The organism is Enterobacter cloacae complex sp. ECL411, from assembly GCF_021869665.1.
Classification (GTDB): domain Bacteria; phylum Pseudomonadota; class Gammaproteobacteria; order Enterobacterales; family Enterobacteriaceae; genus Enterobacter; species Enterobacter intestinihominis.
Genome location: NZ_CP091486.1, coordinates 3,955,110 through 4,012,780, shown reverse-complemented (window position 1 = coordinate 4,012,780; position 57,671 = coordinate 3,955,110). Strand labels below are relative to the sequence as shown.

The 57,671-nt window shown below is 53.0% G+C and carries 46 protein-coding genes and 6 pseudogenes (2 of these 52 cut by a window edge); 31 read left to right on the top strand and 21 right to left on the bottom strand.

Features of this window, described 5'->3' with window-relative positions:
- The 4 genes in view from L3069_RS19230 to L3069_RS19215 are tightly spaced (at most 9 nt apart) and all read left to right on the top strand, a layout consistent with a single transcriptional unit that may run on beyond the window.
- On the top strand, positions 1-770 hold the 3' portion of the coding sequence (locus tag L3069_RS19230) for an iron ABC transporter permease (RefSeq protein WP_038416738.1). It extends 214 nt beyond the left edge of the window; the window shows 770 of its 984 coding nt (coding positions 215-984); its start codon lies off the left edge, out of view; its stop codon occupies positions 768-770.
- Positions 767-1,807: an iron ABC transporter permease gene (locus L3069_RS19225; protein WP_038416737.1), complete on the top strand. Its 1,041-nt coding sequence runs from the start codon at positions 767-769 to the stop codon at positions 1,805-1,807. The genes L3069_RS19230 and L3069_RS19225 overlap by 4 nt, the downstream gene beginning before the upstream one ends.
- A gap of 9 nt (positions 1,808-1,816) precedes the next feature.
- A complete protein-coding gene (locus L3069_RS19220; protein WP_038416736.1) occupies positions 1,817-2,767 on the top strand; it encodes an iron-siderophore ABC transporter substrate-binding protein in 951 nt (316 codons plus the stop codon).
- On the top strand, positions 2,764-3,639 hold the full coding sequence (locus L3069_RS19215; RefSeq protein WP_015571883.1) for a MurR/RpiR family transcriptional regulator: 876 nt from the start codon (positions 2,764-2,766) through the stop codon (positions 3,637-3,639). Before L3069_RS19220 ends, L3069_RS19215 begins: the two co-directional genes overlap by 4 nt.
- Positions 3,640-4,105: 466 nt before the next feature.
- On the opposite strand, the gene L3069_RS19210 is transcribed toward L3069_RS19215, so the two are convergent.
- Positions 4,106-4,945: an AraC family transcriptional regulator gene (locus L3069_RS19210; RefSeq protein ID WP_022649417.1), complete on the bottom strand. Its 840-nt coding sequence runs from the start codon at positions 4,943-4,945 to the stop codon at positions 4,106-4,108.
- 166 nt (positions 4,946-5,111) lie between these two features.
- On the opposite strand from L3069_RS19210, the gene L3069_RS19205 reads away from it, so the two are divergent.
- Genes L3069_RS19205 through L3069_RS19195 form a run of 3 tightly spaced genes read left to right on the top strand, consistent with a single transcriptional unit; the run spans position 5,112 to position 9,439 of the window.
- Positions 5,112-6,926 (top strand): DUF2264 domain-containing protein, encoded by a 1,815-nt coding sequence (locus tag L3069_RS19205; RefSeq protein WP_038416735.1) that lies wholly within the window; start codon positions 5,112-5,114, stop codon positions 6,924-6,926.
- Positions 6,927-6,957: 31 nt separating this feature from the next.
- A complete protein-coding gene (locus L3069_RS19200) occupies positions 6,958-8,223 on the top strand; it encodes an oligosaccharide MFS transporter (RefSeq protein WP_022649415.1) in 1,266 nt (421 codons plus the stop codon).
- A 28-nt stretch (positions 8,224-8,251) separates the two neighbouring features.
- The gene (locus tag L3069_RS19195) at positions 8,252-9,439 is read left to right on the top strand and encodes a glycoside hydrolase family 88 protein (RefSeq protein ID WP_023298612.1); all 1,188 of its coding nucleotides are present in this window, start codon (positions 8,252-8,254) and stop codon (positions 9,437-9,439) included.
- A 12-nt stretch (positions 9,440-9,451) separates the two neighbouring features.
- Here the strand turns inward: L3069_RS19195 and L3069_RS19190 are convergent, their stop codons facing one another.
- The 6 genes from L3069_RS19190 to qseB all read right to left on the bottom strand — a co-directional run bounded on the left by L3069_RS19190 (position 9,452) and on the right by qseB (position 13,647).
- Complete coding sequence (locus L3069_RS19190) at positions 9,452-9,979, bottom strand: hypothetical protein (protein WP_022649413.1); 528 nt, start codon at positions 9,977-9,979, stop codon at positions 9,452-9,454.
- A gap of 39 nt (positions 9,980-10,018) precedes the next feature.
- Positions 10,019-10,459: a peptidoglycan-binding protein LysM gene (lysM, locus tag L3069_RS19185; RefSeq protein ID WP_022649412.1), complete on the bottom strand. Its 441-nt coding sequence runs from the start codon at positions 10,457-10,459 to the stop codon at positions 10,019-10,021.
- Positions 10,460-10,610: 151 nt separating this feature from the next.
- Positions 10,611-10,925, bottom strand: a complete 315-nt coding sequence (locus tag L3069_RS19180; RefSeq protein ID WP_038416734.1) for a putative quinol monooxygenase — start codon at positions 10,923-10,925, stop codon at positions 10,611-10,613.
- A gap of 30 nt (positions 10,926-10,955) precedes the next feature.
- Complete coding sequence (locus L3069_RS19175; protein ID WP_038416733.1) at positions 10,956-11,537, bottom strand: NAD(P)H-dependent oxidoreductase; 582 nt, start codon at positions 11,535-11,537, stop codon at positions 10,956-10,958.
- Between the two features lie 104 nt (positions 11,538-11,641).
- Positions 11,642-12,991 (bottom strand): quorum sensing histidine kinase QseC, encoded by a 1,350-nt coding sequence (gene qseC, locus L3069_RS19170; RefSeq protein WP_038416732.1) that lies wholly within the window; start codon positions 12,989-12,991, stop codon positions 11,642-11,644.
- A complete protein-coding gene (gene qseB / locus L3069_RS19165; RefSeq protein WP_038416731.1) occupies positions 12,988-13,647 on the bottom strand; it encodes a quorum sensing response regulator transcription factor QseB in 660 nt (219 codons plus the stop codon). Before qseB ends, qseC begins: the two co-directional genes overlap by 4 nt.
- Before the next feature lie 139 nt (positions 13,648-13,786).
- Here qseB and L3069_RS19160 point away from each other — a divergent pair, with 139 nt between their 5' ends.
- From L3069_RS19160 to L3069_RS19140, 5 genes and pseudogenes are all read left to right on the top strand, one after another.
- Complete coding sequence (locus L3069_RS19160; protein ID WP_022649408.1) at positions 13,787-14,188, top strand: YgiW/YdeI family stress tolerance OB fold protein; 402 nt, start codon at positions 13,787-13,789, stop codon at positions 14,186-14,188.
- Positions 14,189-14,306: 118 nt separating this feature from the next.
- On the top strand, positions 14,307-16,565 hold the full coding sequence (parC, locus tag L3069_RS19155) for a DNA topoisomerase IV subunit A (protein WP_100167793.1): 2,259 nt from the start codon (positions 14,307-14,309) through the stop codon (positions 16,563-16,565).
- Between the two features lie 163 nt (positions 16,566-16,728).
- Positions 16,729-17,466, top strand: a complete 738-nt coding sequence (gene plsC / locus L3069_RS19150; RefSeq protein ID WP_022649406.1) for a 1-acylglycerol-3-phosphate O-acyltransferase — start codon at positions 16,729-16,731, stop codon at positions 17,464-17,466.
- A 61-nt stretch (positions 17,467-17,527) separates the two neighbouring features.
- On the top strand, positions 17,528-18,940 hold the full coding sequence (gene ftsP / locus L3069_RS19145) for a cell division protein FtsP (protein ID WP_023298607.1): 1,413 nt from the start codon (positions 17,528-17,530) through the stop codon (positions 18,938-18,940).
- A gap of 151 nt (positions 18,941-19,091) precedes the next feature.
- A pseudogene (locus tag L3069_RS19140) lies at positions 19,092-20,267 on the top strand (YgiQ family radical SAM protein); the annotation flags it as partial.
- A 135-nt stretch (positions 20,268-20,402) separates the two neighbouring features.
- On the opposite strand, the gene L3069_RS19135 reads toward L3069_RS19140, so the two are convergent.
- The gene (locus L3069_RS19135) at positions 20,403-21,038 is read right to left on the bottom strand and encodes a hypothetical protein (RefSeq protein ID WP_023279901.1); all 636 of its coding nucleotides are present in this window, start codon (positions 21,036-21,038) and stop codon (positions 20,403-20,405) included.
- A gap of 613 nt (positions 21,039-21,651) precedes the next feature.
- On the opposite strand from L3069_RS19135, the gene L3069_RS19130 reads away from it, so the two are divergent.
- The 5 genes and pseudogenes from L3069_RS19130 to L3069_RS19110 form a co-directional block, all read left to right on the top strand.
- A complete protein-coding gene (locus tag L3069_RS19130; RefSeq protein WP_007897923.1) occupies positions 21,652-22,899 on the top strand; it encodes a site-specific integrase in 1,248 nt (415 codons plus the stop codon).
- The gene (locus tag L3069_RS19125; protein WP_007897920.1) at positions 22,886-24,652 is read left to right on the top strand and encodes a hypothetical protein; all 1,767 of its coding nucleotides are present in this window, start codon (positions 22,886-22,888) and stop codon (positions 24,650-24,652) included. Before L3069_RS19130 ends, L3069_RS19125 begins: the two co-directional genes overlap by 14 nt.
- Complete coding sequence (locus L3069_RS19120; protein WP_017384059.1) at positions 24,640-26,757, top strand: hypothetical protein; 2,118 nt, start codon at positions 24,640-24,642, stop codon at positions 26,755-26,757. The genes L3069_RS19125 and L3069_RS19120 overlap by 13 nt, the downstream gene beginning before the upstream one ends.
- 3 nt (positions 26,758-26,760) lie before the next feature.
- Positions 26,761-27,189, top strand: a complete 429-nt coding sequence (locus L3069_RS19115; RefSeq protein WP_017384060.1) for a hypothetical protein — start codon at positions 26,761-26,763, stop codon at positions 27,187-27,189.
- Positions 27,190-27,279: 90 nt separating this feature from the next.
- Positions 27,280-27,968 (top strand): annotated as a pseudogene (locus L3069_RS19110) (IS3 family transposase); the annotation flags it as partial.
- 546 nt (positions 27,969-28,514) lie between these two features.
- Here the strand turns inward: L3069_RS19110 and L3069_RS19105 are convergent.
- Positions 28,515-28,823 (bottom strand): helix-turn-helix transcriptional regulator, encoded by a 309-nt coding sequence (locus L3069_RS19105; protein ID WP_032415288.1) that lies wholly within the window; start codon positions 28,821-28,823, stop codon positions 28,515-28,517.
- Positions 28,824-28,918: 95 nt separating this feature from the next.
- Complete coding sequence (locus L3069_RS19100; protein WP_023279877.1) at positions 28,919-30,043, bottom strand: alkene reductase; 1,125 nt, start codon at positions 30,041-30,043, stop codon at positions 28,919-28,921.
- A gap of 260 nt (positions 30,044-30,303) precedes the next feature.
- Here L3069_RS19100 and L3069_RS19095 point away from each other — a divergent pair, with 260 nt between their 5' ends.
- The 5 genes from L3069_RS19095 (at position 30,304) to L3069_RS19075 (ending at position 35,018) form a co-directional block, all read left to right on the top strand.
- Positions 30,304-31,236 (top strand): LysR family transcriptional regulator, encoded by a 933-nt coding sequence (locus tag L3069_RS19095; protein WP_158002126.1) that lies wholly within the window; start codon positions 30,304-30,306, stop codon positions 31,234-31,236.
- A gap of 82 nt (positions 31,237-31,318) precedes the next feature.
- Positions 31,319-32,194: an MBL fold metallo-hydrolase gene (locus L3069_RS19090; protein ID WP_017384065.1), complete on the top strand. Its 876-nt coding sequence runs from the start codon at positions 31,319-31,321 to the stop codon at positions 32,192-32,194.
- A 106-nt stretch (positions 32,195-32,300) separates the two neighbouring features.
- Complete coding sequence (locus tag L3069_RS19085) at positions 32,301-33,152, top strand: DMT family transporter (protein ID WP_023279882.1); 852 nt, start codon at positions 32,301-32,303, stop codon at positions 33,150-33,152.
- A 75-nt stretch (positions 33,153-33,227) separates the two neighbouring features.
- Entirely contained in the window at positions 33,228-34,064 is an 837-nt protein-coding gene (locus L3069_RS19080; protein ID WP_023279881.1) for a helix-turn-helix transcriptional regulator, read from the top strand.
- A gap of 294 nt (positions 34,065-34,358) precedes the next feature.
- On the top strand, positions 34,359-35,018 hold the full coding sequence (locus L3069_RS19075) for an SDR family oxidoreductase (protein WP_007897903.1): 660 nt from the start codon (positions 34,359-34,361) through the stop codon (positions 35,016-35,018).
- Positions 35,019-35,059: 41 nt separating this feature from the next.
- Here L3069_RS19075 and L3069_RS19070 read toward each other — a convergent pair.
- Positions 35,060-35,656, bottom strand: a pseudogene (locus L3069_RS19070) (LysR substrate-binding domain-containing protein); the annotation flags it as partial.
- A 447-nt stretch (positions 35,657-36,103) separates the two neighbouring features.
- Positions 36,104-36,430 (bottom strand): four-helix bundle copper-binding protein, encoded by a 327-nt coding sequence (locus L3069_RS19065; RefSeq protein ID WP_022649401.1) that lies wholly within the window; start codon positions 36,428-36,430, stop codon positions 36,104-36,106.
- Positions 36,431-36,861: 431 nt separating this feature from the next.
- On the opposite strand from L3069_RS19065, the gene L3069_RS19060 reads away from it, so the two are divergent.
- A complete protein-coding gene (locus tag L3069_RS19060; protein WP_022651297.1) occupies positions 36,862-37,995 on the top strand; it encodes a glutathione-independent formaldehyde dehydrogenase in 1,134 nt (377 codons plus the stop codon).
- Between the two features lie 569 nt (positions 37,996-38,564).
- A pseudogene (locus L3069_RS19055) lies at positions 38,565-38,864 on the top strand (transposase); the annotation flags it as partial.
- A gap of 71 nt (positions 38,865-38,935) precedes the next feature.
- On the opposite strand, the gene L3069_RS19050 reads toward L3069_RS19055, so the two are convergent.
- On the bottom strand, positions 38,936-41,587 hold the full coding sequence (locus L3069_RS19050) for an excinuclease ABC subunit UvrA (RefSeq protein WP_012561117.1): 2,652 nt from the start codon (positions 41,585-41,587) through the stop codon (positions 38,936-38,938).
- A gap of 616 nt (positions 41,588-42,203) precedes the next feature.
- Here L3069_RS19050 and L3069_RS19045 point away from each other — a divergent pair.
- Positions 42,204-43,337: pseudogene (locus L3069_RS19045) on the top strand (IS3 family transposase).
- Positions 43,338-43,536: 199 nt separating this feature from the next.
- Here L3069_RS19045 and fghA read toward each other — a convergent pair.
- The 5 genes from fghA to L3069_RS19020 all read right to left on the bottom strand — a co-directional run bounded on the left by fghA (position 43,537) and on the right by L3069_RS19020 (position 47,110).
- Positions 43,537-44,373: an S-formylglutathione hydrolase gene (fghA, locus tag L3069_RS19040; protein WP_012561110.1), complete on the bottom strand. Its 837-nt coding sequence runs from the start codon at positions 44,371-44,373 to the stop codon at positions 43,537-43,539.
- Between the two features lie 64 nt (positions 44,374-44,437).
- Entirely contained in the window at positions 44,438-44,836 is a 399-nt protein-coding gene (locus tag L3069_RS19035) for a VOC family protein (RefSeq protein WP_012561111.1), read from the bottom strand.
- 43 nt (positions 44,837-44,879) lie between these two features.
- Entirely contained in the window at positions 44,880-45,989 is a 1,110-nt protein-coding gene (gene frmA / locus L3069_RS19030; RefSeq protein WP_017384070.1) for an S-(hydroxymethyl)glutathione dehydrogenase, read from the bottom strand.
- 34 nt (positions 45,990-46,023) lie between these two features.
- Positions 46,024-46,299 carry a formaldehyde-responsive transcriptional repressor FrmR gene (frmR, locus tag L3069_RS19025; protein WP_017384071.1) on the bottom strand — a complete coding sequence of 92 codons (276 nt, stop codon included), beginning with the start codon at positions 46,297-46,299 and terminating at the stop codon, positions 46,024-46,026.
- A 113-nt stretch (positions 46,300-46,412) separates the two neighbouring features.
- Positions 46,413-47,110, bottom strand: a protein-coding gene (locus tag L3069_RS19020) for an IS1 family transposase (protein ID WP_223195083.1) whose coding sequence is annotated in 2 segments (ribosomal slippage) — positions 46,413-46,861 and positions 46,861-47,110 — 699 coding nt in all. Because the reading frame shifts where the segments join, the coding sequence is not laid out codon by codon here.
- A 400-nt stretch (positions 47,111-47,510) separates the two neighbouring features.
- On the opposite strand from L3069_RS19020, the gene L3069_RS19015 reads away from it, so the two are divergent.
- Positions 47,511-48,494, top strand: a complete 984-nt coding sequence (locus L3069_RS19015; protein WP_023280857.1) for an MDR family oxidoreductase — start codon at positions 47,511-47,513, stop codon at positions 48,492-48,494.
- A 62-nt stretch (positions 48,495-48,556) separates the two neighbouring features.
- Here L3069_RS19015 and L3069_RS19010 read toward each other — a convergent pair whose 3' ends face one another.
- Together L3069_RS19010 and L3069_RS19005 are read right to left on the bottom strand one after the other, a co-directional pair.
- A complete protein-coding gene (locus L3069_RS19010) occupies positions 48,557-49,213 on the bottom strand; it encodes a TetR/AcrR family transcriptional regulator (RefSeq protein ID WP_023280966.1) in 657 nt (218 codons plus the stop codon).
- A gap of 423 nt (positions 49,214-49,636) precedes the next feature.
- Positions 49,637-49,933: a helix-turn-helix transcriptional regulator gene (locus tag L3069_RS19005; RefSeq protein ID WP_017384073.1), complete on the bottom strand. Its 297-nt coding sequence runs from the start codon at positions 49,931-49,933 to the stop codon at positions 49,637-49,639.
- An 858-nt stretch (positions 49,934-50,791) separates the two neighbouring features.
- On the opposite strand from L3069_RS19005, the gene L3069_RS19000 reads away from it, so the two are divergent.
- The 5 genes and pseudogenes from L3069_RS19000 to L3069_RS18980 form a co-directional block, all read left to right on the top strand.
- Positions 50,792-51,280 (top strand): P-loop NTPase fold protein, encoded by a 489-nt coding sequence (locus tag L3069_RS19000; RefSeq protein WP_023280967.1) that lies wholly within the window; start codon positions 50,792-50,794, stop codon positions 51,278-51,280.
- Between the two features lie 44 nt (positions 51,281-51,324).
- Positions 51,325-52,475, top strand: a protein-coding gene (locus L3069_RS18995) for an IS3 family transposase (RefSeq protein ID WP_087855188.1) whose coding sequence is annotated in 2 segments (ribosomal slippage) — positions 51,325-51,583 and positions 51,583-52,475 — 1,152 coding nt in all. Because the reading frame shifts where the segments join, the coding sequence is not laid out codon by codon here.
- A gap of 67 nt (positions 52,476-52,542) precedes the next feature.
- Complete coding sequence (locus L3069_RS18990) at positions 52,543-55,314, top strand: P-loop NTPase fold protein (protein WP_032415320.1); 2,772 nt, start codon at positions 52,543-52,545, stop codon at positions 55,312-55,314.
- A gap of 204 nt (positions 55,315-55,518) precedes the next feature.
- A complete protein-coding gene (locus tag L3069_RS18985; RefSeq protein ID WP_000140246.1) occupies positions 55,519-55,848 on the top strand; it encodes a hypothetical protein in 330 nt (109 codons plus the stop codon).
- Between the two features lie 114 nt (positions 55,849-55,962).
- Positions 55,963-56,976, top strand: a pseudogene (locus L3069_RS18980) (radical SAM protein); the annotation flags it as partial.
- Positions 56,977-57,065: 89 nt separating this feature from the next.
- On the opposite strand, the gene dkgA reads toward L3069_RS18980, so the two are convergent.
- Positions 57,066-57,671, bottom strand: the 3' portion of a protein-coding gene (gene dkgA, locus L3069_RS18975; RefSeq protein ID WP_023306942.1) for a 2,5-didehydrogluconate reductase DkgA. Its footprint extends 222 nt past the window's final position; the window shows 606 of its 828 coding nt (coding positions 223-828); its start codon lies beyond the right edge, outside the window — the gene reads right to left on this strand; the stop codon is at positions 57,066-57,068.

The window sequence follows — 57,671 nt, the reverse complement described above, 5'->3', positions numbered from 1 at the left end:
TCGCGGGCGTGCTGCTGCAGTCAGTGATCCGCAACCCGCTCGGCGAGCCGCATATCCTGGGGCTTAATGCAGGGGCGGCGCTGGCGGTGGTGCTGACGAGTGCCCTCGGGCTGTCGCTGCCGTTTGGCCGCCCTCTGATAGCCGCAGCTGGCGCCGCCGCGCTCTTTTTGCTGGTGCTAACGTTCTCCTCATCCGGGCGTACCGGTCTCACGCCGATGAAGGTCACGCTGTGCGGCGTGGCGATGTCGGCATTTGCCTCATCGATAACCGCCACGGTGTTGATTCTGGATGAACAGACGCTGCTGGCCATGCGGACCTGGCTTGCGGGGGATGTGGCGGGAGTCATCGGCGAGACGACCGCTAGCGCCGCGGGGGCCGCTGCCGTGGGTTTTGCGCTGGCGCTCTGGCTGTCGCCGTCGCTGAACATGCTGGCGCTGGGGGACAGAATGGCGCAGGGGCTTGGCGTGTCGCTGCTGAAAACGCGCCTGCTCGCGCTGCTGGCCATCGCCCTGCTGTGCGGCGCGGCGGTTTCAGTTGCCGGACCGATCGGGTTTATCGGACTCGTTGTGCCGCAGCTGATTCGCCGTCTGGTATCGGTGGACCTGCGCGTGATGGTGCCGCTCTCAGCCCTCTGCGGGGCGCTGGTTCTGCTGATGGCGGATATCGCCGCCCGCACGCTGTTTACGCCGTATGAGCTGGCAACCGGCGTGATGACTGCGCTGGTCGGCGCGCCGGTCTTTATCCTTATGGCGTCAAGGATGTTCAAATGAACCGGGCTGGATTGAGGGCAGTACGATTTTCCTCCTTCTCGGCGCTGGTTCGCCCGAGGGCGCTGCTGTATCTGACCGTTTTAACCCTTGCCGTTTTACTGCTGCTAAGTTTTGGCCTGACGCACGGCTCGCTGCCCATTCCTGCTTCCGCCATCGGACGTGCGCTGTTTTATCCTGAACGTCTGACGGCGGATGCGCATTACATTGTGATGGATATCCGCCTGCCGCGCCTGCTGATGGCGGTGCTGTGCGGCGCGATGCTCGGCATGGCGGGGGCGGCCATGCAGTCCATTACCCGCAACGGCCTTGCTGACCCCGGTCTTATCGGCGTGAAAGAGGGCTGTAGCGCGGCGGTGCTGCTGCTGATTTTTCAGTTTCCGGGATTGGGGCCGTACTGGCGTCCACTTATCGGCATGGCCGGTGGGCTGCTGACCGCGCTGCTGGTAGTGGCGCTGGCGCGTGATATCTCGCGCCCGCGATTCATCCTGATCGGCATCGGCGTGTCATGGGCGTTTGCCGCCGCGATGGGGGTCTTTATGACGACCGCCGACGTGCGCGACGTCCAGACGGCGATGCTGTGGCTGGCGGGGAGTCTGCATGCGGCAAGCTGGACGCTGGTCAGCATCGCTGCTGCCTGGACAGTGCCGGCGTTTGCGCTGCTGCTCTTTACCGCGCGCGCCGCAGACGTAGCCTTGCTCGGCAACCACACTGCGACGGGGCTGGGCGTGCGGACTTCACGCCTCGCGCTGCTGCGCGTGTTTGCCCCCGTGGTGCTCACCGCGGCCTGCGTCTCCTGCGTGGGGAGTATCGGCTTTGTCGGGCTGATTGCCCCGCACATGGCGCGCCTGCTGCTGCGCGGAGGGCAAACGGCACTGCTGACGGGAAGTGCCGTACTGGGCGCGCTGCTGGTGCTGCTGGCGGATAACGTCGGGCGGCTGGCATTTCTCCCGTTGCAGCTGCCGGCGGGAATTGTCATTTCACTGATTGGCGGACCGTTTTTCCTGCTGCTGCTCTGGCAGCGTCGGGATCGATTTTAGGGGATAGAAATGCGCGTATTTTTTGCAATGCTGGTGCTGGTGGGATTTGCTGCAGGAGCCGCAGAGCCAACGCAGACGTTTACTGACGACCTGAACCGCAAAGTGGTGGTGCCGGTTAACCCGAAGCGGATTGTGTCCCTGCACGACCTGGATATCACCATTCCGCTGATCGAGCTTGGCGTACCGCCGGTTGCCAGCCATGGCCGTACCCGACCGGACGGCAGCCATTTTCTGCGCTCCAGCGGCATGCTGACGGGCATCGATTTTGATAATTCCGACATCACATTCATCGGCACCGCCGATATCGATATTGAAGCCATCGCCGCGGCGAAGCCGGATCTTATCATCACCGAGCCGACCCGCAACACGCCGGTCGAACAGCTGGAAAAAATTGCCTCGACGGTGAGTATCGATCACCTCGACGGCGGCGCGCCGGAGATCTACCGCAAGCTGGCGCAGCTTACCGGGACAGAGGCGCGGCTGAAGATTCTGGAGCGTCGCTATCAGGAGCAGATCGAGGCGCTAAAGGCGACCATCGATACGAGCAAACTGACCGTCTCGGTGATTCAGGCCAATCAGGGCAAAATCAACGCCATGCACAGCTACCACTCGCTTGGGCGCGTGCTGCGCGACGCAGGGTTCAGGTTCCCGCCGCTGATTGAGAGCATCCCGGAGGGCGGGCGCATCGACGTCAGCGCCGAGCGCCTGCCGGAGCTGGATGCTGATTTTGTCTTTGCAACCTGGCGCGGGGACACCGGCGGAAAACCGCAGGACGAGCTGGCGGCGATGGATGCGGTGATGCCGGGCTGGTGTCAGTTTCTCAACGCCTGCCGAACCGGGCATTACGTGCTCATCTCCCGCGAGGAAGCGATCTCAAATTCATTTGCCTCGCTGGGGCTGATGGCCGCGCAGGTGCAGTCGCAGATAGCGGGCCGTCCGCTGCCGGAGGCCGCACGATGATCCGAAAAATTGATGTCTACGGCGACCGCCTCCGCTCGCGGGCGCACCAGCTGACGCCGCGCCTGCTGCAGGTGGCGAGCTATATCAATGAAAATCGTGAAGCGGTTATGGAGCAGACGGCAATGGAGATTGCCGCTGTGCTACACACCTCGGACGCCACCGTGGTGCGTGCCATTCAGGCGCTTGGGTTTGGCGGGCTGCGGGATCTCAAGCAGACCCTGGAGCAGTGGTTTGGCCCGGTGGTCACCTCCAGCGAGAAGATGTCCACGACGGTAAACACGCTTACCAGCGACGTCGACGCGAGCATCGATTTTGTGCTGGAAGGCCATCAACACACCTGCGCGGTGTTGTCCGAACCGGGCAACCGCTACGCGATGGCGCAGGCGGTGTCGCTGCTGGCGCAGGCGAGACAGGTCGCTATTTTTGGCATTGGCGCATCCGGCATTCTGGCTGAGTACACCTCGCGACTGTTTAGCCGTATAGGCCTGCCTGCGATCCCGCTCAACCGCACCGGTATTGGCCTCGCCGAACAGCTGATTGCCCTACAGCGCGGTGACGTGCTGGTAATGATGGCGCAAAAATCCGCGCACCGGGAGGGACAGACCACGCTGCGCGAAGCGAAGCGCCTGGGTATTCCCACCATTTTGCTGACCAACGCCACGGACTCGCGCTTTAGCAAAGAGGCAAGCGTAGTGATCCACGTCCCGCGCGGCGGCGAGAAGGGCAAAATCCCGCTGCACGGCACGGTGCTGCTGTGCCTGGAGATGATTATTCTGTCCGTCGCCTCCACCGAGCCGCAGCGCACCATCAAGTCGATGAAGCGCATCAACGAGTTACACCGCGGATTAAAGCCGGGCAAGAAGAGCGGTTGATTTTCCCCCTCTCCCCGTGGGCTGAGGGATCCCCAGTAATTTTTTTATGCAGAAGCAATAAAGTTGCTTTCTAAATGACTGAGGGCTGTCAGCGATGCCCTGGTCCGGCTGTAAATCGCTGAGGCGTTTCCTGCAGGCCGGGGCGAGGCGCAGGGATGCGCCGAGAGGGCGGCTTTACAGGGAAGTTGCCTCAGCCCGTACCCGATAAGCCGGAAGGAATGAGCCGAGGGCACCGCGAAGCGGCGATTTACCGCCGGGAGCCCGGGTCGCCAGGGTGGTGGCGACTGAGCCACCCTGGCACGTTCACCGGTCATGTCGTTACAGAGTAGCAAGGAACATAAAGTGAACGGAATGACCACCACCGCCGTATGTTCCCCTCACCCTAACCCTCTCCCCGGAGGGGCGAGGGGATTGCTCAGTGCTCGCATTAATTTGTGGGGAACCCTCAGCCCCGTGGGTGCGGGCGTCAAACCGCACGATGGTTCTTCCTGTACTGCAGCGGCGTCTCGCCAATCCCTTTTTTAAACGCGCTGATAAACCACGTCACGTCGGAAAAACCCGTCTGTGCGGCAATGTCACGCACGCTCGAATCAGTGTGGAGTAAACACTCACACGCCTTACGCAACCTTAGCGTATTCAGGTAGTCGTGAATTTTTTCGCCCGTTTCCGCATGGAATTTTCGCGATACGTAGCTGCGGGATTTTCCCAGCTCATTGGCCAGCGCATCCAGACGAAATTTCTCCTGATAATGCTCGTCGAGCCAAAACATCACCTGGCTGGCGATCCCCTGGCTGTTTCCCGGCTCGCCGTCGCGATCGTCGGGCAGCATCGCGAACAGGCCTATCAGCAGGCTGGCGATGCTCTCGCCGTTCATCGGCGGTTTATAGCAGCTAAACAGATGGTCGATATGGTGATGGAAGTGGGCTAAATCGGCGACCCACGCTTCGCCGCCACGGCGTGACAGCCGCTCCAGACGCTGCCGGGTCTGGGGAAAATCCCGCAGGATCTTCAGCACCGCGTGCTGGTCGAGATGAATAATGGTGCGGCGGTAAATTGCCTCCGCCTGTTCGTCCACCATGACCTTGTGCAGCGTAAAAGGCGGGAAGAAAAACAGCCGTCCGGGGCGCATGGTGTAGTGACGATTATCGACAATCGCCACCCCAAAGCCCTCTTCCACATAGAGGATCTCCAGACACTGGTGCCAGTGATGGTAGCGCACGGTATTGGCAAACAGGCGGCTGAACGAGGCCACGGTATCGTTCAGGGCGATCAGTTCCAGAAGATCGGATGTCGGCGTGTCGCGCATAGTGCAATAAAACTCAACTTTTTCCCGTCTGACCGTCTTTATAAACCACCTTTTTAAATTTTCTCAACTGGAGGTTTATTCATCGTTCATGCCTGTGACACGGCTAACATTTCTGCCCCTTGCGTATTCACTATGCTTTGCCGCAGTTGATTACGAGGGCGAACCGATGTGGGCGGCAAACAAAGAAAAATCAAATCCGTTGTCTTCACGCCAGGATGTAGTGGCGTCGTTGAATGCACTTTTACAGGCGCTGGACACGCAATTTCCGGCGAACCGTTCACGATTCTCGCTGGGTGATACCTGCGCCCATTACACAGCGGATATTGCGCAGATGGAGGGACTTTCCCGCGCGCTGTGGGGGCTGTTTCCGCTGATGGCGTCCGGCGAAAGCACGCCGTTCAGCGAGAAGTACCTTACCGCCATCAAGATAGGTACCGACCCGCAAAGCACAGGCTACTGGGGCGAAACCGGCCCGTACGATCAGCGTCTGGTGGAGATGGCGGCCTACGGTCTGGGACTTGCTCTGCTGGGGGAGACGCTCACCGCGCGCTTTACCGGACGCGAGGTGATGAACCTGCACGCGTGGCTCAACCAAATCACCGACGCGCAGATGCCGGACAGCAACTGGAACTATTTTGCCATTATGGTTCAGCTCGGCTTTAAGCGCGCCGGGCTGCCGTACGACCAGGCCGCCATTGACCGTCGCTTTACGCTGATGGACGCCTACTACCTCGGCGACGGCTGGTACTCCGACGGTCCCGGCCGCCCGAAAGACTATTACATCTCCATGGCTTTCCATTTTTACGGCCTGATTTACGCCACCCTGAGTGACGACGAGGCGAGGGCAAAGGTGCTGCGCGAGCGCTCGCGTCTGTTCGCGGAAGACTTTATCTACTGGTCCGCCGCCGATGGTGCCTCGGTGCCGTTTGGCCGCAGCCTGATCTACCGCTTTGCCATGGTTGCCTTCTGGAGCGCGGTGGCTTTTTCTCAGCTGGACGTCTTCACCCCGGGTATCGTGAAGGGCATTGTGCTGCGGCATCTGCGCTGGTGGCAGCAGCAGTCGATTGTCGATCGCGACGGTATTCTTACCCTGGGGTTTGCGTATCCGAACCTGGCGATGTGCGAGGATTACAACTCCCCCGGTTCACCGTACTGGGCGCTGAAAACCTACCTGATCCTGGCGCTGCCGGAGGCGCATCCGTTCTGGCAGGCCGACGAGCAGCCGCTGCCCGCGCTTGCTGAAAAACATGTGATCCCGCATGCGCAGCAGATCCTGATGCATTCGAAAGCTTCGCAGCACGTCGTCATGCTCACGGCTGGTCAGCTGGAGCTGAATAACTACGTTAACACCGAAGCGAAATACACCAAATTTGCCTACTCCAGCCGCTTCGGATTCACCATTGAGCGCGGGCGTTTTGGCCTGAAGCATGCCGCCTGCGATTCGATGCTGCTGCTGGCGGACGGAGATGACTATTTCCGTGGTCGTCGCGAGTGCGAAGAGGTTCGGGTAGATGAACATAACATTTTCTCGCGCTGGTCGCCGTGGCGCGACGTGCAGATTGCGACCTGGCAGATCCCGTTCGGGGAGTGGCACCTGCGCCTGCACCGCATCAACAGCGCGCGCACTCTGCAAACCGTCGAGGGCGGCTTTGCGGTGATGAAAACCGCCCACCAGGTGCGCGATCGCGGTTGTTATCTGATGGCTGAAAACGGCAGCAGCGTCATTGTCGATCTTTCGCCGGTCATTCACCGTCAGCCAGACAGCATCGTCACGCCGCCGAACAGCAGCATTATGTTTGCGGAGTGCGCTTCCATTCCGTTGTTAAAGGCCGACCTCCCGCAAGGGGAAAGCTGGCTCTGTTGCGCCGTTCTGGCTGGCGGAAAACAGGCCGTTGCGGCGACGCCGCAGCTGAATATAACCCATAGCCGGGTCGTCATTAGCGAACCCGGAAGCGAACGTAAGCTGTCGTTCACATTATAAAAATCTGGCCCTACACGTCGGCGAGGATGATATGAAAAGCACATCGACAACTAACAGAACTGAATATTACAAAATCAGTAGCTTTATCTTTCTCTATTTCTTTACCTGGTCTGCCAGTATTGGACTGCTGGCGATCTGGCTTGGCCAGAAAGCCAATCTCAGCGGCTCGGTGATTGGAACCGTTTTTGCGGTGAACGGGATATTCTCCGTTATTCTTAAACCGATCTACGGCTATATTCTCGATAAGATCGGCATGAGCAAATACCTGCTCTATTTTGTGGTGATCATGTCGGCCCTGATGGCGCCGTTCTTTATTTACGTATACCAGCCGCTGTTAATGTCTAATACCCTGCTGGGGATTATTATCGGCGCGCTCTATTTAAGCTTTGCCTGGTACGCGGGTGTGGCGGCGTGCGAATCGTATTCCGACCGCTTTAGCCGCTTAAACGGCATGGAGTTCGGGCAAATTCGCATGTGGGGTTCGCTCGGCTGGGCGGTGGCATCGTCCTTCTCCGGCCTGCTTTTTAACCTCTCACCGGCGTATAACTTTATTCTCGGCAGCGTGGCATCGGTGGTGATGCTGATCGTCCTGCTGAGCCTGAAAGTGAACACTAACTCCATTCACGCGGGCGAGGTGCTGACGAAAGAGAAAATCGCCCCGTCAGACGTTTACGCCCTGCTGCGAAACCGCAAATTCTGGGCCTTCTGCCTGTACGTGGCGGGCGTGGCGTGGATGATGTTTATCGCCGAGCAGCAGTTCTCGCGCTATTTCGTCACCTTCTTCGATGATATTCATGAGGGCAACGCGGTATTCGGTTATCTCGGGACCGTGCAGTCGGGCATGGAATTTGTCATGTATATGGTGGTCCCGCTGTTTGTGAACTTTATTGGCGCCAAACGCGGGCTATTAATTGTCGGGCTGGTGGTCGGGGCGCGTCTGATTATTTCCGGCATGTGTGATTCTCACCTGTTAATTTCAGTGCTTAAGCCGCTGTACGGTCTGGAAATTTGTCTCCTGCTGGTGTCGGTATTTAAATATATCGCCGAGCATTTCGACAAGCGCGTCAATGCCACCATGTATTTACTCGGCTATCAGGCGATGCTCTACGTTGGCAACGTGGTGGTCTCTTCCCCTGCTGGCTATATGTATGACCGTATTGGCTTTGAGCACACCTATATCATCATGGGCGCAACGGCGCTGACCTTTACCCTTATTTCTGCTTTTACGTTATCCGCCTGTCAGAGCAAATGGCGCGGGGCTCGTGCGCTGAACGTAGCAGAAACGTCAACACGATAAATTACGCCGTCAAAGAAGGAACCGAAATATGTTAAGTCGTATCAAAGAAGAACGTCTGCCTGTTATCGCTGCGCCCGTTGACTCCCGCGCATTCAGCGATGAACTGAATTCGGCGCGCAGCCACGTTCTGGACCTGATTAGCCGTCATTTAACGGAGTTCGGCGACAAATTCCCGGCGGAAACCTGCCAGAACGGTTTTTATCCGCTGACTGACAACGTGGAGTGGACCACCAGCTTCTGGACCGGGCAGCTATGGCTGGCATGGGAGATGAGCGGCGAGGAAAAATTCCGCGCGATGGCGGAAAAACACGTGCGCTCGTTTGGCCTGCGCATCGCCGGGCGCAACGACACCAACACCCACGATTTAGGCTTCCTCTACACGCTCTCCTGCGTAGCCGCGTGGCGGCTGACCGGAAACCGCGAGGCGCGCGGCTTCTCGCTGCTGGCGGCGGAAGCTCTGCTGGAACGCTTCCACGAGAAGGCGAAGATCATCCAGGCGTGGGGCGATCTCTCCGATCCGGACCAGGCCGGGCGGATGATCATCGACTGCAACATGAACCTGCCGCTGCTCTACTGGGCAACGGAGCAGACGGGCGATCCGCGCTTTGCCGACGCCGCAAAAGCGCACGTCATGCAGGCGGCGACGTACCTCATTCGTGACGATGCCTCCACCTTCCACACCTACTATATGGATGTGACAACCGGCGCACCGCGCTACGGCAACACCCAGCAGGGCTACGCCGACGACTCCTGCTGGTCACGCGGGCAGGCGTGGGGAATTTACGGCTTCCTGCTGAGCTATATCTATACCGGCGACGAGACGATGATCGCCCTGTCAAAACGGCTGGCGAACTACTTCCTCAATCGCCTGCCCGAAGACTACGTCTGCCACTGGGATCTGGCGCTGGTGGGCACCGACGCGCTGCGTGACTCTTCCTCGGCGGCGATTGCGGTATGTGGGCTGCTGGAGCTGGTGAAACACCTGCCGGTCACGGATCCGGATCGCGAGCGCTATATGGAGTGGGCTAAAGGCATTATGTCGTCACTGACGAAACACTATCTGATGGGGAGAGAAGAAAAGGGCAACGGGCTGCTTAAACACTCGGTTTACCACCTCGGGAGCAACAAAGGCGTGGATGAGTGCGCAAGCTGGGGAGATTACTTCTACGTTGAGGCGCTGGTGCGTTTCACCCGGAGCTGGAAACTGTACTGGTAACTGGCCGGGGGATTACCATCCAAGCACATCTTTAATGACGCGCCGGTAGGGCGTATCAAGCTGGGCAGGCACGCGGCAAATATAGTCCTGCGCATGGCTGCGGGTCTCTCCGCTGAGGCCGTCGAGATAAGCGATGGCTTCGTCCACGGCAGGAACCCTGCCTTCCTGTGACGCGCTTCTCGGCGGGAGCCCGGTCCAGATGATCGCTTCAATACCTTTCTCCCTGGCCCATGTTGTCAGGATACCCGTGTCGCGTCCGGTGATTAGCAGCGAGCCAATACCATCGCAGCGATCCTCGGGAATGGCTTCGCGCTCACGCAAAGCGCGGCAGGCCACGCTCAACGTTGTGGCCTCCAGCCATGCCCAAAGCACCGGCACGGCAGGGGCATTCATACAGATGGCGGTCGCCAGTTCACCGCCATCGCTGACCCGACAGAACTCGACGGGCAAAGAAGGCCCGTCGGTCTGCCACTCACCGGCTACCGGTAACGCGCCGCTTTTCCAGATTAACGAACCCCAGCCAAGACAAGCTATTTTCATTCTGTTCCTCTGCGCGACGTGAACCGACTGTTTTAGACGTTATGCTTTAGGAATACGCAGCGTCTGGCCGGGATAGATTTTATCGGGGCTGGAGAGCATAGGGCGGTTAGCCTCAAAAATCTTGTTGTACTGGTTAGCATCGCCGTACACGGTTTTAGAGATCGCGCTCAGGGTATCGCCGGATTTCACCGTATAGTAAGTAGCTTCATCTTTGGCATCTGTCGCGGTGATGTTGTTCTCCACCTCGCTGACGCCTGCGATGTTGCCGACGGCGACCTGGATTTTTTCTTTCTGCTCCTGCGTCAGCCCGTCGCCCGTCACGCTGGCTTTGCCGTCGGTGACGTCAACCTGAACCTTATCGGAACCGGGAATGTTGAGTTTCTTGAGGTGCTCGGTGATTTTGTCGCTCTGACCCTTATGATCGGTCAGATTGTCCCACAGCTTTTCGCCTGCTTCTTTTACGAAATTAAAAAGACCCATTCCATCCTCCTGTTTAACATGAAGTCAGAATAAGCATAGCAGTTGAGTGTTAAGGTGATAAAAAAAGCCCGGTGGCGTTAACGCTTACCGGGCCTGGGAGGGAAGTTGTAGGCCGGGTAAACGCAGTGCCACCCGGTAAATTTCACAGAACTTAAACCCCTTGCTCCAGAATACGAATATGGGTTTCCAGAACGTCCCCTTTCACCGCGTCGCTCCACGCTTTCATATGCGCGGCCTGCAAATGCGCTTCAAGGTGCGCGACGGTTTCCCACTGCTCAACCATGATGATCGAGTCTGGCGCGGTCGCCTGGAAGCTTGCGCTGGTGGCGGCGTCCACCATTGGCGCGTAGCCGTGGCAGCCTTCTTCTTTCAGTACGGTCGGGATGATCTTTGCGAACTCATCCAGCACCGCCTGGCGGTGATGTTGGCCAGGACGCGTACGGATTTCAGCAATAACGGTAAGCATAATTAACTCCTTCTAATTCCAGGCTACCAGTTAAGCAAAAATTTCCGCGAGATGCTTGCGATATTCTGCGATATAGCGTGGGACGTCTGGCATTTTAATTACGTCATTGACGATAAAGGTCGGCAGCGGCTCCATAGCCAGGAACTGATTCGCCTTGTGGAATGGCAGATACGCGCCGTCTACGCCTACGCCTTCAAAGAACTGATCTTGCTCGGTGAACGCTTCAAGCGGGGCATTCCAGGTCAGGGAGAGCATGTATCTCTTGCCCTGCAACAGGCCGCCGGAACCGTATTTTTTAGACGCGTCTGAGCGGGTGCGGCCGTCGCTGGCATACAGCGAACCGTGACCTTCGGTAAACACATCGTCCATGTATTTTTTCACGGTCCACGGTGCGCCCATCCACCAGCCCGGCATCTGCCAGATAACCACTTCGGCCCACAGGAAGTTCTGCACTTCGGCCTTCACGTCGTAATCGCTGTCCGCGCGCACGACCTTAACATCATGTCCGGCGTCGCGCAGGAAACCATCCGCGACCTCGGTCAGGGTGTCATTGAGCTGGCCTTTAGAGTGCGCAAATTCTTTCGCGCCGTTGATAATCAGAATGTTGCTCATTATTTGTCCTCGATGCTGAGAGTATGCCAGGTATTCTACGCGCGAGGACGGAGCGGAAAAATAAGCAAAATGTGCAAAGTCTTTTGCGCTCAGCGCAATAATGGCTACCAGCTGACGGTCACCTCAAAGCCCCCTTCAGGCGCATTGCCCAGCGAGACGCGCATCCCGTGTAACGCCGCGATGCGCTTCACAATAGACAACCCCAGACCGCTGCCGGTGGCGTCCTGGCCCGGTGGACGATAAAAGCGCTCGCCGAGACGCGCCAGCGCATCGGTTGAAATGCCCGGGCCGTTGTCGCGCACGGTAAAGCTTAGGGTGTTCAGCGTCACGTCCACCACGCTGCCGCGCGGGCTGTAACGAACGGCGTTGTCCAGCAGGTTACGCGCCAGCAGGCTCAGCAATAGCGGCTGTCCGTGACGCATTACCTCGGGCGCGTTGACGTTGAGCCGAATATCAATGCCCGCCTGCTGCGCCGGATGCCAGATATCCAGCACCGCGGATTGCAGCAAATCGGCCATCATCACGGGTTCGACGTCATCAAGATTATCCAGTGAATCCAGGCGCGACAGGGTGAGAAGCTGGTCCACCAGCCGGGAGGCGCGGTCGATGCCCGCATGCAATTGCCCCAGCGCTTTAGACTGCGCCTCGGGATCGTCAAGGGAAAGCTGCGCCACGTCGGTTTGCACCTTCAGCGCGGCCAGCGGGCTGCGCAACTCATGAGCGGCATCCGAGGTGAAGCGGCGCTCGCGGGCCATCATCTCCTGCGTACGGGCGAAAAGATGGTTAAGCGCATCAAGCAGCGGGCGAACCTCCGTCGGCACGCCGTGGGTGGGCAGCGTATCGGTCGCATCCGGCGAGCGTGAACGCAGGGTCTGCGCCAGGTTTTTCAGCGGTTTCAGTTCCCGGCTCAGCAGGACAATCAGCAACAGCAGCATTACGGGCAGCGCCACCAGCCACGGCGTCAGCTGCGAGCTGACCACGTCCAGCGCCATATCCTGTCGGTACTCCCACTCCTGGCCAACCACCACGCGGTATTTTCCGTCCGGGGAGGTCAGCCACAGGAAACGCCATTCGTCGTTGTCATCCTGCAACCGACCGTCATCAAATCCGTCCCGGCGGTAGTGATAAGGTATGTCGCGCCCGTTCTCACCGTCGTTAAGCACCATGCTGCCGTCTGCGGTGAAGATTGCGAAGGCCAGCGCATCGTCGTCAAGATGGCCGTGTTTGGCTTTTTTCGGCACCTCGCGCATGCGTTCCGGGGCGCGGAGTTCGTCCACGTCCATCGTCAGCAGCCGTTTGGCAAACAGCATCTGCTGGGTATCGAACAGCTTATCGAGCTTGTCGGTCGTCTGGTGCCAGGCCACCACGCTTGCGGCAAACCAGGCCGCCAGGGACAGCAGCAAAAAGAGGAGCGTCAGGCGCAGCTTCAGGCTCAGGCGTTGGGTCAGTTTCATGCGTCACCCAGGGTATAACCGATGCCGTGCACGGTGCGGATAAATTCGCTGCCGAGCTTGCGGCGTAAATGATGAACGTGGACTTCGACGGCGTTGCTGGAGACGTCATCATCCCAGTTGTAGAGTTTCTCTTCAATGGCCTTGCGCGGCAGCACGCGGCCCGCGTTGCGCATCAGCAGTTCCAGCAGGGCGAACTCTTTGGGTTTGAGCACCAGCGTTTCGCCCTCCAGCGTGGCGACAAGACTTGCCGGATCGAGCGTGACCTTGCCGTGACGCAGCTCGCTGCGCGCCTGCCCGTGGCTGCGGCGCACCAGCGCTTCGAGGCGGGCTGCCACTTCAATCAGCGCGAACGGCTTACACAGGTAATCATCCGCCCCCAGGCGTAACCCTTCGACGCGCTGATTCAGCGCATCCCGCGCGGTGAGGATCAGCACCGGTTCGCTCTTACCGCTTTCGCGCCAGGCGCGCAGGATCTCAAGCCCGTCGATTTCCGGCAGCGTCAGGTCCAGCACCACGGCATCGTACGGCGCGGTGTACAGGGCCGCCTGCCCGGTTTTACCGTCGGTAAACCAGTCCACGTTAAAGCCTATTTTGCTTAAGCCCGCTTTGATGCCATCGCCGATGAGTTTGTCGTCTTCTACCAGTAAAATGCGCATATTTCCTCCTTGATGCCGTCAGTAAACCTTCTGCAAGCGCCTGCTGTACAGTAAAAATAAATAAATTTTCCCCTTAAGAAGTTGTTAAGGTTTACCCTGTTTAATGGATTGTGAAACGACATTAAAGGGAGAGATTAAGATGAAAAAATACGCTGCAATTGCTGCCATCATGATGATGACCACTGCCCCTGTTTTTGCTGCACAGGGTGGCTTCTCTGGCCCATCTGCGACACAGACCCAGACGCAAACCCAGCAGGGTGGCTTTGTCGATAATAACGCCAACCTCACTACCGCGGCTAAAGTCAAAGATATGAAGGACGACAGCTGGGTGAAGCTGCGCGGTAATATTACCGAGCGCCTGTCCGATGACCGTTACACCTTCCGCGATGAAAGCGGCACGGTGGTGGTGGAGATCGACCACAAGCGCTGGAACGGCGTGACGGTGACGCCCCAGGATAAAGTCGAACTCCAGGGTAAAATCGATAAAGACTGGAACGAGTTTGAAATCGACGTGAAGCAGGTTATCAAGCTGAACAAATAACCCGGAAAGGGCCGCATGAGCGGCCCTTTTTCTTTGTGACTCAACTCGCCAGATGAGGTAGTATCTGCGGCAATATTGCCTGAAACCCATCGGTTTCTGAGTTGAGGAATCACACGTAATGAGCGATATGGCAGAGCGCCTCGCGCTACATGAATTCACGGAAAACGCCTACCTGAACTACTCCATGTACGTCATCATGGACAGGGCGTTGCCGTTTATCGGGGATGGCCTGAAGCCCGTTCAGCGCCGCATCGTCTATGCGATGTCCGAACTGGGGCTGAATGCGACCGCCAAGTTCAAGAAATCCGCCCGTACCGTCGGTGACGTGCTGGGGAAATACCATCCGCACGGTGACATCGCCTGCTATGAAGCGATGGTGCTGATGGCCCAGCCGTTCTCTTACCGCTATCCGCTGGTGGATGGTCAGGGGAACTGGGGGGCGCCGGACGATCCGAAATCCTTCGCGGCGATGCGTTATACCGAATCCCGTCTGTCTAAATATGCCGAAGTGCTGTTGGGCGAGCTGGGCCAGGGTACGGTCGACTGGGTGCCAAACTTCGACGGTACGATGCAGGAGCCGAAAATGCTGCCTGCGCGTCTGCCGAACATCCTGCTGAACGGCACGACCGGTATCGCCGTGGGCATGGCGACGGACATTCCGCCGCACAACCTGCGTGAAGTGGCGAAAGCGGCCATCACCCTGATTGAGCAGCCAAAAACCTCGCTGGACGATCTGCTGGAGATCGTGCAGGGGCCGGACTATCCGACCGAAGCCGAGATCATCACCTCGCGTGCGGAAATCCGTAAAATCTACCAGAACGGCCGCGGCTCCGTGCGCATGCGCGCGGTATGGACCAAAGAGGATGGCGCCGTGGTGATCACCGCGCTTCCGCACCAGGTCTCCGGCGCGAAGGTGCTGGAGCAGATTGCCTCCCAGATGCGCAATAAAAAGCTGCCGATGGTGGACGACCTGCGCGACGAATCGGACCACGAAAACCCGACCCGTCTGGTGATTGTGCCGCGTTCTAACCGCGTGGATATGGAGCAGGTGATGAACCACCTGTTCGCCACTACCGATCTGGAAAAAAGCTACCGCATCAACCTGAACATGATTGGTCTGGACGGTCGTCCGGCGGTGAAAAACCTGCTGGAGATCCTCACCGAATGGCTGGCCTTCCGCCGCGATACGGTGCGCCGCCGTCTGAACCATCGCCTGGAGAAAGTGCTTAAGCGCCTGCATATCCTCGAAGGTTTGCTGGTGGCGTTCCTCAACATTGACGAAGTGATTGAGATCATTCGTACCGAGGACGAACCTAAGCCTGCCCTGATGTCGCGCTTTGGCATCAGCGAAACCCAGGCTGAAGCGATCCTCGAACTGAAGCTGCGCCATCTCGCTAAGCTGGAAGAGATGAAGATCCGCGGCGAGCAGAACGAGCTGGAAAAAGAGCGCGATCAGCTTCAGGCGATTCTGGCGTCCGAGCGCAAGATGAACACCCTGCTGAAGAAAGAGTTGCAGGCCGATGCCGACGCCTTTGGCGACGACCGTCGTTCTCCGCTGCATGAGCGCGAAGAAGCGAAGGCGATGAACGAGCACGACATGCTGCCGTCCGAGCCGGTGACCATCGTGCTTTCCCAGAGCGGCTGGGTGCGTAGCGCCAAAGGCCACGATATCGACGCGCCGGGTCTGAGCTACAAATCCGGTGACAGCTTCAAGGCGGCGGTGAAGGGCAAGAGCAACCAGCCGGTGGCGTTTATCGACTCCACGGGCCGCAGCTACGCCATTGATCCGATCACGCTGCCGTCCGCGCGCGGGCAGGGCGAACCGCTGACCGGCAAGCTGACGCTGCCGCCGGGCGCCACGGTTGACCATATGCTGATGGAAGCCGACGATCAAAAACTGCTGATGGCGTCTGATGCTGGCTACGGCTTTATCTGCACCTTTAACGATCTGGTGTCGCGTAACCGCGCCGGTAAAGCGCTGATCAGCCTGCCGGATAACGCCCACGTCATGCCGCCGCTGATCATCGAGAACGAAAGCGATATGCTGCTGGCGATCACCGCTGCCGGACGCATGCTGATGTTCCCGGTCAGCGATCTGCCGGAGCTGTCGAAAGGGAAGGGCAACAAGATCATCAGTATCCCGTCAGCGGAAGCGGCAAAAGGCGAAGATAGCCTGGCGCATCTCTTCCTGCTGCCGCCGCAGAGCACGCTGACCATTCATGTCGGCAAACGTAAGATCAAACTGCGTCCGGAAGAGTTGCAGAAGGTGGTTGGCGAGCGCGGACGTCGCGGCTCACTGATGCGTGGCCTGCAGCGCATCGACCGCGTGGAGATCGACTCGCCGGCGCGCAGCAAAGCGGACGACAGCGAAGAGTAACCTGTTTCATCCCCCCCTCTTTCCGGAGGGGGATTACCATAAAATTTCCCGTAAAAACGTTGTTAATTCGTGCGTTGCGATTAACAATACGCGCTCGTAATAAAGTCCTTACCTGGCCACAGGTGAAGTATAATTGTCAGCTGTCAGGGCTTCAGAGGTCGCTATGCTATACATTGTTCGTCTTATTCTTACCGTTATTTACTGCATTCTGGTCTGTATTTTCGGATCGATTTATTGCCTGTTCAGCCCGCGTAACCCAAAACATGTCGCGACGTTCGGGCACATGTTTGGTCGCCTTGCGCCATTGTTCGGCCTGAAGGTTGAAAAGCGTCTGCCTGAAGGGGCGGAGAATTTCGGTAACGCCATCTATATCGCTAACCATCAGAACAACTACGATATGGTGACGGCCTCAAATATTGTTATTCCGCCGACCGTAACCGTCGGGAAAAAGAGCCTGCTGTGGATCCCGCTTTTCGGCCAACTGTACTGGCTCACCGGTAACTTGCTGATTGACCGCAACAACCGTGCGAAAGCGCATGGCACCATTGCGGAAGTGGTGGATCAGTTTAAAAAGCGCCGGATCTCAATCTGGATGTTCCCGGAAGGGACGCGCAGCCGCGGTCGCGGCCTGCTGCCGTTCAAGACCGGCGCGTTTCATGCTGCAATTGCGGCAGGCGTTCCAATTATTCCCGTGTGCGTTTCCAATACATCGAATAAGATTAATCTTAACCGTCTGAAAAACGGACTGGTCATTGTCGAAATGCTACCGCCGGTGGATACCTCCAAATACGGTAAAGACCAGGTGCGCGAGCTGGCCACGCACTGCCGCGAGCTGATGGCTCAGCACATTGCACAGCTCGATAAAGAAGTTGCAGAGCGAGAAGCCGCCGGTAAGATTTAACCCGGTTTCGTTCAAGGGAAAACGAATTCCCGCGTTGTTAGTCGTTTCAGATGGAGCTTATATGTCACTCAGTCGGCGTCAGTTTATTCAGGCTTCGGGTATCGCCCTTTGTGCGGGTGCGATGCCGCGGACAGCCAGCGCCGCCGGGCAGCAACAGCCGCTGCCTATTCCGCCGTTGATTGAATCCCGTCGCGGACAGCCGCTATTCCTCACGCTTCAGCGTAGCCACTGGTCCTTTACCCAGGGAACGCGCGCGCAGGTATGGGGCATTAACGGACGCTACCTCGGGCCGACCATTCGCGTGTGGAATGGGGATGACGTCAAGCTCATCTACAGTAACCGGACGACGGAAAATGTCGCAATGACCGTCAGTGGGTTGCAGGTGCCGGGGCCGCTGATGGGCGGCGCGGCGCGCATGATGTCGCCGAATGCCGACTGGGCGCCCGTCCTCCCGATTCGTCAGAGCGCGGCGACATTGTGGTATCACGCCAACACCCCGAACCGCACCGCCCAGCAGGTCTATAACGGCCTGGCCGGGATGTGGCTGATTGAAGATGAGGTCAGTAAAACGCTGCCGATCCCGAATCACTACGGTGTTGATGATTTCCCGATCATTATTCAGGACAAGCGTCTGGATAACTTCGGTACGCCGGAGTACAGCGAGCCGGGCAGCGGTGGCTTTGTGGGCGATACGCTGCTGGTTAACGGCGCGCAAAGCCCGTATGTCGAAGTGTCTCGTGGCTGGGTGCGCCTGCGTCTGTTGAATGCCTCTAACTCGCGCCGCTACCTGCTGCAAATGAGCGACGGCCGCGCCCTGCATGTGATTTCAGGCGATCAGGGGTTATTACCTGCGCCGGTGTCGGTGAAACAGCTGGCGCTGGCGCCGGGCGAACGTCGTGAAATCCTCGTGGATATGACCAACGGGGATGAAGTGTCCGTGACCTGCGGCGAAGCGGCAAGCATTGTTGACCGCATTCGCGGCTTCTTTGAACCGTCGAGCGTTCTGGTCTCCACGCTGGTGCTGACGCTGCGCCCGACCGGCCTGTTGCCGCTGGTGACCGACAGTCTGCCGATGCGCCTGCTGCCGCAAGAAATTGTGACCGGCCCTGCAGTACGCAGTCGCGATATCAGCCTTGGCGACGATCCGGGCATCAACGGTGCGCTGTGGGACGTAAACCGTATTGATATCACCGCCCAGCAGGGAACCTGGGAGCGCTGGACCGTCCGCTCGGAGATGCCGCAGTCGTTCCATATTGAAGGGGTGTCATTCCTGATCCGCAACGTCAACGGGGCGATGCCGTTCCCGGAAGACAGGGGCTGGAAAGACACCGTCTGGGTGGATGGGCAGGTAGAACTGCTCGTCTACTATGGACAGCCGTCATGGCCGCACTTCCCGTTCCTGTTCCACAGCCAGACGCTGGAGATGATGGACAGGGGGTCGGTAGGGCAGATGCTGGTGAATCCGGCACCGTAAAACGAGTCGGGTGGCGGCTTCGCCTTACCCGACCTACAGGCCCGTAGGCCCGGTAAGCGTAGCGTCACCGGGCAATAAATACCCCTTCATTTCCCCCGATAAACCAGCGTATAATCCCGCTCCTTTTGTCTATTTTTTCTTCGGAAGCATTATGAGCGCAATTTCCCTGATCCAGCCGGATCGCGACCTCTTCTCCTGGCCCCAGTACTGGGCAGCCTGCTTTGGACCGGCGCCGTTCCTGCCGATGTCCCGGGAAGAGATGGATCAACTGGGCTGGGACAGCTGCGATATCATTCTGGTGACGGGTGATGCGTATGTCGATCACCCGAGCTTTGGCATGGCGATCTGCGGCCGTATGCTGGAAGCTCAGGGTTTCCGCGTGGGGATTATTTCTCAGCCTGACTGGAACAGCAAAGACGATTTTATGCGTCTGGGTAAACCTAACCTGTTCTTTGGCGTGACCGCGGGCAACATGGACTCGATGATCAACCGCTATACCGCGGACCGTAAGCTGCGTCATGACGACGCTTATACGGCTGACAACGTGGCGGGTAAACGTCCCGATCGCGCGACCCTCGTCTACACCCAGCGATGCAAAGAAGCATGGAAAGACGTGCCGGTGATCCTGGGCGGCATCGAGGCGAGCCTGCGCCGCACCGCGCACTACGACTACTGGTCTGACACCGTGCGCCGTTCGGTGCTGGTGGATTCGAAAGCCGACATGCTGATCTTCGGCAACGGCGAGCGTCCGCTGGTGGAAGTGGCGCATCGCCTGGCGCAGGGTGAAGCGGTCAGCGAGATCCGCGACGTGCGCAACACCGCGATCATGGTGAAAGAGGCGCTGCCGGGCTGGAGCGGGGTGGATTCCCGCATTATCGATATGCCGGGCAAAATCGACCCTATCCCGCACCCGTACGGTGACGATCTGCCGTGCGCGGATAACAAACCAGTTGAGCCGAAGAAAGCGGAAGCAAAGGCCGTGGTGGTGCAGCCGCCGCGTCCGAAGCCGTGGGAAAAGACCTATGTGCTGCTGCCGTCATATGAGAAGGTCAAAGCTGACAAGGTGCTCTACGCACACGCCTCCCGTATTCTGCACCATGAAACCAACCCGGGCTGTGCCCGCGCGTTGATGCAAAAGCACGGCGAGCGTTATATCTGGGTTAACCCGCCGGCGATCCCGCTCTCTACCGAAGAGATGGACAGCGTTTTTGCCCTGCCGTACAAGCGTGTGCCGCATCCGTCATATGGCAACAGCCGTATTCCGGCGTACGAGATGATCCGCTTCTCGGTCAACATCATGCGCGGCTGCTTCGGCGGGTGCTCCTTTACTCTTGTTTTTATGTATTTAGAGTTAAACTCTACTTTTCTATTTTTAGAATTCAAGCTATTCATCGTAATTGAGAGATATCCTTTTAATGTTCAGCAAGCCTGTTAAAAGCACTTTATCTGAACCGCGTTTTGCCTAAATCCTGCTCAATATATACTCTCCCTGAGTTCTGAAATCCTCAAATTCCCCAATCTTAAAGCATTGATACATAGATGATGTCAGATAATGCGCAATCATCTCACCGCCAATATGGATCCGTTCCGGGTGTGAGTATGTCGCCTGTATAGCCCTTTGTTCATTCATCATTACAGGAATTGTCTGCAACAAATCCCCATCCAGGATTTGGCACTCAGGTTTTACTCCTGTTCCGTATTGTAATTGCTCTGATTCGAAATCATGGACTGAGCGATAGGCGAACGAAACGATATTTCCTGTTTCCTCGCAAATTGCGAACTGATAAACACTGGTTGTCACCGTTGAAGAAGAGGGAATTGCATGGTCATGCTTGTATTGTTTCCACAGCCTCCTTAGACAGGCCGATGTATGATAATTGAGATTTTGTATACCTGATACGACCATTCTGGTTGATGCTTCAAGCAACCAGGTGTTAGAAAATCCACCTGCCCCCGTACCTGCTATGATGGTTCTTAGCTGGGGGATGTAACCTGCTTTGGAAACAAAAGATAACGGCTCCCCATTATCGGTGACGGCAAGGGTATCTGTTACAATCAGTGCTTGTGCTTCGTCTGTATAAAATATCAGTGATGACATATTTTCCTCATCCAGAAAAGACATTACATGAATCACAGAACAGGTCACTACAACCACGTGAAAGGGAGTCAGACCATTTTCCAGAGGTAAATATATTCTTGTGTTTGGACGCGTTGCGGTTCTCTGTAAAAAATATATAGCACAAACAAAAGTCCCCGCAGGGATAAATATAGTTATATGCGCTTTTTCTGCTGGCTTTTACAATTGAAAGTGACAGGTAAACGAAATGTGTTACAGGTTTCTTTTGCTTTTCGTTGGGTTCTGTATATGCGAATTTACCCTGTGTGTTATTTTTGCAATGGACTCAGGCTGTATTCAATCAATTAAGGTTTACTTCTGGCATTAAGATGTATCCGTTGCCTGTTTTTTAAGGGCACGGTTTGTGCCGGGAAATGAAAATCACATCTTAAGTTCTTCACTCAAAGGATTTGTGATGTTTATCACGTATGGTCCGGGTAACGTGTTGAGGTCAATGTATTGCATCGTGATGGTGTCGTTACATCTTTTACTTTCCTCCTGATTTGCATATTCACTCCCGGCAACCTGGTTGTTTGTTTTTTCTTCTTCCGGATTTATAGTGTAGGCATGAGGTGGCGTTTCAGGGCGACAGACTGTGAGGATAATCACTAACATTCATGCGCGTTATGGGCGTGTCAGCAAACTGGATGCAACAGAGCCGAAACTGAAATTTGAACCCGGATTTCTGTATGCTGAAATACCTTATATTAGCGGCATCCAGAATCGAAAACTGAGCCGATATGTACACTTTTATCTTATGGATAAAGCTATCCTGCAGGCCAGGGATTTAAAGCCTTTAGCCCGGGCATTTTTACGCTGGATAAGGTGGCTGGAGGATAACGGACTTGACCCTTTCACCCCGGGAACGTTGAAATACCAAAGCCCTACATATGGCTTCAGGGAGTATCTTCTGGGGGCCGTAAGGCAGGGGCGCATCGCCTCATCCACCGCGGCGGTGTACATCAGCGTTATCCGACGGTTTTACGTATTTCTGGGCAAGTGTGGTGAGCTGGCTGCCAGCTCATTTTTTACGTTGGTCGAAAAAGTCGTTGACGGGCGACGCAAGGTGATAAGTTCGGATCTTGCCATCAGGATAACCAGCACAACAAAAAGGACAATCAACCCACTGAATGATGCAGAGGTTCATATCCTGGATGAGGCACTGAAATCTGAGTCCGGGTTGTTCAGTTTAATGATTGTGCTGATGAAAAATTGTGGGTTACGGCTGGATGAAATGCTGACCCTGCCGTCGTCACTCTTTACTGAAGAGTACCTTGCCAGTGTCCCTGTATCTGAGTTGACCATCAGGGGGCTTCATATTGGTCCGAGATGCGGAGTTCATACGAAGTTTGGGATGACGCGAGAACTCTTCATCACCAGACGATTGTACGAGCAGGTTCTGGATTATCTGGCGGATGAGGAGTATGAAAAGAAGATCCAAAAATGGCGTGCACGACAGGGTGGGGAAGGGCGGCACGAGCCTTTATTTTTAATGGCAAACGGGAAACGGATGTCTGAAAAAGCCTTTTACTCCCGCTGGTACAGTTTTCGCCATCGCCTGGCCCGGTCTGCTCCGGGAAATGTGTTCAGACATAAACCCCATGATTTGCGGGCAACGTTTGCGACCCATTTTTTACGCTCGGCACTGAGTTGCTATCCCGATCAGGCCGCAAATGCGCTGGGTACAGTAAAATACTGGATGGGCCATAAAAGCGAAAATACGACGATGAAATACATCGTCTTTCTTCAGCAAAACCAGATTTCTGATGCAGTCGCCGGGGTCATGGACGCATTGATTGACGGTGCTGCAGGTCGCGATGGAGCCATATATGAGCCGGAGTGAAACGCAGATAACGTGGATGGCCGAAAATGTGCTGTCATGGGAGACGGTCAGCGGACACATCACTCAGCGGGATCTGAACCGATATTATTTACTTGACGTTTATCTTCAGGCTCATTTTTCAGATTATGTGTTGCTCCCCGGATGGTTTAGTGAACATTCGCATCTTGCCCGCCCTGAAAAACGCGATTTTATTGCCTCTCTGAAACGATTTCTTCTGTCTTACCGTCCCGCCGGAAGGTTAACCATTTTCCGTTATCTCAATATGTTTTTTATATGGCAGTCAGTCAATCAGTATGACTATGGCACGGCTGAAGGCGTTGAAATGTATATTAAACATCTCATGAACGATATTCGTCGGCGAAAAATTTCAGTCAGGATGGCAAGACACTACTTGTCCGTGGTCAACCGGTTTTTGCTTACGGGCGGGCAGATTCAGAGGCGGTATGAATATGAATTCTTACCGAAAGGAACGTATCAGCAGCAGGGAAGGGATAGCTATACCAGGAATGAACTTTCCGAGATCCTGAGGCAGTTGTCATCCATGAATGAGTTCCTTGCGGGATGTATCCGGGAGCATATCGCTAAATCGGAAAAAGGGGTGCGGCATTTCTCACCGTCTTTGCTGGCACCTGTTTATGAAGCGTATTTCCGGTATCCGGGAGAGAACGGGGTCAGCAGGGCAGAGATCATCATCAGGGACGTTCTGGAAAATTACTTTCTTACTTCTTTTTTTCTGTTCTGTTACCACACATGGGGAAACACCTCTCAGGTTCTGGGTCTGACGCGGGATGATATACATCTGGATGAAAAGGGTATCAGCACTGATTATGTTTATAAGGGGAGAGCGAATAAGTATATACGTCTGACGATAGGTAAATCGGAGTATGTGACCAAACGTGCGGGCTATTACTGGTTTCTGTCTTTTATCAGGCTCAGGGACGACATCGTTAACTATCTGGTTTCCGCAGATAACTTCCCTCCGGTACAGGCGCTGTTTCTGAGTGAGCCGCAGGTGAAATTCCGTAAGCTTTATTCTCTTAATCCCAGTCATCTGACTAAATTTTCTAACTCTGAGGGGGCGTGGGCCACGATGCGGCAGCTTAATCCCTCGCTTCCATCAATTACCGTTTCTGGCTTGCGCAAAACGTCTGAGCAGTATACGGACAGAACATTAAAGAATGGTCTGATTACGGCGGAAAAAGCACAGCATAACTGGGGCACTTACAGGCGGAATTATGCTGCAGGTAACCCACAGGGGGCGAAGGAAAACTTCAGTGCTGCACTTGATACGCTTATGAATCAGGGGATTGCGACACGTGCGTTATCCGAGCGGGTAAAAGTTGCTGATGAGCTGGGGATCGATCTGCGTGGAAGCGATGAGGGTGTGGATCTTTTATTGAATGGCCTGGGATGTCGATCGCAGGAGCCGCCTACAGATATTGAATTGCGCTTTATAAAAAAGCAAAAACGATTTGGCCGGACACCAAAGGCTTGTGCGGATTTTTCTCATTGTGTCGAATGTTCAAAAAGTTGCGTTGTGGAAACGCTGGAGTCTGTATGGCTCCTGCTGTCATTCAGGCATGCTATCGAGTATGGAAAACCGTTGTACATCGGTTCGGTCAATGCTGTGGAGCGTTATGAAACGTTACTCCTGAAGATTGATTTACGGCTTGGGCTGGTAGATGAGGCGACCCTGAAAAAAGCGCGCGTTAAACTTCAGCGAGAAGGTGTGGCTCCGGTATGGCAGATTTGAAGAAAAAAGAGGTAAGCCGTAGTCGAATGGCGGAGTTTCCTGCCGGAACGCCGCTTCGTTCAGGGGATGAGTTTCCGACTGAGGATATCATCTGTGAGGCACTAGAAAACAAAAGCTTTGAACGTCTGAATAACTGCCTGGTTATCGCCAGCTCAGATGAACATGATATGCGTTTTATCAATGAGGAGACGCTGAATATTTATTTCAGGGATGATGTCTGGACCAATCGCTATGTCAGAACCCATATTGGTGAAACGTTAAGAACCGTTAATTTTTCAGGCATACGGGATCCTGAACTGCGTCTTGAAGCCAAAATCATCTCAGCCAGCCTGCTCTGGATTGTCGGCAGGACCGCGAAGACGCAGTCCCTGATCCGGAAATGTGCAAACATTGTGGCGGGAGCCCGTATTATTGAGTCTATGGGGTATCGCAGTCTGTTTCAGCTTCGTTTTCCGCTTGTCCGGAATGCTTTCATTGTAAAGATGAAGGAGGAGGATGAGCACGGCAGGAAGCGTTCTGAAAGAACATTACGTAATTACTTTATGGACCTGGCGGATATCTCGCTGACAGGTCATACCCGTCTTCGAAAATACGGTTACTTTCCTGATATTAGCTTCGACAGTTACAACAGTGTGGATGATTCAAACCAGACATATTGTATGCCTTTCAGTCTTATGATGTCTGTCTGGGAAGGGCTGATTACTGAACTGGATGCTGAAATCAGTGATTTCGATTTTGACGGGTTTTCCCGGCTGTGCGCTATCATAAACGGTTTTTATGATTCGCCTTACTATACGTCGATGCTGGAAGCCCGTAAAAGAGGGACAGCAAAAAGCATACCGGATTACCGGGCCGCGTATTACTACAATATTGTTGCCGGGGAAATTCGGGCGCTTTTCGCGACACTTGGCCCCGGGATGCAGGGCTGGTTCTCGGTACATAAAAATAAGCGCTGGAGATCTGATTTTATTGGCGTTGATCACATAAAGCTGAACACCTGGCATTTTGAGCTGACGTTAAAAGTCATGAATGTGATACAGGCCATGTCGGGGATGAGACACAGCGAAGTGCTTGGCGTGATGCACGGTTCACTGATTTATGATGGTGATATCCTGGGACTTCGTTCGGTGTTGCATAAGTTCGCCCCGGAAGGTGGAAGTCACGAAGACTGGGTTGTTTGTCGCTATGTGGAAAAGCCTTTTCAGCATTTACGCAGAATTAATCAAATCATGACAGGCCTGGACGGGAAGACGCTGGACAATGTTCCATTGTCTTTAAATATCAGGTCGTGGTTCTCGGAGCAAAAACTCTCTTTTATGGGGACGCAGCGCCAGACTGAGTGGGCAAAGAAATTTGTGAAAAGACACCATCTGTTCATCCGACGTGACCATATTGATGAGTTCAGGCTTTTAAATCCAAACATACGTGATGATGAACGCGTTGCGATGGAGATTCGGGAGGGGGCTTTCTGGCCATTGCGAACCCATCAGTTTCGCCGTTCACTTGCTGTACACCTCAGGCGTCTTGATCTGATTTCTACTAATGATCTTATCCGGCAGTTTAAGCACTTAATCAGAGGCATGACGGAGTGGTATATGTCCGGTGCACTCAACGCTTCGCATTTTAGCCGGGCGATCCCTCAGGCATTCGCTGCCGAGATTGAGAGGGTTGATACCGAACTCTCAGCTTCCAGGGCTGTTTCTTATCAGCATGAAGGCCTGCTTTATGGCGAAGGCGGGAAGTTACTGATGTCCCAGAGAGGTGGGCACTTACATCAGATGACGTTTCCTACACTGAAAAAAGCGATGAGCATGGCTAAACGAGGCGGGCAAAAACTGGTATCTCTTGGAAACGGTTTTTATTGCATGAATGGCCATGACTGCGAGTTTAAGGCGGTTGTTCAGTCAGCGTCCTGCAATCCGGGATGTGAGAACATGCTGGCCGGAGCTGATTCTGTTCCCGTGTGGAAACGCAGGATGGCTCATTATGACAACCTTCTGGAGATTGCCGTGCGAAATAATGCTCCTCAGGCTGACAGGGATTTTCTGATGCTTGAGAGAGATTTTTATGCAGATGCTGTCCGTTTTTTTGAAAAGGATGAATAGAGCATGACGAACGAACAGTCGGGGGTTAAAAAAACACAGGCAAGAGCAGAGCAGGCCCTGAGGGAACTGATGTTATCAGGGGAGCGTATCAGCCAGTATGCTGTGGAAAAACGAGCGGGGCTGGCAAACGGCACCCTGAATTATAACTGTCCTGAGTACAGGCAGGTCAGGGAGGCTATCCGCAGTCTGAAAAAAACGTGCCAGGGCACCGCGCCGGTTGATGAGCAGGGCATTGAGCAGCAGATCAAGCTGAAAGAAAAGTATCGCCGTCAGAGAAATGAGCTGAGGGAAGAAATCAAAAAGATGATGGCTGAAAATGTAGAGCTGTTACATAACCTTATACTTTTACAGCAGTATGTCAGGGAGCTTGAACGCAACACCGGGAGGGAGAAAGGGGACGTCATTCCGTTCTCGGGTGGTGTCAGGGACTGAGGCTATACTGAACGGAAGGACGCGAGGTGAATCGCCACAGGTTTAACAGACACCTCAGAGTCATTTAAGATGACTTAAAGAGAGGTGCCCATGAGCGGTAAGCGTTATCCTGAAGAGTTTAAAATTGAAGCAGTCAAACAGGTTGTTGATCGCGGTTATTCTGTTGCCAGCGTTGCAACGCGTCTCGATATCACCACCCACAGTCTTTACGCCTGGATAAAGAACTACGGTCCGGATTCTTCCACTAATAAAGAACAGTCAGATGCTCAGGCCGAGATCCGCCGTCTTCAGAAAGAGCTGAAGCGGGTTACCGACGAACGGGACATATTAAAAAAAGCCGCGGCGTACTTCGCAAAGCTGTCCGACTGAGGTACGCCTTTATTCGTGACAACACCTATTGCTGGCCTGTTCGCCTGCTCTGTCGGGTGCTGGATGAACATCCCAGTGGTTTTTACGCCTGGCTTCAGCAGCCGCATTCACAACGCCATCAGGCAGACCTGAGACTGACAGGACAGATTAAACAGTTCTGGCTGGAATCGGGATGCGTCTATGGTTATCGCAAAATCCATCTGGATCTGCGGGACAGCGGGCAACAGTGCGGAGTGAACAGAGTCTGGCGACTGATGAAACGTGTCGGGATAAAGGCTCAGGTCGGATACCGGAGCCCGAGGGCATGTAAAGGCGAGGCCAGTATCGTGTCGCCCAACAAGCTCCAGCGACAGTTCAATCCGGATGCTCCGGATGAGCGTTGGGTAATCACAGCGTGGTTTCCTCAAACCCTCGCTGTGAATTAACTGAAATACTTCATTGAAGCTGTAACCAAACAGTTAACTGAAAGAATGAGCCCGCAGAGCATTGCACAGCGATGACACCATTTGTTGAGCTTCACCGTTTTCGCATACAACCGTCCGGAATTTGGAAAAGCACTGTCTTTTTGTACTGACCGATCATGATTAAGTGACACCTCTTCGAAAAAGAGAGCGCGATGAGCGATTAATATATGGCTCGAAAGACAATTATGTTGGGCTTTTATGACCGCTGTCAGAGGTATTATCTTACCCGGACGGCAACAGGGTCGGAATGTCATCAGCGGCACTGTAACAAGCTATCCGCCATCTTAAATATCTGCAGGTCCTTGCACCGAGTATGCACACCAACCGACAGAGTGATTTGACCCAAACTGGTGGATATTTTGCAAAACTATTAGCCTCTTATGACCGGTCTGCAGCCTGATATTGAGGAATTAGTGCGCTTTCATGGAATGCCTGCCGGGATCGCAAGTACGAACCCCCGGTACTGTTACACTGAATGTGCTCAGTCCTGTATCAGATTGTATTTTTCAGCAACTCAAGAACAACCCTTATTTTATCATTGTCACGTTTGTAGTACGTCCAGGGACCGATGCGCTGAGAAGTAACAAGTTGTGCCCGTTGAAGAGCTGAGAGGTAAAGAGAAACGGTAGACTGTGAGAGCCCGACCTTTTCCTGAATGATACTGACACACACACCGAACTCGTCCGCATCAGCATAAGGCTGATGGAAGTGTATTTTCGGTTCCTTGAGCATATGCAGAATTTTTCTTCTAACAGGGTTTCCCAGCGCCTTAATCACGTCATTCAAATCAATATCAGGCATAAACTCTGTCACTTGTCGCATTGAGGAATTGCAATGTTACGATACTTCTCTACGTTAAGCATCAGCTTTTGAAAAGCTGATGCTCATAAGAATGGTTAGCCAAAGGCGGGATAATCTGTGTAGCCTTTTGCCGTTCCACCATACATGGTTGTTGGATCGACCGGATTCAGTGGCCATTCATGATAAAGGCGCTGCGGTAAATCCGGATTAGCTATGAACGGGCGGCCAAATCCGATAATGTCTCCCCAGCCAGCACCGATAATCCGTTCGGCTTTTTCTTGCGTATATCGCCCGGCATACATAATTACACCGCTGAATAACTTACGGACTTCAGCTCTGAATGCTTCAGGCAATTCGGGAGCATCATCCCAGTCGGCTTCAGCAAGAGAAATATAGGCTATTCCGATTTCTTCAAGAATTTTAACGGCTTCGGTATAGGTTTCATGGGGATCATCTTCCACCAGGCCAAGATAGACCCTTACTTCATCCGTGGTCTGAAAGAGCGGAGCAAAACGGACTCCCACACGGTCTTTACCGACCACATCAGCGACAGCCTGCGTCACTTCGCGCAGAAACCGCAGCCGGTTATGTAATGAGCCACCATATTCATCCTCTCTTTTGTTGCTATGGGATGACATGAACTGGTTAACCAGGTATCCATTTGCACAGTGAATTTCCACACCGTCAAAACCGGCATCAAGGGCGTTCTGAGCTGCCCCGGCGTACATCCTGACAATCTCACTAATTTCCTCTTTTTCCAGTGCGCGGGGGCAGGAAGCGGTAGCCAGCGCACCCTCTCCCGGCCCGGTTTCGATGAATACCTTAACGTTTTCCCCTGCCGGTATCGCCGACGGAGCGACAGGCGAGGCGTTACATGGCTGCAGGGAGTTATGGGATACTCTTCCGACATGCCAGAGCTGGGCAAAAATGATGCCTTCTTTTTCATGCACTGCCCGCGTCACTTTCTTCCAGCCTTCCACTTGCCGTGAGCTGTAGATCCCCGGGGTCCACGCATAACCCTGCCCACGAGGTTCGATTTGTGTTCCTTCGGTCACCATAAACCCGGCACTGCTGCGCTGTGCGTAATATTCAGCCATCAGTTCGTTCGGAATATCACCCGGTTGTGAGCTCCGTGAGCGGGTTAAAGGCGGAAGTACAACACGATTCTTCAGGGTGTAGGGACCTAGTCTGGTGGGAGAGAACAGGTTTTTCGTCTTCATTACATATCCTGATATAGCGAATTTTCAATATCACTGAAACGCCATGTCTCAGCATTTACGACCTGGCATGTCGTCGTTCGGCCGATGTAGCCGCAGAACCACGACACTTTATTCCACATATTGAGATTTACCAATATCTAGATTTATAAAAATTATGATCGGATGAGCGGAACGGGGGGGTTGCCTGATGGCTCACAGAATCGGCATCATGAACCTAAATGGTTCTGATAATGTTATCGGAGATCCTGAACGGGAACGGTATGCGTCACGATTTTAATGACTATGTTGCATTCATGGCAGTAGCACAGGAGTGCAGTTTTTCACGGGCTGCTGTCCGCCTCGGGATCTCGGCATCCACGCTTTCACACACGATACGTCGTCTCGAGGAGCGCGTTGGCATGCCGTTACTTATGCGTACAACCAGGCGGGTGGCTGTCACCGAAGCCGGTAAACAATTATTACTGACGCTTGAACCCGGTCTTGCGCGCATTGAAGCGGGCGTGACAGCTCTTCAGAGACTGCGCCATACACCGGCTGGGCTGGTCAGACTTACGGTATCAGATCACATGATTCATGAATGTCTCTGGCCACGATTGTCACCGTTACTAAAAAAATATTCGGATATCAAGGTGGAAATGTCGCAGCAGAACGGTTTTGTCGACATTGTTGAGGGCAATTTTGATGCCGGAGTCCGAATTGGTGATGACATATTAAAGGATATGGTGGCCGTCCGAATCGCACCGGACATACGGTTTGTCGTCATTGGATCGTCCACCTATCTTGCAGAAAGAGGTCTGCCGCTACATCCCTCTCAGCTGGAAAAACATGACTGCATCAATATACGTCTGTCACCCACAGGCCCGCTGTATGGCTGGGAATTTGTCAGGCAGGGGGAGATTGTGAAAAAAGTGGACGGGCAGCTTACTTTTTCAAGCATTTATCCAATGCTTCAGGCAGTAAAAGATGGCTACGGCCTGGCCTACCTGCCGGAGTCTTCTGCCCTGGCGGGGATTGAGGCGGGACACTATTGTCGGGTGCTTGAGGACTGGTCAGAGGCTTTTCCCGCCGACATGATAATTCCAATAATGTCCATTACAGGCTCCGGTAAAGATAATACCGACACCTTACATGAGAAAGGCAAAAGCAATATAACCTGCTGTGCTCCGGATTTTAAGAATGAGCGGTTTACGTAGCAGGATGAGCAGTTCGAACCAGAAATTTCGTTACTATTGCTAAAGTAAAACCTGATGACCTCTAATCGTAACGGAGACCAATATGACTTCACAACTGAACTGGCAGGCCCCGGCTATCAATCGCAAAAAAGTAGGTGACATGACTGTGACCATGCTGAGTGATGGCTATCTGGACGTATCTTTTGAGCTGCTGTCTGGTATTGACGGCTCACGTGCCGAGGATTTACTGCAGAAGCGCGGTGTGCCAGCAGTACCCCGTATTAATATCAACGTCTACGTTATCCAGACGCCTGAGCGAACCATCCTGATTGACAGTGGTGCCGGAGGTATCAATGGCTGGGGCGGTCGGCTTCAGGTAGCCCTGGCCGCGGCAGGCATTGACCCGCTTCAGATTGATACCCTTCTCCTGACTCACGCGCATCCTGACCATATCGGCGGGCTTGCAGGCCCCCTGCAGACTCCCGTTTTCCGCAATGTTCAGCAGTTGTTTGTGCATGAGAAAGAACTCGCTTTCTGGCGTGATGAAACCATTTCCGCTGGCGCGCCTGACGCATTCAAGCCGTTCTTTGAAGTAGCAAGGAACGCCTTCAGCGCTTATGACGACAAACTGGTGCCATTCCGCGAGGAAGCGATTTTACCAGGTATTCAGACTGTACCGCTGTTCGGCCATACACCAGGACATACCGGTTATCTGCTGGGTGATGAAAAAGAGTCGCTGCTCATCTGGGGTGATATTGTTCACTTCCCGCACATTCAGGTTGCTCAGCCTGACGTTACTATCGCGTTCGACAGCGATCCTGCGGCGGCGGCGGCCATCCGTAGCAAAGTGCTTGACCGCGCAGCGAGCGATAACCTGGCTGTCAGTGGTATGCACTTCAACCTGCCTACTACCGGTAAGGTTATCCGTGAAGGTAACAGCTTCGCACTGAATTACGACCTGTGGTCACCCGCAGTCTGATCACCTTCCTTCCCGGTGCACACAATAGTGACCGGGAAGATCCCCTTTCATATCGCCCGACAAGAACCCACCTGCAATACTATGAATATCACTGCCTCACAAAAAAATGGCTCATTACTCTTGCGCCCTGGCTTTTTGTATTCCTCTGGAGTCAGGGTTTGTCGCAGCCAAATTTACCGTGCAGTACAGCGCGCCGTTTCATCTTTTATTCCTGCGTGGCGCATTTTCCTGTCTGGTCCTTCTGCTGCTTACACTGGGGTTCAGGGCCCGTTTTCCGTCCGGCAGAGGAATGGTTCGCAACCTGATTGTCGGACTTTTCCTGCAGAGCTTCTTTCTGGGCGGATGCTTTTATGCCATCCATCGTGGCATGCCGTCAGGCATTGTGGCGCTCATCACCGGCCTGCAGCCGGTACTGACTGCAATACTGGTTTCACTCATGCACCGTCAGTCCCTGCATCCCCGGAAATGGCTGGGTATTGCGATTGGCTTTGCGGGCGTTTTCCTGGTGCTCTCGCCAGGCCAGCATAGTTTTGCACTGGATCCTGTGGCTTTTGGGTCGGTCATGCTGGGGTTATTTGGCGTAACGATCGGAGCGCTTTATCAGCGCCGTGCTCAGGGAGATGGACATATCTTTGCGAACACGTTTTTACAGTACGTCACTTTGACAATATCGATGGGTGCAATTAGCCTGATGTTCGAATCTGCTCCGACGCAGTGGAGCTTATCATTTGCGCTGGGTCTGGGCTGGCTGGTTATTGGCGTATCGGTTCTGGCGATTATGTTGCTGATTTTTATGATACGAAGCGGTGAAGCAACCAAAGTCGCTACTTACTTTTACCTGGTTCCCATTCTCACGGCAGCTGAAGCGTGGTTGCTGTTTGGAGAGGCCATTACATTGCCCATGCTTGTGGGTATGGCAATAACTATAATCGGCCTGATTTTTGTCATCCGGGAATAGACAACCGCACGCGTCGCTGTATGCTTTTGTATATGGCGACGTATAATAGCGGTCAAAGTCAAATTCCGGATGAATATGCAAACAGTCAGCTTTTCCGATTCTCCCGTTGATGATCTCCTCGCTGAGCTTCTTACCCTGGCACGCTCCCGTTTTCCACTTCCCTGCGATTGCCTTCGCGCAGAACAGACGCATCAGGTAAAGAAGTTCGAGGTGGAAGGTGCGACCCTTTCCTTCCCGCTGGAAGGAGAATTCCGGTATCGTGAAAATGAGAAATGGCACCGGGTGATCCCGGGCGAGATTATGGTCGTCCCGAATGCCCGTAGCATCGATATAGAATATGCCCCTTCAGAACAAAGTGGTGAGTTTGTTGCCCTGAGCGTGGTGCTCGCGGAGGAACAGCTTGAAGCAGCCAGGCTGTTACTTGCCGCACCACCACCACAGGACACCGGCAGCATCGCAGCCATTTCCGTATCAGCTCTTCTTTCACCCCTTAACCGCTGGACAGCCGCAATGCGGGAAGGGAAGCGTCCGCTTTCCCTGCACGCCATGGTTGAAGTGGTGCTCTGGCTTTATGGCATGGGATACCATGCTTTGCTGCGAGCCCGGCAGCCAAGTCTGGCCATGAAAATCCGTCAGATGGTAGCGGACAAACCGGCTCATCCCTGGAGTGCTGCTGAAATTGAAGATCTGACGGGACTCAGTGGCCCCACGCTTCGGCGCCACCTGGCCAGTGAGTCAACCAGCTTACGCTCAGTTATCGCCGATGCACGTATCGCGGAGGCTCTCCGCCTGCTGATGACATCGACGCTGCCGGTAAAAACGGTCGCGGGGCGGGTGGGTTACAATTCACTATCGAGCTTCAGCAAGCAGTTTTCTGAACGCTATGGAATCGAACCTTCAGGGTTCCGCTGACTTCAGTTCGTTCAAGGTACACATTGCGTCCCTCGCACTTCAGTAACTTGCGTGGATCTTTCGAATATAACGGAAGATATTGGCCGGCATTGCGTGTAACCGGTTCAGGAGTTCTCATCGTGACGGGAGAGCTAAATCGGTACGGCTGTTGTTCTCAGCTATAAGAACAACTGAGTATCTGACCAGCTGTCTGGTGCTGGCAGCAGCATGCAGTGCAATCGGTCAGGCTCAAAGGAACTGACCTGATGTCAGGTTATAATTTCGGACACATCATAACCCCAGAAGGAGACAACTGTGGTTCATGTTTTCATTATCGGTGGTGCAGGCAAAATCGGCCAGCGTCTGTGCAGGATCCTTTCAGGTAGGGGGCATGCTGTTCGTGCCCTCTACCGTAAGCCAGAGCAGCAGGCATTGCTAGGCGAGCTGGGTGCTGAGCCCGTCAGTGGGAGCCTGACAGAGCTGGATGCAGCTGCGCTGGCGATGCACTTTGCAGGTAGTGATACAGTGGTGTTTACTGCCGGTGCCGGCGGTAAGGGGGGACAGGAGATGACCAATGCGGTCGACGGCGAAGGGCTGAAAAAGTCGGTAGCTGCCGCCCTCAGTGCCGGTGTGTCTCGCTTTCTGCTCGTTTCTGCATTCCCGGAGTCCGCACGGGGAGAAACCACTTCTGAATCATTCGAAAATTATATGCGTGTTAAAAAAATGGCCGATGTGGAACTAGCACAAAGCGAGCTTGACTGGGTGATCCTGCGCCCCGGCGCGCTGCAGGATAAGACTGGTACGGGTTATGTACGTGCCGGCCTGGCCATCCCGTATGGTAACGTGCCCCGTGATGACGTGGCGGCTACGCTGGCTGAACTCATTGAGCAACCTGCCGTCAGCCGCGTCATCATTGAGCTGACGTCTGGCGATGCTCCTGTCCGTGAAGCCATACAGAAGCTGGCGGGCCGATAAAAGGCAGCGCACGTACCAGCAGGCTGCAGGCCCCCAGGCGTTTACAATAAACTTTCCAGCCAGTCGGTAAACGCCCGTACTTTTCGGGAGAGATGGCGGTGCGGATACAGAAGTTACAGTTTGCGATTCGGGGACGTATTATCTGGCAGAACCTCTACCAACAGCCCGCGATCGAGATAAGGCTGCAAAAAAATATTCATGCCCTGTAGTATTCCCAGCCCCGCCAGGCCTGCTGCAATGTAGGCTTCTGAGTTATCCACGACAAGCCTGCCTGGAAGTTCAATTTCGGTGGAGCCCTCTGACGTCCCGAATGTCCAGGGCATAACTTGTCTGTTGCTGCTGTTAATCCAGTTGACGGCCTGATGCTGCTGCAACTCGTCCATTGTTTCCGGGGTGCCGTGTTGATCAAGATACGCAGGACTGGCGCAGGTCGTCATTTTAACGGTTCCCACCTCCTTTGCGATATAGTCGCCATCGTCCAGCTCCCCCACCCTCAGTATGCAGTCCAGGCCATCATGCAGCATATTCCGTCGGCGGTCTGAGCTGCTCAGGATAATTTCAATTCCGGGATGCTGGCGATAAAAATCAGGCAGGTTGGGTATAACAAGTAAAGCCGCAAACGCGACAGGCATATCTATGAGCGAATAGCGGGCGTCAAAATGATAGCGACAGGAAAGTTCTGCCATATTAAACATAACAACCCTTGGGCGCACCGCCGCAGGCGCCCTCAGCACGTTTCTGCGGCCTCCCGCCTGTTTCCGGCACCTTTCAAACGCCCCTGATGATTTCTGCGCGTCTGCATGGCTATGCAGTGAGATCTGCTCTCCACCGATTAGTGCATGCAGATTTTGGAAACGTCCAATTCTGGCACGAAGCGGTCACCCCGGCGGGGTGCAGTCCGCTGTCAGCGAAAACGGACATTGAGCCAATCAAATAATCTGTGCCAGAATTTGTCATTGAGGCTAGTACTTTCGAGTAGATCTATTTCCCGCCCGTACTCTTAAACTCATCTATCTCATCCTTCTACGACTTATTACCGGGAATATAAAACCCCGCCGAAGCGGGTTTGGTAATTTGAGTTTTTCTCAGGCGGCCATCTTTCTGCATTGTTCGGCGCAGTGATGACAAGCGCTTGAGCAATCCTGACAATGGTCATGTTCATGCTTTCCACACTCGTCACCGCACTTCTGACAAACATCAGCGCAAAGACGGCAAAGATCCTGGGCAGACCCGCTATTTAGTGTCATGAATTGAGCTGCAAGACGGCAGATATTTGCACACTGCATATCCAGTTTTATGCACTCGCGCATCATCTCCAGATTCTCTTCGTCGAGACACGAAGCCGCACAGTTATCACATGCCGTTGCACATAGATAACAGGCTTCGATGCATTTTTTGTATTCGTCTAACATAATTTCTCCTTAGCTAAGGTTACGTATTAAGCATGGAAGAGATAACTGATTATTCAAATTTTGAATTAGTTAATTACCTTTTCAGCATTTCATATCATTGATTCAAAGTGCATCTCTAGGGTTACCTAATTCACCTATGTCTACTTCTGGCACAATGCAGAAATGAGATAGATTTACTTTATCCGCTTCTCGCTCAAAGCTGTCCGTAATCCCTTGCCTGCTTAAAAAAACCGGATTAACGTGTGATGTTTTTACGTTTTCCAGGCAGCCTTCATCGGTAAGTACCTGTCTTACAGACTTCAATGCACTTAGTTAAGAAACATCCTAATCGTCCTTTCGCCGATCGCGAGATCTGTTATGGCAGCTAAACTCGATTGATACCCCAATCCGCGGGGCAGCATTTCCTTTCCGCACGCAAGAAGGAGAAGATCATGAAAGCAGTAATTTACAACGGTCCTTATGATGTAAAAGTAAAAGACGTACCGGATGCGAAAATTGTCCGCCCCACGGATGTACTCGTCCGCATCACCACCACCAACATTTGTGGGTCGGACTTGCACATGTATGAGGGCCGGACCAGCTTTGAACAGGGACGGATTCTGGGTCACGAAAACCTGGGTGAAGTGGTCGAAATTGGCTCAGGCGTTGAACGTATTAAGGTGGGCGACTATGTTTGTCTGCCGTTTAACGTGGGATGTGGTTTTTGCGAAAACTGTGAAAAAGGTCTGACCGGCTTTTGTCTCACTACCAATCCGGGTACGGCAGGCGCAGCTTATGGTTTTGCTGAAATGGGTCCCTGGGAGGGAGGTCAGGCGGAACTTCTTCGGGTGCCATTTGCCGACTTTAACTGCCTTGTTCTTCCCCCTGATGCGGCAGAAAAAGAAGATGATTATGTGATGCTCTCTGACATTTTTCCTACCGGCTGGCATGCAACAGAACTTGCCGGATTGAAGCCTGGTGAAAGCGTGGCCATTTATGGCGCGGGGCCGGTCGGTTTGATGGCAGCTCATTCGGCGATCATTAAAGGTGCTTCACAGGTGTTTGTGGTTGATACGCACACAGACCGGTTGGCTCTGGCTGAAAAAATGGGGGCGACGGGCATCAATGCTACTGGCGATGAAGCTGTACAAAAAATTCTCGACCTGACGGATGGACGCGGTACGGATTGTGGCTGCGAATGTGTTGGCTATCAGTGCTGTAACAAACATGGCCATGAAGATAACTCTGTTACCATGAACAGTCTTGTTGCGTCGACGAAAGCAACCGGGGGAATTGGTGTGGTTGGCGTCTTTATTCCTCAGGATCCGGGGGCTGAATCGGAGCTTGCCAGAGAGGGTAAGATGCCATTTGATTTTGGGAGTTTCTGGTTTAAAGGACAGGCAATCCGTACCGGCCAGGCGAACGTTAAGGCCTATAACCGTCAGCTGTCTCGCCTCATCCATCACGATAAAGCCAGTCCGGGCAAAATAATTTCTCATCGTCTTTCGCTTGAAGAGGCTCCTGCCGGATATAAGCACTTCGATGAGCGGGATGAAGGATGGACGAAGGTTATCCTTAAGCCTTAAATAGAGTTATCCGGTATGAGAAAGCAAAAACCGGGAAAGAATGTATGACTTTTGACAGGGTGCAATAAAATATCCTGTCAGGGCGTTATTATTCATACTTTCAGCTGCCAGGCGCTTCCATATCCAGACTTGTTCCCTGATTTTGCCGACGAGATAGCAAAATTAATACATTCAGGAGGAGGCATCTGCGGTTGATCTGTTCCGTATTTATTAACGCCCTGTGCTGTAAGTATTGTCTGCCTCTACCACATAGCAGACATGTGCGCAGGAACGGTCCGCTATGAGCGAAAAGCGGACTTCCGGTCCTTGCGCAAACTCCCGTTCCGAGAAGTTGCAGTTCACAAATCACCTGTTAAAGAAGGTATGGTAGCCCACAGCATTAATTTTGCTTCCATCTTCAGTCAGACTGGCCGGTACCGGCTTCCGATAAGTTTCGTCGGCTGAGGCCCGCTAAAGTAGAGAGGTCAAAAAATAACCTTGACGTACAATAATTTTCGATATCCAAACTGACCCCTAATTAGGTGGACACCTGATGACTGACTTAAAATTTCTATCACGCCAGCGTTACACATCCGCAGTCGCATCTTGCGGGGTTCAGCGGGGTGTTGCAGGCGGACGTGCACGTGCGGACGCCCTCTGACACCACGACCGAAGCGCTGTGCCGTATCGGCGAGCTGTATGGCATCGAGGCGGGCATCCGGGGCAAAAGCGCGGCGGAACGGCTGGCCATTCGGCAGGAAAAAGCGGTACCGCTGCTGACCGCGCTGGAGGGCTGGCTGCGTGAAAAGCAGAAAACGCTGTCACGGCACTCGGAGCTGTCGAAGGCGTTCGCGTACGCGCTGAACCAGTGGGATGCGCTGAAATTATACCTGCGGGAGATTACTGATACAGAACACGCCGGGAATGTGCCGCCATTGACGCAATGACGACACAGCCCTTTTTAACCGTTCCGTGAGAGTTCCCTGGCAATATACTGTGCGGTACGGCTTTCTTTGACCTGCGATACCTGTTCGGGAGTTCCTGCGGCAACCAGGCGTCCTCCCTCATGTCCCGCTCCAGGACCGATGTCGATAACCTGGTCTGCCTGAGTAACCGCCCGCATATCGTGTTCAATCATTATCACCGTATTTTCTGCATCAACAAGCCGCTGCAGCTGCACAAGGAGGCGGTCGGCGTCTGAAGCATGCAGGCCGGTTGTCGGTTCATCTAGGATATACAACGTGTGGCCACGTTGGCTACGTTGTAGTTCGGTTGCCAGCTTGATCCTTTGCGCCTCCCCTCCGGATAACTCGGTTGCTGGTTGTCCCAGACGCAGGTAGCCCAGACCAATTTCACTCAGCAGACGGAGGGGACGAGCCACTGGTTCTTCAGTCGCAAAGAACTGACTGGCTTCATCCACCGTCATATGCAGGACCTCCGCGATATTTTTGTCCTGCCAGCAGATCCTGAGAGTATCCCGGTTATACCGCGCGCCATGGCAGGTCGGGCACGGTGCATACACGCTCGGCATAAACAACAGCTCCACGCTGACGAATCCTTCACCTTCACAGGTTGCACAGCGGCCTTTTGCCACATTGAAAGAGAATTGACCCGCATCGTAATGATGGAGTTTGGCGTCAGTCGTTCCGGCAAAGAGCTTACGAACAGGATCAAACAACCCGGTATATGTCGCCAGGTTTGAACGGGGGGTCCTGCCTATCGGTTTCTGGTCAACCTGAACCAGACGCTTTACCAGTCCGGTATCACCGGTCAGGGTACCGTACGTTTTCTCCGTTACGGATGGCCCCTCAGCGTCGCTGGCTTCGGAAAGCACGTCTTCTGGCTCACCGCCAAGTGAAGAAAGCACCAGTTCCGGTAAGGCCTGGGCAATCAGACTGGATTTACCGGAGCCAGAGACTCCCGTCACGGCTGTCAGCACACCCAGAGGAATATCAACATCGATCCACTTAAGATTGTGGCGATGGATCCCCTGCAGTTTCAGCCACCCGGATGGGATACGGGCAAAAGATTGTGGTGGCCGGACTTCATCAAATAAATAACGCGCGGTACGAGATTGGGTGACGGCTTTCAGATCTTCAGGAATACCACTGTAGAGAACATGTCCTCCCTGTTCACCAGCCGACGGTCCCACATCAACAAGCCATTGCGCCCGTCGCATCAGGTTAAGATCATGTTCAACGACAAACACCGAGTTGCCGGCATCACGAAGGTTCTCAAGCGCATCGTAAAGCGCTTTACTGTCTGAGGGGTGCAGACCCGCAGACGGTTCATCAAGAACATAGACCACACCAAACAGCATCGAACTGAGTTGCGTGGCAAGACGCAGTCGCTGAAGCTCTCCTGCAGATAGAGTTGGGGTTGCTCTGTCCAGCGTAAGATAACCCAGCCCCAGCTTCTGCAACTGATACAACCGGGCCATGACACCACCGGTCAGCCGTTGTGCCGCCAGTCGTTTCTCTTCCGATAACGCCGATGTCCGGCAGACATCGGCGTTATCGGAATGGACCGCTTTTCCGGATGCAGCACGCTCTGTCAGATCCCGACGGGTGATATCCCTGTCGGCATCTGCGCCGGCGTGGTGGGCACTGAAATCCCCCCGGGAGATTGGAAGGAGCAATTCCGCCAGCTGGTCTAAGGGCATCTGCATAAATTCACCAATGTCCACACCGGCAAAGGTGACGGACAATGATTCTGACTTCAGTCTTTTCCCGTGACAGACCGGACACAGCTTGCCTTCCATAAAACGGGAGACTCGTTTTCTCATCAACGCGCTTTGCGTGCTGGCGAAGGTATGTAGCACATAACGACGTGCCCCGGTGAAGGTCCCCATATAACCCGGCGTCATTTTTTTCCTGACGGCTTCGCGCGTATCTTCCGGACTCAGTCCCGGGAAAACCGGTACAGTGGGGGTGTCTTCGGTAAAAAGGATCCACTGACGGTCTTCCGCTGGCAGATTTTTCCAGGGAGTGTCGATGTCATACCCCAGCGTCACCAGAATATCCCGCAGATTCTGTCCGTGCCAGGCCGGGGGCCAGGAAGCAATAGCCTTTTCACGGATACTAAGTGAGGGATCGGGCACCATCAGTGTTTCAGTTACCTCATAGATATGGCCCAGACCATGGCAAGAAGGGCATGCCCCCTGCGGCGTGTTGGGAGAAAAATCCTCGGCATACAGCATCGGTTGTCCGGCAGGATAAGCGCCCGCCCGTGAGTACATCATTCGCACCAGACTGGATAAGGTGGTCACGCTGCCGACAGAGGAGCGCGCGTTACTGGCACCGCGTTGTTGCTGAAGCGCAACGGCTGGCGGCAGTCCGTCAATGGCATCCACATCCGGAACCCCGACCTGATCAATGAGGCGACGAGCGTAGGGGGCAACCGATTCAAAGTAGCGCCGTTGCGCCTCAGCATAAATGGTGCCAAAGGCCAGTGAAGACTTACCCGAGCCTGACACACCCGAAAAAACAACCAATGCGTTGCGCGGAATGGAAACATCCACCTCTTTAAGGTTGTTCTCGCGAGCACCGCGAATCACAACTGAATTGTTGTCGTCAGTCAGGATGGGATGATAACCGAAAAGTTTCTTTGCCATAGAATTTCCTGTGCTAGGTGTGTCCGCTCTTAATAAGGCCACCTCTTGTGACGGTATCTGGTGTGCCGGACCGCTCGATCAGAAAGCCCGTCGAAAAAAGCGTTTGTGTGACTGGAAACAGATTGCTGAAGCTGGGCCCGGTGGTACCATGTGGGACACCGCTGAAGTTTCAGCGGTACCCTGCGGATCCGCCTTCTGTATGAGAACTGGCTGGCGGCGTACCCGGGACCGGAGATTTGGCTCCCGTGATAATGCGGGCTCCCCGGTACGCGACGCTGTGGTTCCAGACCCAGCTGATGGCGACACTCAGGCGGTTTCGGGTACCAATTAAAAAATACAGATGAATAATGCACGTGATTTCATATGTCATTTCCTTTCATTACAGTTTTAGACCCCATCAGACATCTGCCTGGCAGAGTTAACGGAGATAGGAGCGGACTATCGAAATGGTGTCGTCGATTGACCTCTTCTGCGACTCATTTCGTTTGCCCGTATCGGGGAATTCCTCCCGAAGATAGCTTTCCAGAACAACCGCCATCAGGTCGTTAACGGCTCCCTGGACTGACCCCGCCCCGGTAGACGATCCTGCCCTATAGTTTGAGTATAGGAGGAGCGTATGGGCACACCACGATTTACACCTGAATTTAAGGAAGAAGCCGTCCGTCAGATAACGGAACGCGGTTATTCCGTCGCCTAAGTATCTGAGCGTCTGGGCGTCTCTGCACACCGCCTCTACAAGTGGCTACGGGCTATCAAACCTGATAACAGCGAGCAGCATGCCCGGGATTTACTGGAAGCTAAAAGCGAGATCCTGAAACTCCGGGCGCAGCTAAAACGCACCGAAGAAGAACGGGATATCCTGAAAAAGGCCGCGCGGTACTTTGCAAAGGAGCCCGACTGAAGTACCGCTTTATCAATGAGCACCGAACTGTATGGGGTGTGATGACGATGTGTCGGGTACTGAATGTCGCCCGGGCCGGGTTCTATGCGTGGCTGCATAACCCTGTCTCGGCGCGTGATAAAGATAACCAGCGCCTGCTGATGCTTATCCGCGACTCATATTCCCTGAGCGGAGGCGTATACGGTTACCGGCGGGTTCATGGCGATCTGAACGAAATCGGGGAAACCTGTGGTAGAAACCGGGTGGGTCGGATCATGCAACTGGACCGGATTAAAGCTGTGCGCGGCTATAAAGCGCCACGTCGTATCGCTGGCAGGCCTTCAGTCGTTGCTCCTAATCTCGTGCAGCGGCAGTTCACCGTTGTCCGGGCCACCCAGGTCTGGGTCACCGATATTACTTATATCCGCACCTGGCAGGGCTGGCTGTATCTGGCGGTGGTTATCGATCTCTTCGCCCGTAATGTGGTCGGCTGGTCGATGAAACCCACTCTCTCACGCGAACTGGCGCTCGACGCGCTGATGATGGCGGTCTGGCGCCGAAAACCAGACAGCGAGGTTATCGTACATAGCGATCAGGGCAGCCAGTACGGCAGTGACGACTGGCAGCGCTTCTACCGGGCCAATAACCTGGCGCCGAGCATGAGCCGGCGTGGCAACTGCTGGGATAATGCGGTGGCCGAATCGTTCTTCAGTTCGCTGAAAAAAGAACGGATCAGAAAACGCATATATAAAACCAGGGATCTGGCCCGGGCGGATCTTCGATTACATTGAAGTCTTCTATAACCGGTCCCGGCGCCACAGCCACCTCGGCGACGTCAGTCCGGAGGCCTTCGAACAGGCCTCGTCGTGAGGACAGGATTTGTCTACAGGCGTGGGGTCAGTCCAAACTATAGGGCAGGATCGTCTACCGGGGCGGGGTCAGTCCATCAACGGCTCGGAAGTGTCTAGATTATCCGTGGCGATTCAGTTACAGTACATCTCAGGTCTGCAGGGTTCAGGCCCTGTTCAGGCCTGAAAATTAAGCACATTTTCTGAGGCTGGAAATCAACTCATGCTGACAGCCTGAGCCTGTTGGCATGGTAAGCAATGTGCTCACCAATAAAGCTGGAAATGAAATAATAGCTGTGGTCGTATCCAGTATGATATCGGAACGACGCATTGAGGTTCATCTCATTGCATACTCTCTCAAGGATTTTGGTGCGCAGTTGCTCTTCATAAAAGGCGTCACTCAGCCCCTGATCAATGAAGATTTCTGGTAATTTTTCACCCTGTAAAATGAGGCTGACTGGATCGTAGGCTTCCCACGTTTTTCTGTTTTCACCCAGGTAAGCGCTAAATGCCTGTTGCCCCCATGGCACCTGAGAAGGCGATACTATCGGGGAAAATGCTGATACGCTCACATATTCACCAGGATTTCGCAGAGCCAGCACCAGAGCACCCAGCCCTCCCATAGAATGACCGGATATAGATTTTCTTGCCGTTGCAGGAAAATGATTCATGACGACATCCGGAAGCTCTCTGAGAATATAGTCATACATCCTGTAATGAACATTCCACGGCTGTTCCGTCGCGTTCAGATAAAAACCGGCCCCCTGGCCAAGATCGTAACTGTCGGCATCCGGGACATTATTACCCCGGGGACTGGTATCCGGGACAACAACGATGACGTTATGCCGGGCTGCATAATGCTGCATACCTGATTTGGTGATGAAATTCTGCTCAGTACAGGTCAGGCCCGACAACCAGTATAGTACCGGCAGTTTTTCTGTTACTGCTTTGGGAGGAAGATACACACCGAAATTCATTTCACAATTAAGGGATTGTGAATAATGCCGGTACACGTTTTGCCAGCCGCCAGAGCTGGCATGCTGCTCAATGAGTTCCATCAGCCGTTATCTCATGGTTATTTCCCCTGACCGAAGCCAGGGGAAGTATCTTTAAATCCGGACGTCAGATAAACGTATACGCCGTGATTTTGTTACCCGCCGGATCCCGCAGGTAGGCAGCATAGGCCCCGGGAAGGTGACCACGCGGGCCAGGTTGACCTTCATCAGCTCCACCGGCGGCAAGGCCGGCAGCATGGAAAGCATCAACCTCTTCCGGGGTGGCAGCAGCGAAGCCGACAGTCACCCCGTTAGCGGAAGGTGCTTCACCGTTGCCCGGACGGGCAATGATAAATGCCGGCTTTTCGCGGCCATAGAGTACCCAGCCGTTGCCAAACGGGCCGAGGTTATTGATACCAAGCGTGCCCAGGACGACATCGTAAAATGCGGAGGATTTCTCGACATCGGCTGCGCCAATGAACACATGAGAAAAGATGCCGTCACCAGAAATTACCGGAGTTGTCATTTTCCACTTCCTTCAGTTTGAGTTGATTAAAATTCTGATGGGATCAGTAATGAATCACTGTCCGGATAGATTTGCCTTCATGCATAAGCTCGAAGGCGTCATTGATTTCATCCAGTGTCATCGTATGGGTTACAAATGGCTCAAGGTCAATATCCCCCTTCATGGCATCCTCGACCATACCGGGGAGCTGAGTGCGGCCTTTTACTCCGCCAAACGCGGAACCTTTCCATACGCGCCCGGTGACCAGCTGGAAAGGACGGGTGGAAATCTCCTGTCCGGCCCCTGCGACACCAATGACAACGGACTGCCCCCACCCACGGTGAGCACTTTCCAGCGCTGCACGCATGACGTTAACGTTACCGATACATTCAAAGGTATGGTCAATACCCCACTTGTTGATATCCAGCAGAACATCTTTAATCGGTTTGTCATAATCATTCGGGTTAATGCAGTCAGTGGCCCCGAACTGACGGGCCAGGTCAAATTTTGTCGGATTAGTATCGATAGCGATAATACGTCCCGCTTTTGCCTGACGGGCCCCCTGTACCGCAGCCAGACCAATTGCCCCCAGACCAAAAATGGCAACTGAATCGCCCGGCTGCACTTTAGCCGTGTTATGGACGGCGCCAATACCGGTAGTCACGCCACAACCCAACAGGCAGACGTGTTCATGGTTCGCCTCCGGGTTAATTTTTGCCAGAGAAACCTCGGCCACAACGGTGTATTCACTGAATGTGGAACATCCCATGTAGTGGTAAAGAGGCTGACCGTTGTATGAAAAGCGAGTGGTCCCGTCAGGCATCAGTCCTTTGCCCTGAGTCTCGCGAACCGATACACAGAGGTTCGTTTTACCGGACTGGCAGAATTCACACTCCCCGCATTCAGCGGTGTAGAGCGGAATAACATGGTCACCCGGCTTCACACTGGTGACGCCTTCACCAACTTCAACGACGATACCGGCTCCCTCGTGGCCGAGAACCACCGGGAAAACGCCCTCAGGGTCATTCCCTGAGAGGGTAAAGGCATCGGTATGGCAGACACCTGTGTGGGTGTTTTTAATCAGCACCTCGCCTTTTTTAGGCGGAGCAACATCAATTTCAACAATCTCCAGGGGCTTCCCTGGTGCAAATGCAACAGCGGCACGTGATTTCATACGTAATATATCCTCAATGTAATAATGGCCTCACCTATTTAAGATAGGCACGAACCAGCTCAATCGTATCGTCAACTGATTTACTGACTTCATGACTGTAGCTGTCATTCTGGTCAAAGGTTTCCCGTATGTGGCTCTCCAGCACCTCTGCCATCAGTCCGTTAGCGGCGCCCCGGACGGCGGCGATTTGCTGGAGAACGGAACGGCATTCAGCGCCACTTTCAAGTGCTCTTTCCAGAGCATCAATCTGACCCCGGATACGGCGAACCCGGGTTAGGACCTTTTTTTTCTCTTCAGGAGTACTGGGCATTGCTTACCTCACTGCTCTGTATTTCTTATACTATAGGGGAGTATTACATTAAGATCAACACATACCCCACTATAGTATAATAAATATATCAGAGCACCGGTAATGACTCCAACTTACTGATAGTGTTTTATGTTCAGATAATGCCCGATGACTTTGTCATGCAGCTCCACCGATTTTGAGAACGACAGTGACTTCCTGCCCAGCCTTGCCAGATGCTGCCTCAGATTCAGGTTATGCCGCTCAATGCGCTGCGTATATCGCTTGCTGATAACGTGCAGTTCTCCCTTCAGGCGTGATTCATAAAGCGGCCAGCCATCCGTCATCCATACCACGACCTCAAAGGCCGACAGCAGGCCCAGAAGACGCTCCAGCGTGACCAACGTGCGTTCACCGAATACGTGCGCCACAACCGTCCTCCGTATCCTGTCATACGCGTAAAACAACCAGCGCTGGCGTGATTTAGCGCCGACGTAACCCCACTGTTCGTCCATTTCCGCGCAAACAATGACGTCACTGCCCGGTTGTATGCGTGAGTTTACCGACTGCGGCCTGAGTTTTTTAAGTGTCGTAAAATCGTGTTGAGGCCAACGCCCATAATGCGTGCACTGGCGCGACATCCGACGCCATTCATGGCCATATCAATAATTTTCTGGTGTGTACCGGGCTGAGAGACGGTGTAAGTGAACTGTAGCTGCCATGTTTTACGGCAGTGAGAGCAGAGATAGCGCTGATGTCCGGCAGTACTTTTACCGTTACGCACCACGCCTTCAGTAGCTGAACAGGAGGGACAGCTGATAGAAACAGAAGCCACTGGAGCACCTCAAAAACACCATCATACACTAAATCAGTAAGTTGGCACCATTACCCGAATTACCAGCGTCTGCTCTTGGCACGGAGCGGACCTATTTACTGAGCCGAAGGTCCGCTCAGACTAACTCATTAAAGCCTGGTTGTTTTATCGCATCATCAGCCGTGTTCTGAAGCATTAGCTATGTATCTTCAGGGATGCTGATTTTCCCTCTGCACCAGATAAACCAGAATACAGTTTGATGTCGGTCAAAAAAGACAGCTTTAAGTGCATGAAATGAATAATGTTTCTTGAATGCTGGCAAAGCACTGGGATAGTAGTGTTGATTATTAGACGATCGGTCAATATTATTTATTGACGACTTAATGACTGAACGGTAAACGCCCGGACAAACGAGGTGAACGTGTTTAAATCTTTATTAATCAACAAAACAGATGGACGCTATAGTGCGCAACTTGCTGAAATCGCTGAAAGTGAACTACCGCAGGGGGATGTGGAGGTCAATGTTGACTATTCATCCATCAACTACAAAGACGCACTGGCCATTACGGGCCGGGGCCCAATCGTCCGACGCTTTCCCATGGTGCCCGGCATTGATTTTACCGGTACAGTGTCCGCCAGTTCACATCCCGAATATCAGGCCGGAGATAAGGTTCTCCTGACCGGCTGGGGTGTTGGGGAAAAACACTGGGGCGGACTATCCGAAAAAGCACGGGTAAATGGAGACTGGCTGACGCCGCTCCCGGCTGGCGCTAACGGCAAACACGTAATGGCAATCGGAACAGCTGGGTTTACCGCGATGCTGTGCGTAGACGCACTTCTGAATCATGGTATTAAGCCTGAAGATGGTCCGGTACTTGTTACCGGTGCCAGCGGCGGCGTCGGGAGCATTGCGGCCATGATCCTTGCATCAATGGGGTACCGCGTTACGGCGTCTACTGGACGCCCGGAAGAGGCTGCCTGGCTCTATAAAACGGTCGGTGTGGACGAGATTATTAACCGTTCCGAGCTCTCCTGTCCCGGAAAACCGTTACAGAAAGAACGCTGGGCTGCCGCCATTGATACAGTCGGTAGCCATACGCTCTGCAATGTATGCGCCGGGGTGCGTTATGGCAGTATTGTTGCAGCCTGCGGCATGGCACAGGGGATGGAACTAATGGGGAATGTGGCTCCGTTTATCCTGCGTGGCGTCACGCTGAAAGGGATTGACAGTGTCATGTTCGCGAAGGAAAAAAGAGCGGCGATCTGGCAGCAGGCGGTACAGTATTTACCGGAGTCCAGACTGGATAGCCTGACCACCGTTTATCCGCTGAGTGATGCCATCAATGTGGCCGAAAAACTTCTGAGTGGCGGAATTCGTGGCCGGGCAGTAATTCAGTGTAGCTAATGAAGTGGAAGCCAGGCTCAGCCTGGGTTTGATAATTATTATCAGGGGCTGCGGCCCCTTTTTTACTTTTCAACAGCCGTGTCCTTAGAGGGCTGATAGCGTACTGACTTTTTGAAATAGCTCCAGAAGTCGTACACAGGCTGGGTTGAGCAATAAAGTTTGGCACGCATTACGGCACCCTCCCAACTGCTCCAGAAAATGGCCGCCAGTTGCGTATTATTCATATCGGAACGGATTTCGCCCGAAGATAACGCGTCGGACAGACAGCACGCCACAAGCGCCTGCCAGCGCTCAAGTATTTCGTGGAGCTGTTTGATAAAGGACAGTGGAAGACCCGGACTCTCCTGCATCATATTGCCAACCAGACAGCCCCGGGTGAAATTGTACTTTTTAATGCCGTCGCAGGCATCGTCGATGAAATTTTCCAGACGCATCATTGGTGTGAAGGATGATTCATACAGATGTTTTTGGAGTTTATGCACAAAGAAACTGTCATAGGCGCTCAGAACAGTCTGGGCATACTCTTCTTTGCTCTTGAAATAGTAATAAAATGAGCCTTTAGGAACACTGGCATTTTTGACAATGGCATCGACTCCCGTTGAAAGAAAACCATTCTGCGTGAGCAGTTCAAGCCCGCTTCGGATCAGGTCATTACGGGTATCTGTATAGGTACTCTCTGTTTTTCGTGGCCTGCCTCGCCCACGAATTTCGCCAGTCATGACTTTGCTCCTGCATTTTATTAACGGAAAAGAATAAGTGATTTTGCGCGGAGGCTTCAATCAGTTTATCCCCGGCGGTGACGAGGTGGCCACCTATGCCGACTGGACAGGGGACTGACTATTGCCATAACGCCATCGCAGGTTGCTTCAGTAAACCTGCTAATCCCGTACAATGGCGAATTCGCTATATCCGCTTCTCGCACTTAGCTGCCATAAATCGGCCAGGCAATCACAGGTCATTTCTGTCTCGCAAAGAAGGTGCCGTTTCTGCTTTGCGTTGACACCCCTAAATATTAGAATTAAAAGGAGAGAGTTACTGGAAAAAGGCAGCGGAGGCAGTGACAATCGTGGCTTGAAGCCACTACTCGATGGATGCGGACATGTAGTTGGCGTCATTCGACAAAACTAGCAAACTTCTAATAGTCACCATTTCTCCCGTCTGGCGGGAGTGCTGTCAAATGCCCCCCTCATCTCTGTGTGGGAAATGAAGGGTGAAGGGGAAATAGATGACAGCGTTATTTCTACGCCCAGAATACTGAATACCTTGTACAGACGATCAATACTGGCGCTAGCAGGGTTTGCTTCCAGGCGGGCATAGGTTTGCTGCGTTACGCCAAGCCTCTCAGACACATCTTTTTGCGTGAAGCCCTTGATTTTGCGAAACCCGATTAGCACAGGTCTGAGCTGGTTCAGCGTTTTTATCGGGAACTGATTATTCATAAGTGACCTGCCTCGCAGACTGAGTAGGGAGTACCGCCCTGTAATACAGCAGGTAAGGTGTATTTTGTGTTATACAGACTATAGGCTGTAAAACCTTTATTGAAAAGATGCTGATGTTCCAGGGGCATGCCGAGCATGGACGATTTTCTGCGGGGCGGTATTTCGCTACGGGGGAGATTGCGTTCGGGCAATGTACCGGTGTAAAAAACGTCAATTTTTCAAAACCGCTGTTATCGGGATAAGCTGAAAACTCCGAAGGCAGACACAGCCACGAATAATGTCAGACTTAAACTCTGTAGCTGTCTTCTTTTGCCTGTAAATAACGTCTAGTTTGACTCTGATGAAGGCTGTACCAGGCAGAGAACATGTCACTCTCGGGGCCGGATGATAAAATGTGTTCAACTGGCTGGGCAGGGTAATAGCGAAGAACGTTCTCTGAAATTCGATTCAGCTCAGCGTAACGTGCGCTGTAGGTATGTATAATCCATTGCATCAATTTTGCATCCGTATTATTCGCAGATTACACACAAGAAGCTTAACAATGGCTGAAAGAGTGAGCAGGGATATGTAACAAAAACAAGGGCTTCAAGATGAACTGGATAAAACCGGAGCAGAGCAAGCCCTGTTCCGGTTTGTCAGGCTTTGGAATTTCTTCCAGGCCCCTGCAGCTAGTCACAACAAACACATTAATGTTTTCATTGCTTCAATTCAATATTATTGTGTGAAAGGGATTCCATCGAAATCGGCTTATGCATGCTTAAAACTAAACTGCCCCGGCTGCAGTCATTTGGTTGCTGTGGGCTCTGTACTGTGTCTAATAGTGAAAGAATCTTACGTTATAACGAAGGAAATTGCTGAATGACTCTACGATTGCAGACGGAATCACCCGCTGACCAGGATATGTTTAGAGGCAGCAGTCATGAAAAAGTTGCAGAGAATGTGGCTCAGATCATCAGGACACCTGATGTCAATATTATTGGTCTGGAAGGTGAGCTGGGTTCAGGTAAGTCAACAATATTGAAGTTCCTGCAGAAAAAGCTTAAAGATGATTTTACGTTCATTAACTTTGATGCAGAACGTTACCATCATGGCTCAACTAAAAAAGCGCTTATCGATGTCATCCACCACGGGGTCAGCCTACAATGTCCGGGCTCCCGGGATGTGTTGGATAAGTATAAAAATCTGGCTCTGGGTAACATCGTTGAATACGACAAGAGGGTCAGCAGCAGGCTAAGCTGGTTGACCGTCGTTTTTATTTTACTGTCATTGCTTTCCGTGCAGATGCTTCGTTATGTGCTAACAGACCTTAATCAATATTTTACTAACAATGATCTTACCCACGAATAGTGGACACACGACTAAGTGAGTAAACTCTTAACCAGAGGTGACTCATGACAAAACCAGCATCAACCAGTAAGAAGCCCCGCAAACAGTACACGCCTGAATTCCGCAACGAAGCCCTGAAGCTTGCGGAACGTATCGGTGTTGCTGCCGCTGCCCGGGAACTCAGCCTGTACGAATCCCAGCTCTACGCATGGCGCAGTAAGATTAACAATGCCCGCAGCTCTTCCGAACGTGAGCAGGAAATGTCCGTTGAAATTGCCCGTCTTAAGCGCCAACTGGCGGAACAGGCAGAGGAGCTGGCCATTCTCCAAAAGGCCGCGACATACTTCGCGAAGCGCCTGAAATGAAGTATGTCTTTATTGAAAAACATCGGGCTGAGTTCAGCGTCAAAGCCATATGCCGGGTACTGCGGGTCGCCCGTAGCGGCTGGTATGCGTGGCGTCTGCGTCGTCAGCAGATAACACCACGTCAGCAGTTCCGGCTCGTCTGTGATACTGCTGTCCGTCAGGCATTCACTGAGGCAAAACAGCGTTATGGTGCGCCTCGTCTCGCTGACGAACTGCCTGAGTACAACGTCAAAACCATTGCCGCCAGCCTGCGGCGTCAGGGGCTTCGCGCAAAAGCGGCCCGGAAGTTCAGCCCGGTCCGATACCGCGAACATGGCCTGCCGGTGTCTGAAAATCTGCTGAAACAGGATTTTTACGCGAGTGGCCCGAATCAGAAGTGGGCGGGTGACATCACGTACTTGCGCACGGACGAAGGCTGGTTGTACCTGGCGGTGGTCATTGACCTGTGGTCCCGTGCTGTCATCGGCTGGTCGATGTCGTCGCGGATGACAGCGCAGCTGGCCTGCGATGCGCTACAGATGGCACTCTGGCGACGTAAGCGCCCGGAAAATGTCATCGTGCATACGGACAGAGGCGGGCAGTACTGTTCGGCAGACTATCTGGCGTTACTGAAGCGGCATAATCTGCACGGTAGCATGAGTGCCAAAGGATGTTGTTACGACAATGCCTGCGCGGAAAGCTTCTTCCACTCGCTGAAGGTGGAATGTATCCACGGGGAACGCCTTATCAGCCGGGAAATCATGCGGATGACGGTGTTTAATTATATCGAGTGTGATTACAATCGGTGGCGCCGACACAGTGCCTGTGGCGGACTCAGTCCCGAACAATTTGAAAACCAGAACCTCGCTTAGGGCCGTGTCCACATTACGTGGGTAGGATCACAAGGAGTCATTATTAGGGTGGCTTTTTTATGTTGAGGTGGCCGCGTTTCTTTCTCCTGCCATTATGGTCGCAGGACTGGCATGCCTGCAGAACATGGAATGGTACAGAAAGAAAGGGTATTCGAGTATTGGTGATTTGTTCAAACGCAACAGTACTGACAGGATTGAAGAGACTTGGCTAGTTAATAAGGAGGTCGGAGCTATTGAGCTGGCTGAAGCTCTGCAGGGATTTACCTCCAAAGAGGTCATTTCCCATGGAGATCGCTTCATCCTTATCATTGATAATCTGGACCGAATCAGTGCAGACAAAGTGAAAGAGCTCTGGAGTGATATGGAGCTTATTGCCGGAGCCACTCATGAACACTTCAGGATAGTGGTGCCCTATTCGGCAAGACAGGTTTCAGCCTCACTTTCTGTGGCGGGTTTCAGCGGGCGTGAGTTTATTGCAAAGCGGATTCCTGTAAGTTTTCAGGTTCCTCCTCTTATTTCGGCAGGATGGCAGGAAGCGTTAAGGCAGTACTGGAAAGAAACAGTAAATGAGGATGCAGGGATAGCGTGCCGGGAAGCAACGGTGTTGCTTGAGCGCTGGAAACCCTCTGAGTATCCTCGTATCACACCGCGATTAATGAAGAAGTTTGTTAATGATATTCATATTCTGAACCTTACCGTTCCTGCAACAGAAGATCATCGCCATATTCTTATTGCTCTCTACTTACTGGTGGTCAGATACGGGGAGCGAGATATTAAAGTATTACTTCGCGATCCCAAAGCTAGTCAGACCGAACCCGGTATTGCTCCGGATGATTTTGACGAGATGCTCTCGCTAACTTATCAACAAATATCCCGAATTTTTAATAACGATACAGAAAGATGGAGCGAATTTCTGATGAGCATCCACTATCAGTCCACGGTGGAGCTTGCCAGGAGCGAGTTGCTTGATACGCCTCTTAAAGACGCGATTGGTGCTATAAATATCCCACGGCTTGAAGAACTGACGGCCTTGTGGGGTTTCGCTGAAGCATGGCAGCGAGTGGCACCACATATTCAGATGCGAGACTGGCTGGTTTCTTATAGCCGGATGGATGAGAAGTGTCAGGCTCTCGCCGAACCGCAACTCAAAGTCGCAGTGCAAATGCTGAATCAGAGTTATGCTGTTTCACTCAGAGAAAAGAATGATGAAGGTTTCGTATTGAGTCTGCAGAAACTGATGGCTGACGGGCGGATAAGCCTAGAGCCTTTCGTCGAAAGGCAAATATCGTTTATTGTGAGTAAACTTGATGAAATTCAGGATTCAGAAAAATTGGAGGCTGAATCCACGCAGACGTTGCTGCAGGAAGCTGATTCATACTCTGTTCTGGCCGGTGAATCACTACTGAATAAAATGGAGAATTTTGTAGATGGCGTATTTTATGTGGAATACCTTGTCAATAATGAAGAGACCTTGTCAAACCTGAAAATTGGCACACTAGATATCGGAAATCACGGTCGGGAGGAGATGTTACGCTATGGAGCTGAGCAACCTCAGATAGACCTTTTTAATCCGGGAATTATCCGGCATATCAATATTGCATCGAAGGCGGTACAGAACGTAATTGGAAAGAATGATGGTACAGGTGGGGCTCAGGTTAGCTCTGCAATAATGACGCTTAAAAATCGTCAGGTTGTTGAGGACGTTATCCATTTCAGAAAAATTGTTCTGAGCCCGGACTGGAATAATAATGTTTTAAATCAATATTATCTTAATAATACGGCGACGAGGAATCTCTTCCCTGCGGAATTTGCTGCACAGGCTGTTGCTCACATGGTGCTCCATGGTAACTATGCCGGTATCGAGTCGTACAGTGAACATATTGGTGAGGAACGGTTTGACCTGGCTTTGGCTGCATATCTTCGTTATCTACGTACTGCCGAGAGTATCTTTATAGCACTTAAGGATAAAAATGTTCTGCCGTACATCAAAAATGCTGTTGGCAGGATTGTTGATTTAGGTCTTCTGGTGAATATACCTGTCCTGAGCTTTGTTAAAGGTCAGTATGACGTCATCAAAGAAGCTACAAATGCAACCTCTCTTTTAATATTTGTGCGAGAGCGTCAAAAAGCACTGTCAGAGAAAATAATTGAGTCTGATGTGAATGCTATGGGTCCAGTATTTCTCCATGACGTATATCAGTCAGGTGAGCAGTTTGATATTTTGAAGAAAAAGCTGAACGCCCTGGCATGTGGAGTATTTAGTTCTTCTGAAAGGCTTATTGAGTGTTTTACGGTTCTTCCTGTGAACATGCGCTTTATCCTTGAACAAATGCAACTTCAGGGGCAGCATATCCGGATGGAAGGTAGTGTGGGTATCTTTGCATCATGGTTCCGTGATGCAGAGCCAGACGTTGTCACAAATGCCGAGAACATTCATTTCCTGTGGTCTTGCCTCGACGATACCCAGAGAGAGACTGTACTTGATGAGTTGCACGATGTCTTACTTGAAAGACATATTCGTATTGACAGCCGTATTGCGATTATTACCCGTTTTCATAATGAGTTGTCGTTTATTGAACCTGAGAAGGCCGTTGAACGCAGGGCTATTGCGGCGCTGTTTAGCGCTTCTGTTGATAATGTATTATTGTCTCAATGGCTTGACCGTCAGACGTTTTCATTTTCATCATGGTCTCCGGAGGACGCCCGTACGGCAACGAGTTGTATAATGAATAACTCGGAGATTTTTCCTCTCATCTGCAGGAATTCACAGTATATTAAAAACAGAATGTTACCAGAGAAAGCGGACGTTACAGAAGATAGTGATACGTTTCCGGACTGAGTTCGTTCTTTAAATCCTATACCTGAAGACCACAGCGGTGGTCTTTGGGAGTTTTTTTATTGCCTGATATACATTAAGCATGTTATATCTTGCTAAGAAATAATCATTCAGGGATTAATCATAACTACTGAAGTTATGTTGTGTTCTTTTCTTTTAAAAATAAATTATTCAGATTTATTTTCTATTGATTTAATGAGGTAGGGAATGACAGAAAGTGCTTTGCTTTTGCGAGAGGCATTTAATGAATCGGTTAACTATATGACATGGTCTTTTTATTCACTGATAACTGCTTACGTTTCGATGGCTTTTTATGATAGAGTTGAGGTTAAGACCCGAATAAATAATTATCTGAATAAGTTACTTTTCGTGATTGCTATGTCCGTTTTTATCCCAAATATGTACTTTGTTTCAATGGTGTTCAGTCAGAAGTTAGGCACCGCAGCTGGCGTTGCGTCATTCATTATTGGGCTACTTTTCATGATGTTAAACTCGGCGCCTGTAATTACTGGTATCGTACAGCAGCGCAAAGATTGAGTTTTATGAGTATAGTCAGTTGGGTTTTCATCTGTTTTATCAGACTTAGAAAAATGAAATCTTTCAATTCATTGATTTTAAACGCAAAAAAATTTCTAAATGATCAGAATTATAGGGTGCTCGCTCTGTTCGATCACCGAACACGAAGGTCGTATTATTCAGAGCCGTTCCGAAGAGTCGATTGTTAACGAGATCGAAGCGATTCGCGACTCGGTCCCGGGCTTTACCGGCGTAATCTCCGATCTGGGTGGCCCAACGGCTAACATGTACATGCTGCGCTGCAAATCGCCGCGCGCTGAGCAGACCTGTCGTCGTCTCTCCTGCGTCTATCCGAGCATTTGCGAGCATATGGACACCAACCACGAGCCGACGATCAATCTTTACCGTCGCGCCCGTGACCTGAAAGGCATCAAGAAGATCCTGATCGCCTCCGGCGTGCGTTACGACATTGCGGTGGAAGATCCGCGCTACATCAAAGAGCTGGCGACGCACCACGTTGGCGGTTATCTGAAGATCGCCCCGGAGCACACCGAAGAGGGCCCGCTGTCCAAAATGATGAAGCCGGGCATGGGCAGCTATGACCGCTTTAAACAGCTGTTTGATACCTTTTCAAAACAGGCGGGGAAAGAGCAGTATCTGATCCCATACTTCATCTCCGCGCACCCCGGCACCCGTGATGAAGACATGGTGAACCTGGCGCTGTGGCTGAAGCAGCGTCGATTCCGTCTGGATCAGGTGCAGAACTTCTACCCGTCGCCGCTCGCTAACTCGACGACCATGTATTACACCGGCAAAAACCCGCTAAGTAAGATTGGCTATAAGAGTGAAGACGTGGTGGTGCCGAAAGGGGATAAACAGCGCCGTCTGCACAAAGCGCTGCTGCGCTATCACGACCCGAAAAACTGGCCGCTGATCCGTCAGGCGCTGGAAGAGATGGGGAAAAAGCACCTGATCGGCTCGCGTCGTGATTGTCTGGTGCCAGCGCCAACGCTGGAAGAGATGCGCGAAGCGCGCCGCCAGAACCGCAATACGCGCCCGGCGCTGACCAAGCACACGCCAATTGTGCATCAGCGTTCGAACGGTGGGGCTTCGGGGACGAAAAAAACGGGAAAACGTAAGATCGGATAACGATGATGCCCTCACCCCGGCCCTCTCCCACAGGGAGAGGGTGGAAAGCATTCCCTCTCCCTGTGGGAGAGGGTTAGGGTGAGGGGAAACTACCCGCCAAACTGATCCGGATCCGGCCCAAGCCGCTTGCCCTGATCCAGCTTCGCAATCTCACCCAGCTCGTCTTTATCCAGGCGGAAATCCCAGACGTCGAAGTTCTCGGCGATACGCGATGGCGTGACCGATTTCGGGATCACCACCAGACCGCTATCCAAATGCCAGCGAATGACGATCTGCGCCGGCGTTTTGCCGTACTTATCCGCCAGCTCGCGGATAATTTTCTGGTCAAACACCCCTTCGCCGCCCTGAGCCAGCGGGCTCCAGGATTCGGTCTGGATCTTGTGCGTGGCGTTCCACGAATGAAGCTGGCGCTGCTGCATCAGCGGGTGTAGCTCAATCTGGTTAATCACCGGCGCGACGCCCGTTTCATCAATCAGGCGTTGCAGGTGATGAACCTGGAAATTACAGACGCCGATGCTTTTTATCAGTCCCTCTTTTTGCAGCTCAATCATCCCTTTCCAGGCATCAACGTAATGGTCGATAGCCGGTACCGGCCAGTGCATGAGATAAAGATCGACGAAATCGAGCTGGAGTTTCTCCAGGCTCTCCTGCAACGCTTCGCGGGGACGCTTTTGATCGTCGTTCCACAGCTTGGT

Excerpts from the sequence above, each read along its gene's own strand:
- L3069_RS18985 (WP_000140246.1), top strand. The coding sequence starts at position 55,519 with ATGACAGAAAGTGCTTTGCTTTTGCGAGAGGCATTTAATGAATCGGTT.
- L3069_RS19010 (WP_023280966.1), bottom strand. The coding sequence starts at position 49,213 with ATGACTGGCGAAATTCGTGGGCGAGGCAGGCCACGAAAAACAGAGAGT.
- plsC (WP_022649406.1), top strand. The coding sequence starts at position 16,729 with ATGCTATACATTGTTCGTCTTATTCTTACCGTTATTTACTGCATTCTG.
- ftsP (WP_023298607.1), top strand. The coding sequence starts at position 17,528 with ATGTCACTCAGTCGGCGTCAGTTTATTCAGGCTTCGGGTATCGCCCTT.
- L3069_RS19205 (WP_038416735.1), top strand. The coding sequence starts at position 5,112 with ATGTGGGCGGCAAACAAAGAAAAATCAAATCCGTTGTCTTCACGCCAG.
- lysM (WP_022649412.1), bottom strand. The coding sequence starts at position 10,459 with ATGGGTCTTTTTAATTTCGTAAAAGAAGCAGGCGAAAAGCTGTGGGAC.
- L3069_RS19200 (WP_022649415.1), top strand. The coding sequence starts at position 6,958 with ATGAAAAGCACATCGACAACTAACAGAACTGAATATTACAAAATCAGT.
- L3069_RS19100 (WP_023279877.1), bottom strand. The coding sequence starts at position 30,043 with ATGAAGACGAAAAACCTGTTCTCTCCCACCAGACTAGGTCCCTACACC.
- L3069_RS19220 (WP_038416736.1), top strand. The coding sequence starts at position 1,817 with ATGCGCGTATTTTTTGCAATGCTGGTGCTGGTGGGATTTGCTGCAGGA.
- L3069_RS19095 (WP_158002126.1), top strand. The coding sequence starts at position 30,304 with ATGCGTCACGATTTTAATGACTATGTTGCATTCATGGCAGTAGCACAG.
- frmA (WP_017384070.1), bottom strand. The coding sequence starts at position 45,989 with ATGAAATCACGTGCCGCTGTTGCATTTGCACCAGGGAAGCCCCTGGAG.
- L3069_RS19125 (WP_007897920.1), top strand. The coding sequence starts at position 22,886 with ATGAGCCGGAGTGAAACGCAGATAACGTGGATGGCCGAAAATGTGCTG.
- L3069_RS19050 (WP_012561117.1), bottom strand. The coding sequence starts at position 41,587 with ATGGCAAAGAAACTTTTCGGTTATCATCCCATCCTGACTGACGACAAC.
- L3069_RS19195 (WP_023298612.1), top strand. The coding sequence starts at position 8,252 with ATGTTAAGTCGTATCAAAGAAGAACGTCTGCCTGTTATCGCTGCGCCC.
- L3069_RS19060 (WP_022651297.1), top strand. The coding sequence starts at position 36,862 with ATGAAAGCAGTAATTTACAACGGTCCTTATGATGTAAAAGTAAAAGAC.
- L3069_RS19105 (WP_032415288.1), bottom strand. The coding sequence starts at position 28,823 with ATGCCTGATATTGATTTGAATGACGTGATTAAGGCGCTGGGAAACCCT.
- frmR (WP_017384071.1), bottom strand. The coding sequence starts at position 46,299 with ATGCCCAGTACTCCTGAAGAGAAAAAAAAGGTCCTAACCCGGGTTCGC.
- L3069_RS19175 (WP_038416733.1), bottom strand. The coding sequence starts at position 11,537 with ATGAGCAACATTCTGATTATCAACGGCGCGAAAGAATTTGCGCACTCT.
- L3069_RS19190 (WP_022649413.1), bottom strand. The coding sequence starts at position 9,979 with ATGAAAATAGCTTGTCTTGGCTGGGGTTCGTTAATCTGGAAAAGCGGC.
- L3069_RS19005 (WP_017384073.1), bottom strand. The coding sequence starts at position 49,933 with ATGAATAATCAGTTCCCGATAAAAACGCTGAACCAGCTCAGACCTGTG.
- L3069_RS19000 (WP_023280967.1), top strand. The coding sequence starts at position 50,792 with ATGACTCTACGATTGCAGACGGAATCACCCGCTGACCAGGATATGTTT.
- qseC (WP_038416732.1), bottom strand. The coding sequence starts at position 12,991 with ATGAAACTGACCCAACGCCTGAGCCTGAAGCTGCGCCTGACGCTCCTC.
- L3069_RS19065 (WP_022649401.1), bottom strand. The coding sequence starts at position 36,430 with ATGTTAGACGAATACAAAAAATGCATCGAAGCCTGTTATCTATGTGCA.
- L3069_RS19035 (WP_012561111.1), bottom strand. The coding sequence starts at position 44,836 with ATGACAACTCCGGTAATTTCTGGTGACGGCATCTTTTCTCATGTGTTC.
- L3069_RS19135 (WP_023279901.1), bottom strand. The coding sequence starts at position 21,038 with ATGTCATCACTGATATTTTATACAGACGAAGCACAAGCACTGATTGTA.
- L3069_RS19120 (WP_017384059.1), top strand. The coding sequence starts at position 24,640 with ATGGCAGATTTGAAGAAAAAAGAGGTAAGCCGTAGTCGAATGGCGGAG.
- parC (WP_100167793.1), top strand. The coding sequence starts at position 14,307 with ATGAGCGATATGGCAGAGCGCCTCGCGCTACATGAATTCACGGAAAAC.
- fghA (WP_012561110.1), bottom strand. The coding sequence starts at position 44,373 with ATGGAACTCATTGAGCAGCATGCCAGCTCTGGCGGCTGGCAAAACGTG.
- L3069_RS19180 (WP_038416734.1), bottom strand. The coding sequence starts at position 10,925 with ATGCTTACCGTTATTGCTGAAATCCGTACGCGTCCTGGCCAACATCAC.
- L3069_RS19085 (WP_023279882.1), top strand. The coding sequence starts at position 32,301 with ATGGCTCATTACTCTTGCGCCCTGGCTTTTTGTATTCCTCTGGAGTCA.
- L3069_RS19115 (WP_017384060.1), top strand. The coding sequence starts at position 26,761 with ATGACGAACGAACAGTCGGGGGTTAAAAAAACACAGGCAAGAGCAGAG.
- L3069_RS19225 (WP_038416737.1), top strand. The coding sequence starts at position 767 with ATGAACCGGGCTGGATTGAGGGCAGTACGATTTTCCTCCTTCTCGGCG.
- qseB (WP_038416731.1), bottom strand. The coding sequence starts at position 13,647 with ATGCGCATTTTACTGGTAGAAGACGACAAACTCATCGGCGATGGCATC.
- L3069_RS19080 (WP_023279881.1), top strand. The coding sequence starts at position 33,228 with ATGCAAACAGTCAGCTTTTCCGATTCTCCCGTTGATGATCTCCTCGCT.
- L3069_RS19090 (WP_017384065.1), top strand. The coding sequence starts at position 31,319 with ATGACTTCACAACTGAACTGGCAGGCCCCGGCTATCAATCGCAAAAAA.
- L3069_RS19160 (WP_022649408.1), top strand. The coding sequence starts at position 13,787 with ATGAAAAAATACGCTGCAATTGCTGCCATCATGATGATGACCACTGCC.
- L3069_RS19215 (WP_015571883.1), top strand. The coding sequence starts at position 2,764 with ATGATCCGAAAAATTGATGTCTACGGCGACCGCCTCCGCTCGCGGGCG.
- L3069_RS19210 (WP_022649417.1), bottom strand. The coding sequence starts at position 4,945 with ATGCGCGACACGCCGACATCCGATCTTCTGGAACTGATCGCCCTGAAC.